A 57,671-nucleotide genomic window follows, 5' to 3' on the forward strand; every position below is an offset into this window, starting at 1 on the left:
GTACATAGAAATGCTCAAATTCACTCCAAGGCATTAAAACCGCCGTTCCAAATATATTAATTATCAGAGCCGCCTGTACCCTGTTACTTTTTTCCATTTGCCTGACCCCACGTTTTTATATCAAAAAATTCATTTAAGGCCATCATAACACAATTTGTTTTTAATTCGCGCCTGATTTCCTCAATGCTGCCATAAGGAGTAACCACGATAAGATCCACTCCTCTGACCTCATCCTTCAACCCATAAACGGGCACTCCCTCCACATCCTGCAAAGATGTGTTCTTATCTATGAAGCAACAGACATTTACACTGTTGTTGTTTAAATATTTGAGTAATAGTCTTCCATGCCTGCCAGCGCCATAAATAGCGACGTTTTGTAGCTTCTTTTCTGCCAATAATTCTCTCAGTTTAAAATCATTATTCAATAGTAACTCCGTACATCCACGAAAAGAATCCAAATAATATCTGATTCTGGCTTGATTCTCCCTTTCTGTCTCGATTGCCTGTTCCAGTTGTATCATATTCTCTGTACGTTCATCAAGAATACAATAGAGGTCATCCATATATTGCTGCTCAAAATTGCATGAACGCATTAATTTGTAATATATATTATCAGTTTCTTTTTCCGCGCTCTTTCTAACTCTGACATAAGAATCCCTGTACTGATTCCAATTCCCTTGTTTCATTATCTCATTTTTTATGCTCATTAACTTTTCTCTGCTTGCATCCATATTTTCACCATACTCTGATCGCCATCATAAAATAATCCTGCCCGCACTTTTTACCATGGCTCTCTAAAGATCTCTCAATAAATTCCTGTTCGTCTTCTGTAGCGATAAAAATTATACTATTCTTATCTGATAATACCGTTTCCGGAGAACATATGGTTTTTCCTAAGAATAATGCCCCATGATCATTGCCTATAAAACCACTGACTTCTAACTGTGGAAAAAACACAGCCATCATCTCCACTACAACAATCGTTGCCCAGTCCGTTCCCCATAAATAAATGGGTTTTGTTCTGAAATCCTGTAAATATAGTTTTCCAATATGATATAAATACCACAGTTTATAACTGATAAACAGGGGATCTAACACCAAATCTGTATATTCACAATACCGCTCATATAAATCCTCAAACATCATCTTCAAATCTTCATATTTTATTTCCTGTTCACTCTTTTTTCTCTGATAATCGTTTAAAACAAAATCATAATATGCTTGCACTGCATGATAAACGGCATTCTCGGAATGGTTTTGTTGATAAGTATTTTGGGCACATTGCCTTATCATGTGCCCTTTCCTCTCAAAATAATCGCTAACAGCTTCCTTCATCTTTTCTGCAATCGAACAGGAATCAAACCCATCACATAAGTAGCCGTTTTCTTCATCCTTAATCACTTCCGGCACTCCGCCGACCGGTGTCGAAACTACAACACAATCCGATGCTAACGCTTCGGAAACCACATTGGGATAAGACTCTATTTTGCTGCCACATACCAAAATATCTGCATTGATATAATATTCATTAATATCTACACAAAACCCTGCAAATTTTACCGATTCTGATAACTGGTTTTCAGCCACATAATCTCTGCAAACAGCCCCATATTCGTTATTGTCGTCGCCGCAAAGAATCAGTCTTGCATCAATTTTATCCTTGGTCAAATGTTCAAATGCCTTTATAACCTCCAACTGATTTTTTCTCTCACATATAGCTCCGACACATAAAAATACCAAGCTCCTTTTATTTATCTGTTTTCCATCCAGGTGTTTCGCATATGTACGAACGCAGCATGAATGGCATCCAAGATTATGGCTCCACGCCTTTCTATACAGCTCTGAGTCACAGAGGTGATACCTGGGGAATATATCTAAATATTTAAAGGAAAAAAAAGACTGTTTTGCCTGATATATATTCATGATATGTGGTATTTTTAACTCTCTGGAAACAAGTTCCACCGTTACATTGATCTGTACCGAATGCAATATATCAGGCATACAAGATTCAATTAATTCTTTTACTTTGCTGTAATGATTTCTTATTTCAATATAATTGATGTCTTCAGGAGTAGAAGACATGACAAAGGGAACCTTATGCAAAAAGATATGATAAGAATCACATATCCTCTGATAAGAAACATCTATTTCATTTTTATAATAATTGGATATAACAACATTAATTTTATAACCGTTTTTTCTCATTAATATTGCTTGCTGCATAAGCGTATGCGCTGCGCCACCATAAGCCCTGCCGTAATCAAGGAAATACATAATGTTTTTCATATTTCGTTTATCGAGCTTTCATCGCCTCGATTTCCCCCTTTTAAACTTTGTTGTTACAAACCTTAAGTTCTGGCCAGAGTCTTGCGAGCTGTAGCGCAACTACTTTGTTTAAATTATTAACAGATTGTATTTTCCTGGTATCCCAACCACTTTGAATCAGTAATTCTCTTATCTCAGCCTCATATTTTGGCGTTGCAATGATAATTTCACTATTAACCGGAACATTATCAAAATCAATCACTTTATATCCATAAAAGTTCGATTTCTGTTTATCTTTGTCTTCATCTATATATGCAAATATACTAACGCCGCTTTCTTCTATCAGTCGTATTGTCTTCTCTGCCCATCTGCCGGTCCCCCAAACATATACTTTATCTTTATCTAAAAGTCCATCTCTCAAGAACTTTTTATTTTTCAATATCTCCGTAATCTCAGGGCTGTCAATATTAGCCGCAACTGCATTCACCCAGTGTTCATCGATTCCAGAACGTATTTCCGGTTTCGCCGCATAATTAGAAGCTATCATTTTCGCCTCGTATGCACATTCAATGGCATTCACACTGCTTGCTCCTCCGTAAGTAAAAGTAAACACAGGTACATCAATGCGATAAATGTCGACACCACATAAGAACTGCCGTAAAAACCAATCATAGTCTGCTGCCAGTTTAAATTTCAGGTCAAAATTATCTGCTACTTTAAATTGTTCCCTCCTGGCAAATATTGATTCATGGTGATAAGGCATCCGGACACGAATATCATTATTGGTGTCTTTATCTCCATTATAATAAACCATTTCACCTGCCTGAGAAATATAGTAACTGTTTCCCACAACAATATCAGCCCCGGAGCGCAGAAAAACCTGCTCCACGAGATACAATGCATTTGGTTCATACCAGTCATCGCTGTTGAGAAATGAAATAATATCCCCATTTGCAAGGCTGATCCCTTTATTCATTGCATCAAAAATCCCTCTGTCCGGTTCAGAGATGACTTTCGCAATCTTATCTTTATATCTGTCAACGATTTGTAATGTTTTATCCGTAGAACAACCATCAACAATAATATATTCAACATCTACATTTTTCTGGCTGATCACACTCTTTATTGTCTGTTCTATGGTACTTTCACTGTTATAGCAGACAGTAATTACACTCAGCTTTAGCCTTTTTCCACCGGGAGACAATTCATCGGTCAGAAACCTGCATGAGAGTATCTCTGTTTCTATCCTTTTCGCTAAATATTTCAGCCGCTGTGTCCCTGATGCTCTCATATCTACACGTTGTAATGTAAACGAGTTCTGTGTTTCCTCAAATACATCAATATAGGAGACCTCTTCTTTAAGGGCAATTTCCTTAAGCATTGAATTTCTCTTTTCCAATACCGCATTACATTTTCGATCTGCTCTCTCAGGCTCATTTCCCGAGGAATTTCTAAAAGGCGAAATTACATAAATACTTTTACATTTTTCTTTAATAGCATTCAGGATTAAGTGCATGTATCTGTTAAAACTATATTCTTCCTCATCGGACTTCATACACCGCTTGCTGTCGTTCTTGTCAGCAAGGCTATCTCCCCATATAATAATATACGAGAACTCTGTGATTCCATTTGTTTCTAAATCGGATTTTAAGCTGTCAATACTATCAGTATTAAAGTTCAAAATATCGTAATAACAAATATCCTGCCCGCCAAAGATTTCTGTTCCTATAATCTCAGCCATGTCCCTGTTGTCGTTATCAACAATAAAACCAACTTTCTTTCCCTGCTTCTTCCCATCCAGACGCAGATCATAATAACTTACTTTACTTTCCTTTAACATCTTTCCAACCATTCCCTGAAATAATACTTCTTATAGAGATTATAATACAGTATCGGATATAAATTCGGCGACTTGACTACTTCAAAAATATCACTATCCGGGGCCTCTCCCTGCTCATAATACATAATATCTTCCAGCACCTCTTTATAATAGCGAGAATCAACTGACATATAATATAAAATATCTTTTTTATATTCGTTCGCTAATACAATCTGTTCGTCTTTAACTCCATATTGCCTTAGCTCCTCAGTCACTTGCCTTTTATTAACAGACTTAATAACTGCAACCAAAATACAGGCCTCCCGCATCTGGTCTTTGACATCTAACGGTAAAATGACATCGATCCCTTTATAGTTCTTCCCCGATAAATCATGATTGTTGTCAAGAATCGCGTCAACGGTAAGCCCGGCTCTTCCCAAAAAGTCACACATTTCCTTTCCAAGCTTTGTATATCCCCAAATAAAAGCTCTTTGATAACCACACATTTTAATGGGCAAACTTTTTACATTCATTTTTTTAGTAATTTTATTATTATCTAATGAATCCTTATACTGTCGATACAATTTTGACTCTGAAAAATCATCTGCATAGCTCCACCACTCTTCAGCGCCAATAAACCTCATACTGATCCAAGGTTTAAAATGTCCGCCCATGTGCAAAATAAAAGGCCGATTCCAGTCAAAATCAAAATCAGACTCTTGATAGTCTCTGTCAAATAATGTTTTTATTTTCCTCCCGCTATAAAAATGAAATAAGTTATATTTTAATGGTAATATACCTATGGAGCCATAACAACACACATTGATTACATCCTGATCCTCAAATAAGTTGTCTTTCTGACTCTGCAATAAAAACCTTTGGACAATATTATCCTTTCGCAATCTGTCAAGATTCATGACCAACACGCCACTATTAATATAAGTGTTCATCGACGGCAAGCCTAAACTATCCATATGCTTTTGACGGCCTTCGTTCATAACAATCAAGTTGTTATCCCGCACTCCGGCAACATAATTGTCATCAATTTTATAATCATACAGTTCTCTTAAATCTCCATTGACTATAATATCACAATCCAGGTAGATGCATCTTTTACATTCCGTTAATATTTCCGGAATGAGCAATCTGTTATACGCAGCCAAAGACAAATGTGAATTCGTTATATGAGCCTCGGAAAATATTTCTGCTGAAATCCTATGAAAAGTCACAGAAAAATTATGATGTTTCATTTTGAGTATTTTTTCAAAGGCTTTAATCTCATCACCGATTTCATCACCTGATAAAATATGGAAATCGTAGTCTGATCCTGAGTGCATCAATATTGATTTCATAACCACAAAGGCTTGTAAGATATAATTCTTGTCAATGCCCCAAGCCACAGATATTTTATCCGACATCATTAAGTTTCTCCTATTGTTTTTTAAATATTGGTTTTCCTGAAGGCGTGTATATATAGGAGTCCTCATCAATCCCATAGTTACCTAAATCGAAAACATATTCATGTTCAAATTTTTCCTTCATCACAAGTACACCTATTGTCCCACTGACATTGCCAGCAATAAAACTGTCACAATAAGTCATCAAAAGCATTGAGATGAGGTACTCCTTACCTTTTAAATAACAATCATTTTCTCGTTTAAACTCGTGATACGGTGTGAGAGATAATTTATCAACATATGTCTCGTCATCTCGCATCGTAAATCTGGGGCAATCATACTCCAAATACATCTCACCAAACTCACTCTTCATTTTTTGCAATATTTCATTATCCTCTGATGAAAAGTATAGATAATCTATCCCCCAATCATTTATTAGTTGGCGAATCTTCTTTATTGCCTGTTCTATATTTGGTTGAACAGGATGACCATACGGCTTGAATTTTAAATAGTCTGTTCCTCTAAGCAGAACTCCACAGATCTTTTTTCTATTTTTTTGATATTTTCCAAACAGCTTATCTCTGATATGAATTGTTTCCTGTAAAATAATGTCTGAAACACACATGTAATTGCAATAAATATCATGATAAATATGTCTGATATACAGATTTTTGATTACTTTATCATAAGCATATTGCGTATCAGGAACGCCTTCGTCTCTGCATAATTCCACAAATGAACTATGATATACTTCATCTAACGAATAAAGGGAAGATGGTTGTTTAAAATAATATTCCCAACTATTTTCTTTTCCTAATTTAGTATCTTCCAAATATGCGTTCGGATAATTTTTCATATCTATGACGGGAATATATCCTTTTACCAGAGCAATTCTAATGTGCTGCATAAATACAAGAAAATTAGAGAATAACCCCACCTGTTCATTCGTTCTGCGAATGAGCAAAAACCTTACGTCTGGATTATCCTCTCCAAAGTGCCTTATTATTACTTCCTGCTTCTTATATTCGCCCCACCACATACAACCATCGATGATCTGCTTTGGTTTTAAAGGTATATTAGATAGTAAAAATGCGATTGCATCATCTACATCCTTCAAGGCGATAAATAAATAATCATATTTAACCAGCGGGATTTCATCTATTGGGTAAAATTTAAGTCCATATCTGTTGGCAACTGTATGCTTTTGAGAATCTTTATCCGAAACTCCTACAATATTAAATTTTTCTCTCAATATATCTACTCGGTTTTCAAACCACTGGCCCAATCCATATAATAATATGTTTTCCATTGTTACATCCCTTATATATTTCCGCTTTGTCACAAATACAACATCATAATATCTTGAATTATTATATAATCATTGAAATTCTGCTTATTATTTCATCTATTGTGATCCATTGCAGGAATTTGTTATTATAGTTCTCCAACTGTCTTCCGATCTCCATACCTGAATACCGCACTGCAATCAATACATATCCTCTTGTCTCCTCTAGTAACCTCGGATTTTCAACATAAATGTCATGAATCTTTACGCCCCACTTGTCTTTGTTGTTATCCACAAAAGCGATAACACGAATATTGCATTGCCTAAATAGATCGTAACAATGCTCTCCCCATATACCTGTGCCGAAAATTATAATCTCGTTCCTGAATCTTTTAAACCTAACGTTCAAATAATTAACTAACAATAATGGTTTTTCATTACACATTGCCATGAATTTTGAGCCATAATATTTCTTTTTTATCCATTCTTCCACTATTTCTTTGTTACCAGGAAATCTTTCCAGGTATGACAGGCTGATTGTTTTTGTTTCTTCTGCACATTCCACCGCTCTCGTGCTGCTGACCCCTCCAGTCCTGAAATTAACTGTTACCATATCCATGTAACGGAATTTAACCCCTGCAATATAAAAACGAAGCATCAATTCATAGTCAGCAGCAATCCTGAATTTTGTATTAAATACTCCATATTTATCATAAATCTCCCGGCGAACAAAAACACTGGGATGCGGCGTTACCATTGAATGCCATAACTGATTCAAAGGTTCGTTTGCGCTAATACTTATGTCCCCTTTATCATTAACAATACCGATCTTTCCATAAACAAGCTCGGCATCTGTAGTTTTGAAGACTCTTGCTATTTTACTTATAACATCTGGTTCATACCAATCATCACTGTTTATGATACCGATCACATCTCCTGTCGCTTTCCGGAGACCTTTGTTCATGGCATCATATATTCCCTCATCCGGTTCACTTACGAAATAATCGATAGTGTTTTCATACTTTTGTATTATTTCTCCTGTTCCGTCTGTAGACTGCCCGTCTATGATGAGATATTCAATATTTTCATATGATTGAGTGATAACGCTTTTGATCGTCTGCTCTATTGTTTTGACTGCATTAAAAGATACAGTGATAATGCTGATTCTCATATATACTTAAGCCTTATCCTTTACTATGGCATTCACGCCTCTTTCCTGGCAACTACCATAATTCCAAAACATAACCCCTCATCTGAAGCACCGCCAATCGCTGATAGACCTGATAAAACCTTAATGCTGTCAATAATTTTGATTGCTTCCTCATTTGATAATTCCCTATTACAATATTGCTTTGTCATACTGCCAACTCGAAATAATTCCTGGCACAAATATAGAAAAAAGTTACCGTTCTTTGTCAATTCTTCAATAACAAATCCATAGTCTTTTAAGTTTTCTTTATACCAAAACTCACTGAATCCATTATTGAAATAATAGGGCGCTTGGTGAGTCAGACTACATACCGGAGCTGTTAAGAGTAATACCCCCCCCGACGCAAGATTCTTGAAAATTCCTTTACGGCTAAAATTGGGTTTTTCAAATGTTCAAACACCTCGGAACATAAAATGGTGTCTACAGACTCATTCTTCAATGGAATATCAGTAATGTCACATTTGATATCAATCCCTGAAGTATCCCATTTACCATCAGAGAATGGATCATATTTGCCAAAATCCTGCGCGATATATTTCAAGTGCCCACAATAAGGCTTATAGCGCATACATCCTGCTCCTGCATCCAATAAGACTTGCCCGGCAGGAATTTTCTGTATTTTCTCAATAATCCATTGGTCCCGGACTTGGCTGTTTCTGAAATCCCCAAACACATCTTCCCGCGTAATTATTTTTTTCTCTACCTCTCTGCCTAATTTATCACACAATTCATGCTTTATATCATTAAAATATTTAGAACTCGTAATAAAAATATAGTCATATACAAATTTGTTCAAATCCTCCGGCCTGATAAAATTAGCAACACCATCCTTTGAAACTTTATCAGAATAACCTATAATTTCGAATTCTGCTTCCAAATACTGTGACATATATTGATAATCCTGTCCCAAACCATAAACAACAACCTTGTTCTTACTCATAAAATTACCTCTCATTTATTTTTTGCATTTGTGTCAGCCTCTTTATTTATTACATTCTAATCCATTCTTCAGGGCATATATCTTCCATAGAATTTACATTGACCCATTTTTGAGGCGCTATTACCATCTTATCCTGATTTTGGTTCAACCATGCTCCCCACCAGCTAAATGAACTGTTAGCAATTATGTTATGTTTACAAAGGCTCATAAGATACATATCATACCAATCATGATATTCATCAAACATATTTTCTTCAACGTATATTGTTTCTTTTTCATTATAATTTTTCTTGACCCATTCTATATCATTTGAAAAAAAACAAAAAACAGGCGATTTAACCTTATCACAGATCAACTCTATTGCTCGTTTATAATAATCGCCAGTGCAAATTCCTCCATACATTCTTTGATTGTGTAAGTAATCGCCCCTACGTATATGAACACTAACTACATTTTTATTACAAAGACTTTCTGAAAGTTTTTTCAACCCTTTATCATCTGTATTTGAGAATACAAATTCTTTACGCAGTTCTTTTTCTACAATGCTTGGAAAAACACTTGTCTGAAAATAGCCCTGCAGATAGCCAAATTCCATTTCACCTTTCAGTAATCTCGGATCTGCAAAGCTTTTAATCCGGTCTTTTACATTCGGCTCAAAATAGACTTGCGTTGTAACGCCATCCATAAAAGGCCCTATTGCTTTATACTGTCTGGCTTTATATCCAGATGCTTTTTGAAGCCTTATCTTTGGAAAGACTTTTGTCAAATCAAAATTTCTCTTATTTATGCCATAATAATGAGATAAATCCGCTCTTACCTTTTTACCCTTTACTTCCATCATTTTATAAACAGCATACTGAAACATTTGATTCCCTAACCCGCTTCTAAATGTGACAATAAGTTCATCCTCCTCGCTGGGTATTTCATCCAATTCTTCTATTTCTTCTGATATGCGAAATATTATAACACATGTTACTCCATAATCATTTATCAGTTGTTGTTTTATTTGATCTACATACCGCATCGTTGCAACAATCACAACGGCATCCGTATTTCTTAAAATCTCTGGAGATAATACTTCAATCCCATTTCTTTTTGTATTCCATAAGTTTTCATTATTGTCCACATATGCGGCTATCTCACACTGTGTATTATAATAATGGTATGCCAGGTCACCCCACAGACCTGCCCCAAATATTATTACTTTTTTCAAATAAATTTTATCCTTTCTATAACTTGTATACCAGCCCGGCTTTTATCCTTTCTGCTTTACAATAATTATTATAGAGACACATAATTCTTAAACCCATGGTTCACTAGATTCATGATCACGTCTTCTCGATTTTTAGCTGTCACTCCTAAAATAAATACTATACGATCATTGTCTATACAAATATCGTCTAACCTGTATACGGGGTGATCATATATTCTGCTTGCTTTTGTAAAATCAGTCACAACAAAACCCTTTATATCAATATTCCACCTTTTTAATTGCTCGTACATTTCTATCGCATATCCTGCTGCCCCATATATATACACCTGTTCATACTCTTCTACTTTGTCTACAAAGCTCTTATCTACATTACATTCTAAAAAAGTTTTCTGATTTGAACCTACAATAAGTTGATATAAATGCTTCTCTACCGACTCATCAAACATCTCGCTAGATGAAACATCATAATATTGTACATTCATGTTTCTAATTCTTTGAGTCAAGTTATCCATATGAATTTTAATAAAATAATTTGTTCTTTGTGAAAACACATGCGACAGCCAATAGCGAAGCATTGACATATAATTTTGAGCATAACATTTTAACATTTCAGTATCATGAACAAATGATAAAGATTGCCTGTGTCTCCTATAATTATGCAATATATTTTTAATAAAAATTACTTTTTGGGAACTCAATAATGCCTCTGTCGTAAATATCCAATCCTCCGCCCTTGTTTTATCCTCAAATTCAATTCCGTTAAATTCCAAAAATCCCCGTCTCCAAAATTGTCTCCAAACGGCACTTGACCATGTATTATTCTCTATCACCTTACAAAAGGCATCTTGTCCAGACATTACAGTCTCGTATAAATCTCCCATGTTCCAATCAACGGAGGTCCCTCCCAGTCCTTTTTCTTCAGCACTTATTTTGCTATTAAATAACACAACATCAAGATTATAACTCTCCGCTTTCTTCCATAAAATATATAAAGCATCCGGCGTTAGCCAATCATCCGAATCTAAAAAATAGACATATTTTCCTTTTGCCGCTTTCATTCCTTTGTTTCTCGAGATAGAAAGCCCTCTGTTTTCATCATTTTGTAATATTCGTACTCTTTTATCACTTTCATGATATTTACGTAATATGTTTAAAGAACTGTCCGTAGAGCAGTCTTCCACACAGATCACTTCAACATCCGTGAATGACTGCCCTAGCACACTGTCCAAGCATTGCGCCAAATAAGGCTCTACATTATATACAGGAATGATTATTGATATTTTACACATTCGATTATTGCTCCTCCGACAAAATTGAAAGCTCTTCTTTCATGCTAAATGTTATTACCTTACGCTTTCCCAATTTTGCAAATAGGTCTCTCTTTATTTCCGCCGCGTATTGTTGGCTTGAAATGATAATTGTCGCATCTGTATCTTTCAAAACATCCGGCGGACAGACTTTTAATCCGTTGATTTCTCTTCCCCATAGCTCGTGATTATTATCTACATAACATAGCAGTTCATATCTTGCAGAATAACAGTAATATGCCAGTTTCGCTTTAGCTCCCGCTCCAAAAATGATTGCCTTTCTGTTTACCAGCTTCTCATATAGTTCATTATCAAATCCTAAAAACTGATGGCCATCTTTTCTTATTTTAGCAAAATCCTTCCTGTCTTTTTCCATATCCCGTTCTAACTTCTGCGCTATTTCCACTTCAAGCTTTGCAATTCGAAGACCATCCAAATACACTGTATACTTGTCATCAAACATTTCTTCATCTAATAATCCGATTTTTGCATACCTGTTATACAATGATTGAATATCGGAACTGAAGTTTATTGTACCGGACGGTAAGACCTGCACCTGATCATGATATAACTTCAGTATTCTATTTCTGGCATCAGGGCTCATTGCAAAATCCAAATCATGATTTTCTCGAATATCCGCAAATGCTAAAACCGAACTTCCTATCAAACATATTTCGTCTCTGTTTATCTTGAATTTATCCAATACATATCCTAACTCATCAAGAAACTTTACTCTCATAATGCGGTCATCCTCGTTTCAGCATGTCAGCAGATCACAAATACGCATGAAATATTTTCTCTATACATTCACTCTGATAAAAGTTATCTGCCGTATGAAAAATAATATCTGAAAAATAGCCTGTAATTTTTTCTTTATAAATTTCACGTATCTTTTCTTTTAATTTTGCCCCTTTGTCCGAAAGGATCCCTTCGACTGCCTTTTTCATTCTAAACTCAGGATTATTCATATGAATGTCAAACGTCCTGATACAATACGGTGAAAAAGGCTTCATGTATTTTAATTTTGTATTTATTTTCCACTCAGCAATGCTATCCATTTCATAGACTTCATATACAATGTCTTCAAACTTGTCCGGTGTGAACATAAAGTCATTGACATTGGTGACAGGATATTGTTCTCCGATCAATTCCACTATCTCGTCAAAAAATTCTCCCACACTTGGCCATAAAATCCCCTTTATTGTGCCTGTCCACTCACGCTCACTTGCTAACAGCCTGTTTTGCACTATCCTGCATTCCTCATCCGAAAAAAACTGCCCGAACCATTCCTTTCCATAAACAGCCTTATCTTCTCTTTTCACAATGCGCACTGTCAATCTGTGGATTCCAAAATAAATTGCCAACGCTAATCTATGTGAGCCGTCAACCAGATGTAATTCTTTATCAATAATCAGTTCTGAATCTGCAAGATAACCATTTGTTTCATAGGATTGTATTAACCTGATAAATCTTTGCAATGAAACTTCACCGTATGAGTCATCTTGTGCTCTTTTACTCTGCATTTTTTGATACAGGTAAAAACCATAATTATTTTTTCCATAATACTCTTCGATTGCCAGCAGTCGCACTATTATATCGTATCTGTTAAATGCTTTTCCTATAAATTGACACATCAGCAATTCGTTAGTATTGATCTTTATTGACGAAACGAAAGTACGAGATATATCATCTACCAAAAAAGAATATTTATATGCAGTCTCTATATTTACAAATCCGCTCTTTTTTAAATCTTCCATAATCGTATCCTGGTATATATCTGTAACAGATACTAATATCAAACTGTCTTTATCAGGCACACTGCCAGGTAATAAAACCGGATAATTCTCCAGAACTGCCGGATTGCCAATCAAGTCCGACACAATAAAACCTTTTAATTTTAAAGCGGCATTTTCCGTTCTCCTGATCAAGCGTAATACTTTCTTTCCAATGTTCCCTGCGCCATATATATAGATAGATTGATTCTTATCAATTAGCGCCTTCCATTCTCCCTCGATTGCCATGTTAAACGTCTCCTGCATGATCAATGCCTGCTTTTTCTTCAAACTGTTTTCTCTTCAACAGCGCTTCTATAATAACCCAATCAGACGGTTCATCAATCTCAAAATATGAATCATCATTCATTTCATATAGTTTTATATTTCCTGACATACGATTCTTGTTTTTTAAAAGCATCTCTTTACTGGTTATAAAAAATGCACCGTTTTCTACATAGTATCCTGCAAATTCCTGTCTTCTTGGTCTGTGAAATATATCGTAATTGATTGGGTATGCCAAACCATCATCTCTGATTTCCCAATGAAACCGTTTCTGCTTAACAGCCGAAAAAACACTGTCTGTACCTTCTTCACAATACAGTTTGTATCCTTTTGATAAATCCTCCGTATCTAACAGCGGCGAAGTTGCCTGAATCAGAAAAATGTTGTCAAATTCATATTTAGAAGCAAATTCCAGCATCACTGATTCCGTGGAAGCCACATCCGTTGCTGTTTCTTTTCCCCTTCCTATGACAATCACTTTTTTCATCTCAAAGCTTTCAACTGTTTTTTTAATTTCTTCACTGTCGGTCGAGACGTAAACCCTGTCAATTTCTTTACAATCGTTTGCTGCTTTAACCGTCCAGAAAACCAATGGCTTGCCGGCGATTTCTTTAATATTCTTCAAAGGGATTGATTTGCTTCCGCCACGTACCGGAATAAACGCCACATTCATTCTTGTTTCCTCTAACAGCCTCTCAATTTTTTTCTTGTCTCGAGTTCTTTTTCGCTCAAAATCTTCTGCCCATTTCCTAATATTTTCTCAATAAGACGCACATCTTCTATCAGTCTTGCCAGATCCCTCACATTCAGAGAGGCAGCCTGATCCGAGCCATACATCGTATTGTCTAATGTGATATGCCGTTCAAGCGATGTGGCTCCCAGGGCAACTGCTGACGTTGAAACTATTCTGCCTGATTCATGGCCACTATATCCGACCTTACATTGATACCGTTCTTTCAATACAGGAATCAATCGCAGATTTGCATCTTCCTTTGGCATCGGATACGTACTGTTACAATGCATTAATTCAAACGGACAGCCATGTGTTTTAAATATTTTAACGGCATTGTCAATTTCTTCGTATGTGCTCATGCCAGTGGCAATAAACGTATACTTCTTTTCACTGGCCACTTCCTCTAATATCTCCGCATTTGTCAGCATTGCAGACGCAATTTTATTGTATTTTAAATCAAACTGCTTCAAAAAAATCTGTGATTCAATGTCCCACGCGGATGCAAACCATTCTATTCCTTTTTCTTTGCAATACCTGTCAATTTCTCTATATTCTTCTTTTCCAAACTCAAGCCCTTCCTTTTGCTCCCTTTGTGTAGTACCCCAAGGACTCTTCCTGTATTCGTCCAGGTATTCTTTGCTATATACCTTGTCCACTGTTCGTTTTTGAAACTTTACTGCATCACATCCCGCCAGAACTGCCCAGTCTATCAACTGTTTTGCAATTTTCAAACTGCCATTATGGTTAATTCCAACCTCTCCGACGATAAATACATGTTCTTTACTCATTTTTTCTCTCCATAGGTTATAAGCTGTTGTTCAACATACTCGCAAATTATATGACCAGTCATAATATGAACTTCCTGAATTCTTGGCGTATCCTTCGACGGCACACTTAGCAGACAATCCGTATCTTTTAGAATATCCAAATATTCTGAAACGTTTCCGGTCATCAAAATCGTTGCCATCCCAATTTCTTTCGCTTTTTGAAATGCCATACGAATATTACCGGACGTCCCACTCGTTGTAATTCCTATTATAATGTCACCTTTTTTTCCTTTTGCCTCTAACTGTCTTGCAAATATCAGATTAAAATCATAATCGTTAGCCAGCGCTGTTATAATAGAAGTATTTGTTGTCAGAGCTTCCGCATTCCATGCTTCTCTTTCTGCATAAAAACGCCCCACAAACTCAGTTGCCAAATGCTGTGCATCCGCTGCGCTTCCTCCATTTCCGCACAGAAAAAGCTGTCCGCCCTTTTTGTAACAGTCTGTGATCATTTCAATGGCTTTGTTGATATTAGAAAGATACTGGTCATCATGGAACACTTTCTCAGTAAGGTTTTGATGATCTATCATTTTCTCTTGTATCTGCATCAGACAGTCCGCTGATGCTTGCGTGGCATTCCGATCCGTTTCTTTGTGTTTTGTAAGAACAGAGTAGCATTCCGCAAGGCAGCCATCTCCGCCTTTCCGCTCCAGTACAATATCTGCTACATCCTTTACCTCTTGAATAGCGTCACCGGGACAGATTGCCAGTCCTGCTAATTCTAATGCAGGTATGTCATACTTTCCATCGCCGATATAGCATACTTCTCTCAATTCAATATGGGATTGATCCATAAACTCCTGCAGGGCAGCTCTTTTATCCTTACAGCCTAATTTTACATAATGTAACGCTTCCATCTTTAAGAACTGACTACTAAATTCCGTATGTTCTCCTGAGATGCACCCAATCTTATATCCATTTGCAGCAAATAAATTTATGGCATCTAAATCCTTCATCTGCAATGCTTTGAATTCCAGTTTTCCGTCCGTATATCGCTTTCCGTCTGTGACAACTCCATCTATATCAAACACGAACATCTTAATCATAAACATTTCTCTCCACATTGAATCTCAGCTAAAATAGTTCATCAAAATTCACTCGCTCAAATATCTCAAGTCTCCCTCCCCGTGTTGCATTATATATTTTGATTCCATGTTGCTCTGCGTAACTGTTAGCCTTTTCATAAGCAAATTTTACCTGATCAGTATAGCTGACAGACGTCAGCTCTTTTTCTGAATAAAAATGATTGTATTTACTCCCGTGTTCTCCTGCCCCTGTAAAGTCTACACCTAACAGATAGATTTTTCTAAACCCCAGATACACTGCCAACTGAATGCAAGTATATACAATCGTTCCACCCACATACGACTTTCTGGATAAATCCTCTGAAAATTTAGGGTATCTCCCAAATGCCCATTCATCACACAGGTGATATTTCAACACATTGACGTTATGCTCTTCCTGCCAGAAGTTTTCACTGGTATCTGCGAGAAACGCATATTCACTTTGCTTCTCCGGCCTGATATTACTAAAATATTCACTCTCAAGAAGCGCCTTATCTTCTCCTACAAAAAAGGTTGGTCTCCACTTTGTCCTGTCATAGGCATATCCTATTTTGTTTACGCCAAAAGAAAGACTTTTGTTTTTTTCAAGTATATCTAAATCTCCGATATTGAGACTTGGGCCAGTTGCCACGATAAAACACGTTTTATCTTTGTGTGTATCCTTTAAACGTTCAATCTGGGGATTATAGTATTCTTTAATTACATCTGAACAGTCATAAATATTTTTCACATGAAAACCTGCGAAAAAACAGGTGTCATCCGTACTCTCAGCATACCTGCAATCTAAAATTGTGTGTATATTCCTATTATAGATCCCGCTTTCTTCTATTATGTTATATCCATACCACTCAATGAGTTGTATTACTTCCTCCGAAACGCTTTTGTCTATAATCAGATAAGGCGGCTGATTGCCGATCTCAGCCAGCCATGAATAAACCTCCAGACTATACACTGTATTGCCCAATATACCATAACTTTTATTCCGGTCTATATTTGCTTTCACATAACTACTGATATAAGGTCTTGTATTCTCTTCCTGAAACTCACCCGGACAATCCGATAATTTCATATAACGCCTGACGCCAAGCCTTTGCAGCTCGTCAACCGCTCCCTGCTCAAAAGTGTGCGCAATTACCAGCATGGTTTTTTCATATCTTTTGTCCCTAAGATACTCATCCAGACTTATAATCTCTTTTCCATAAATATGACTCCCTACCTTTTCCACACTTTTATCTACAAAGGCTATCACATCATCATTTTTCAAATGCCGGAACAGCCGTCCTCCTCTCAGACCGGCTCCCCAAATTACATACTTCATTTACATCTCCTGTACCCTTAATCGGTTATTTTAGCCTGCTTTGCTGCCTGAACTTCATCTGTATTATCACACCCAAATCCCCCGCACATTTTGCAGAATTCTAAGCTTCCTCCTTCTATGTTTCCTGCACACAATTCCAAAATTGCTTTGCGAGACTCAAGACTATTTTTATCAATATTTGACAAGTCAATATAAGACTTTTGACTGTGCGGTATCAAGCCGCCTAATTGGGCTGCACGGTCAGCAACACAATAATAAATTTTTCCATCTATGAGATCATGACATGCCGTATTACAGCAAATCATATGCGATTTCACACCGGCACTGTCATATCTGATTTCTTTACGCGGAAAACCCAGATCAAACCAAACCATATTTACAGTTCGTACAACGTTAATCTGATTTTCATCAAATATCTTACACAATTTTTCCAATTTCCCTTTATAGTCTACCGCATTTGAATAGTCACTGATAGAAATGCCTACATTATACTTTTTAAGCAGATCCAATACCCTTTGATCCGGAATAATCGTACCATTCGTAATGATACCAAGGTAACCTATCCTGTCACGATATTTACTCAACATTTCTATGATTTCACATAATTGAGGATGCAGAAAGGGCTCTCCTCCATAAAGGTTCATATCCTGTACCCTGTCAACATTCTCAAAGAAAAGAGAAACACTTTTTTCTATGTTTTCTAGTTTTTCGTGACGTTTCTCTTTAATATGTGGGATAAAAGCCGAACAATTCTCACAATTCAGACTGCAATATGACGTAATGGGAATATCAGCCTTTTCCAGACATATCATTCCTTTGTATTTATAGTACCATTCCGCAAAAAATTGATTCCAAACCGTAAAATCAATATTTTCAACCAGTCCCATCTCCTGTAACTGATTACAAATCTGGGCGTAGAAAAAGGCCTGAGTTGTAACAATTATTCTATAATTGTGCAATATCTTTTCTGCATCCTTCACATTAATAACTGTAATTCCATCTATAACCTTGCCTGCTTTATTTTTATCATTATCAACTACTGCAACTATATTGAAATATTTTTTTAAATACGGAAATACCCTGCTTCCATACCTTCCATATCCAAAGACAATAACATCTTTCAAATCTTTCCAGTATTCATCCGCTAACCTGTCTATTTTCGTTTCCACGTAATCATTCTCCTAACGACAAAATTTTAATTTATACATCATTGGTATAAACATTTACTACTCTTTGGCGCGTATCAATAGCAAATGAATTGATAAGTATAAATGAATTTGCTTCAAATGACTCCTGTGCTATAGCATAAGGATTTCTTACTATAATCATTACTTTGCGCGGCTTACGCTCTACACTTCCTCTGATGTTTTCTGCCAGCTTTCTCCAATGTCCGCCATTACTCAAAAAACAGTAAAACCAATTATATACATCCAGCTCTGATGTCAACTGCATTGCATCCTTGCAGAAAAGTTGGATTTGCCCCCCCCCGAGCCTTTCACCAATTAATTCAAAATTGCGTTTCGACACATCATAAATTCTTTGTTCTAATTCAGCTCCGCCAACCATTTCAAAGCCGTAATCTAAAAATGATATTACTCCACCGCCCTTACCGCTGCCAATGTCAAAAACAGCATCCGTTGCTTTGGGAACGCAATGACATTTATCCAGTATACTGAAAATCTCGCGCATAGCAGTAACTTTGTAGCCGACGCAAATTCCTTCTCTGCGATAATGGGACACATCAATCTCTGTCACAAAATTACAGCCATACTTAAATTCCAGATATTCTAAAAACTGGATATCTCTGTTTCCTGTTTTCTTCTGTAAAAACACATCCTGACTGTGATCTGGTTCCCAGGTCTTATCCCTGCCATATACTATCTGGCAAAAGTCAAAATAATCTTCGCCTTCTACATATCCTAGCTCTTCTAACTTTTCCCGTGCTTTATCGCTGTCAGCAAATGTGATCCAAATAACAGCATTATTTATATCTTTATAATTAAAATCAAACACCGCCGGCGGATACGTATCAAAACTATACGGGATGCTTGTTTTCATACTTTCTCTTACAATAAAATCTACCTGAATGCTGTGATAATAATCGGCATACCACTGTATAAACTGTCCGCTTCTGCCATATCCATATAATACAACTCGTTTATTGATAGCTTTTATCATAATTTCATCTAATTTTTTTCTGAACTCTTCAAACGCTTTTATCATATACAGCCTTTTCCTTATATAATATCCGCTTTTAATAAATAACTTTTTACAACTTCAACTGCCCGCTCCATGGTTTTTATATCTGCTATCGCTATTCTGGCAACTAATTCTTTTCCATCTTCAAACAGCCTGATCAAAATACCTTTTTGTTTCAAAACTTCTTGTAATTCCCGCATATCTGCATTTTCTATTTTTACTGCCACAAAATTAGAAGATGATTGAAATGCACGTACGCCTGGAATACGATTAAGCTCGTCAGAAAAATACGCTTTAGATTCATTCAACCTGTCATTCATCTCTTCGTAATATACTTTGTCCTGCATTGCTGCAACCGCCATCCTCCTCGATATGGAGCACTCTCTAAATAAAGGCAAGTCCAGACCGAAGATATGTTTTACCTTCGAATTACAAAAACCATATCCTACACGCATGTTTGCAAGACCATAAAATTTTGAAAAAGTTCTGGAAATAATTATATTTGAGTATGACTCTACCAACCTCCTGACATCAATATCTTCTTCAGAAAATCCCCAATATGCCTGATCCAATAATATCAAGGACTGTGGATTTTCTCTAACAATCATTTCTACAGTCTTTCCATCAATTTTGCACCCTGTAGGGTTATGTGGACTTGTTATCACTATAATCTTAGGCTGGTATGCCTTTGCTTTTTTTAACAGACATTCTATGTCAACATAATAGGAATAGTCATCTTTTAATATATCGTAATAGTATACGTCACAAAACTTTTCCTTAGCCAGGCTCGCATAGTAGCTCCAACCAGGAGCTGATGTTAAAATACAGTTGCCTCTCTCCAATGCAATGGAAAAGACCGACTTAATCAATTCCGCGGAACCATTGTGTATATAAATATCATCTTCAGGAATCGAAAAAAAGGATGAAATTTCTTCAATCAGAAAATCCTTGGTTGCCATATCATATTCATATAAATCCTGCAGATTAACATTCTTCAGGACATTAAGACACCTGGGACTTGGACCGAATGTATTTTCATTTAAATGAAGACGGCCGGTGTGCTGATCCGTGGTCGCAGAATTGTATCGTTCAATATCCCCATATTTTTCAAAAATATCAGGAACTCTAAATTTCATTTTTGAGTTTTCTTCGAGAACAGAATCCCGATAATTTACAAAATCCGGATCAAACGCAATGACATCGTCAACAGTATCAAATTCCTGTACGATTTCATCAGAATACTTTACCAATAATATTGGCAATTCATCTATATGTTTAATATGAAAATCATCCCACAGCATCTTTTTGGTTTCTCTTTTACTGTACTCTGATTCTAAAAGCTCAACAAATTTATTACTGAACCTTTCTGAAAAAAAGGCTTCTCCTATTGTATACCACGCATTACTTCCGCCTTTATGTATGGCAGCTATATAATCTCCCTTCATTTTCGTAACGCAATATTCTTCTGCATACTCATCCGTGTATTTACAGGAATAATAGGAATCATAAACATACTCTTCAAATACATTCTTACTGAAATAATTGTCAGAACAACAGATGAAGCTGTTTTTCAGGTAATCTCTTACAGCATAAAGAGAAGATATATTGTTATATCTGTAATAATCGTTGTTTTCTACTATTACTACATTGTATTTCTCCTCTAAATACCTAAACTGATCCTTTAAATAGCCAACGACCACGATGATCTCATGAATGCCTGCCTCAATTAATTGTTTGATCTGCCGCTCGATCAGGCACTCTCCCTTTACTTGATAAAGCCCTTTTGGAACAAAACGAGACAACGGAAGGCTACGTAATCCAAAGCCCGCTGCCATAATAATCGCATTATCAACTTTATACTTATTCAGGTTTTCATATCCTGACGACGTAATTCCCTCATCTAACCAGTGCTTTTCTCTCAGCCCGTTCATTAATTCTTCAATTTTTTTATCTTCATACCCTGTCATTGAGGCAATTCCGCTATTTGAGATGTCTCCTTTTTGCTTATGAATCGCATATAAGATATTAAATTCATCATTTCTCATTTTCTATTCCTCTTTATCAGTTACTCCAAAATCAATACTGGTTACTGTATGCTTAGGCCTTCTCTGCTCTTTCGGCGGCAGTGTCATATAATTTTCTCCAAACATAAATTTTAAAAATCCATCATAATCAACTGGCGCTTTCACAGTCAGATTCTCAAATTCTATTTCACATGACTGATTCATCCATTTCCTTAAAAACCCTTTATTTTCTTCCGGCGCTCCCCATCCTAATGTTCTAATCAGTCTGGTATTCTTATTTCTATATTGGTTAGCCAGTCTCTCAAACTCATCAAATGCAATTTTTACTGGCAATAACCGCATGATTTTATAAATACATCTTTTGATAAGATTTCTATCATGTACAGCTCCTACCGGAGAATATAAAATTTTTCTGGCAATATAACATCTGAAGTTAAATATTGCTTTTAAAGGCTGCTTTTCCGGCATCCCGTCGCATGGAAACACATCTATAAAAATACCTCGTTTCATTGTAAGCATCTCTTGATTCTTCCGGCCAAAATACGTTCCCTTCCTTAGAATCCTTGCGTAGCCCCACCGATACCCGGGATCTGTATCATACGTTTGAAGGAAATATTTTTTGGAATCAAGCTCCTTCTTACAAACTTCACAAAACTTATCATAATCTTTTCTAAGCATTCTGATGTCTATATCATCATCCCATGGTATAAACCCTTTATGCCTGACTGCTCCTAATAACGTGCCACCATCCAGTTCGTAGTGGATGTTATTCTTCCTGCAAATTCTGTCTGCTTCCTTAAGCATGTCAATTTCTATCAACTGAAGTCTGCGTAGTGTTTGAGTTGTATATTTAAACTTATTCATTTTCTTTTCCTTTTACCGACATGCTCAAATTTCCCTTTCAGAATGCAGTATTATCCTATATTGTAAACCCCTCATTCGATTAACACAAAATGGCGCCTGCTTTTACGGTTATAGCATCTCATAACTAAATAAAAGTATACCACAAACAGATATTTTAGTATACCAAAAAATACATTTTACGCCATCATCTAGCAATATACCGTATCATTCTCCAAATTGTCAGGAATTGTAAACTCTTTTTCCATCCGGGAACAGAAAGGTTATACAGGAAAAATTCCTTGACTGTGACCTCCACAGTCAAAGAATTTTTAAGCGCACTTTACTAAGCTCTATCAAACAGAGCTTATAAAATATTCATTTTCCGAGCGATAAAACATATAATAAGCTATCGTCTTGCCAACATGCCCTACAGCCCGCTATTTTCAGACATTACCTCGCAAGCAGTCCTTCGAGATATGCCAGCAACAGCTCTTTTCTTCTCTCATCCAGACGGCAATACCGTTCCAGTAAGATGGTCTCTTCCTCTTTCAACTCATTTTTCATGTAAGGCATTCTGACGTTTGACAGCCCCAGAATATAATCACAACTCGTGTGGAAGAGAGACGATAATTTTATCAAGTTGGAAACACTTGGATAATGTTTACCGCTTTCATAAGAACTGATCGTTTCCTGTGACACTTCCAGCTCGATAGACATGCGCACTTGTGTCATATTTCTCTCGTCCCTTAATTGTCGGATTCTGTTCTCCATACTTTCTCCTTTGTAAAAATGTGACTACGAGCTTTCTTTTATCTTATAGTTTCAAGTTGTACGTCAAAGAGTTTATTACTGTATTTTCTATAGCTTTAACCTGTATTTTTAAGAAGAAATACAAATAATTCTTAATTTATTGCTTATCGGGCAAGCATCCCTTCAAGATATGCAAATAAAAGCTCTTTTCTTCTGTCGTCCAAACGACAGTATTGCCTCAAAAGCGCAATCTCATCTTCCTTTAGCCCGTCTTTCAAATAGAACATTCTTTCATTTGACAACCCTAGAATATAATCACAGCTTGTGTGGAAAAGTGCGGACAGTTTGATCAGGTTTGGGACACTTGGATAATGCTTTCCGTTTTCATAGGAACTGATTGTCTCCTGCGATACTTCCAGTTCAATTGACACACGAATCTGGGTCATATTTCTTTCTTCTCTTAGTTCACGTATTCTGTTTTCCATGTTTTCTCCTTTGTAAAAATGTAGCTGTAACCTTGCTTTTACCATATAGTTCCAACTTTTATGATACAGATGTCATTCAGATTTTTGGCCATAAAAGGCAGGAATATGTATAACAAAACTGATGAAAATCAGCTGAGAACGGGCAATATCCGGAAGTCCTGAAATATGATGCAAAAGTTGGGGGAAATCTCATTCTTCTATATGAAAATGGCAGACAGAAGCTGAACATTCTCAAGAGGATGCGTTCTTCCTGTTAAGACAATATTGTCGTTTGGATGATAGGGAAAAGAATTGATGTTTGATATACAGAGCGACTACCTGCAAGACAGTAAACGGTCTCTCTTTTACATTTCCCCAAAAGTAGTGAACGAAATACAAAACAGAGCCGGGAACCTGTTTCCAGATTCCCGGCTCGCTCCATCTGTTCCTTCCCGCCTGTCTGTAATTACCTGGCGGGAAAATTACTGTCGCAAAAGCAACTTTTCAAGATATGCTGACAGAAGTCGTCTTCCTCTTTCGTCCAGACGACAGTACTGCTCCAGCAAAATGATCTCCTCCTCTTTTAATTCGTTTTTCATGTAAGGCATTCTTACATTTGACAGTCCCAGAATATAATCACAGCTTGTGTGAAACAGCGCGGATAATTTGATAAGGTTAGAAACACTCGGATAATGTTTACCACTTTCGTAGGAACTGATCGTCTCCTGTGACACTTCCAGCTCCATAGACATGCGTAACTGGGTCATATTTCTCTCTTCTCTTAATTGTCGTATTCTGTTTTCCATATTTTCTCCTTTGTTAAACGTACCACTTAGTGCTTTCTTTTATTTTACAGTTTCAACTTGTATTTCAAAGAATTGAACGCTGTATCTTCTACAGTTTTAACCTGTATCAAAATATGGGAAGCAGAATAAGCCTTGCCTGTCCTGAGAGCGAATGACAAAAAGACGTATGATTTTGATCTACTGTCTCATACGCCTTCCTGCTGTTATCTATCTATTATATTTTTAATTCTGAAATTACTGCCGGTCGAGTACTCCCTCGAGATATGCGAATAATAGCTGCTTCCCTCTTTCATCCAAGCGGCAATACTGTTCCAGCAAGATGATCTCATCTTCTTTTAATTCGTTTTTCAAATAGGGCATTCTCACATTTGACAGCCCTAAAATATAATCACAACTTGTATGAAAAAGAGCAGCTAATTTGATAAGATTGGAAACGCTCGGATAATGCTTGCCACTTTCATAAGAACTGATCGTTTCCTGGGATACTTCTAATTCAATAGACATACGCACCTGTGTCATATTTCTTTCTTCTCTTAACTGACGAATTCTGTTCTCCATATTTTCTCCTTTGTATAAATGCAACCACGAGCTTTCTCTTATCATATAGTTTCAACTTGTATGATACAGATGTCAGAATTGTATTATGTACAACTTTAACTTGTATTTCATATGGATTTTTTCTTCGTGCGTATAGTTTATTATTATGATTTCTCTTTTTCCTCTTCTCAGTCTGTCTCAGATTATCGTTCTGATATTTTCGCCCTATCTCCCTTTGTTATCTTCTATTGTCCCTACCTCTTTCGATAAGTCATATACGGTTCCATTGATACTGCCCACAGGATTCTGTTCCAGGTATTTCATCGTTGACAGGCAGAGCTTTTCGATCTGCTCCCGTTTGTCCGCATCATTTGGATTCAGCTTTAGTTTTTCACATATATAGTCGATCTGTGTTCTGGCAATCGCAAGTCTTGTCCCCTGATTTTGAACATGCTGTGCTTCCACCTCTGTCAAAATCATTTGTGCCTCCGCTTTTGTTTTCTCTGCTTCCGCCCTTATCTTTTCTGCCTCGGCCTCAATTCTCCCTGCCTCCGCCTCACCTTTGCAAATTTCCGAGGGCGTCAGCCTCCATCTCCTGATCGCATTGGATATGCTTTCCACAATATCACGAAAGACAGACAGTTCGATCTTTTTGCTGCCAAATTCCGCTTTCAGAGAACCGCTCTCAATCTTTCGGATAAAGATTGTATGATTCTCATCCGGCGCCGCCAGCCTTTCCAGACTGATCAGACTGTCAGTCAGCAATTTCAGATCGTCCGCAAAGGTGTACAGATCAGCACTGCTTTTCGCAGAGCGAATGTCAAGATAATGAACCGTATCCTCCTCTGAAATCTCTTGTGGCAACGCACCCTGTACCTCTTCTCCCTGTTGTAACAGAAACTGGTAGTTGCTGCTGATCTGGCCATACGCATCATTAAATTCTTTTAATAATTTGATCAGTCTGGAAAAGCATTTTGCATCATCCTTCCCCAAAATTTTATTTTCTACATACTCTGCAGTTCCATCTATTAACGTATTCAAATATCCGCACAAAAGTTCCGCCGCCTGCTTTACCGAGAAAGACGTGAAAGTAATCCCCTCAATTTCCGCAATCAGTCGAATGGCACTGCGGACTCCGTAATTTAACTGTGCGATCTCCTGGGCAGCAAAGGCTTCCGCTTTCTGCAAAGAGATGCCAAGTTCCCCACAGGCGTTATAATCTCTTGCGGAGTCCATAAAAATATCTACCACATGCTCGATCTCTGTCTGGTACTTGTCAACCATTCCCGATGCCATATTGATATAACCGCCTAATCTGTTGTGACGATAAATCGCACTCATCAAACTTTCATAATCTTTCACAATATCATCAAATACCATCTTCAGGTCTCCTTCTTTTGTATGTTTTGATATTCTGGTAAGTATACCGTCCAGCCGGCTGTCTACAATGCCAGATTACTTATTTCTGACTGTAAAATATAGCTGCTTCTGACTCTTTGGCTTATCCGGAAGACTCATCTGTATCAGTCCCTGTTCTACCAAGGGCATGATGTGTCGCTGTATCGCATATGTGACGGAAGTCAGGCCCAAGTATTCACAGATTTCTTTTCTCGTACGGGGCGTCCTGCAAAAGAGAAGCAGATTTTTTATTTCTTCCTCCGTTTCTCTTTCTTCCTGCGGATCGGCTGTATATTCATTGTAAAACCTTACGACAAAGTTTCCTCTCTCATCTGCAAACTCCGGTTCCCGCAGACGATATTCCATCATCTCCCTTCTGATCGTCGGAATACCGGAATATCGATTTTCTGTAATGCCTCTGGCTTCCAAAGCTGTCGCCAGAACCGGATTTCTTGTATCAGGCTGTACTTTGCCGAGCTGATCAAGCCTGATCCTGCCATATATACCGCCTGGATTGCGGATCTCCATTCTGTCTTCAAACATAAGCACCTGGATCGGCATCCCTTCCGTATGAATGCTATAATCACGGTGTACAAGCGCGTTTATCACCGCTTCTCTGACTGCCGTCATCGGGTACTCTGTCCGGTCTTCTCTTTTGCCGCTCTCAGAGTCTATGATCGTTCTCGTCTTCATATTTTTGCGCACAAATCGCAGAGTGCCGTCAAGCATCTGCGAAATATTTCCTTCGATTCTCTCGTTATCAATAAACCGTTCTCCCAGGCCCCCCGTGTCTCCGAGTTCACGCCCCGGCACCACAACCGAGATAATGCACAACTGCGGAAAATAAGCCTGCGGGTACAGCCCGAATAACAGAACCGTACTCAGCGTAACATTTCCATTCCTTGTGATACTCATCAATTCCTGCAATTCCCGGTCAGAGACGCGCATCAGATTCGGCTTTCCTGTACGAAGAGCATCCATATAATCATCCAGCTCAGCCGTATCTACCACCTGGAGCGAAGCTCTCTCTATCTCTCTGACATCATCCTGATATTTCCTGAGAAACGCCTCATAGCTGTAGATCTCATATTCCGTCATCGGCTCATCGCTGTCGCCGATACGCACGAAAGATCCTCTCAGCCTTCCCTGCCCTCTGTAATAGCAAGGTCTTTCCGCCAGATCAATACCCGGTATCTCCGCAGCCACAAAACTTTTCCCGTCCTTTTCAAGCACCGTGAGAAGCGGCCTGACTATCGGTTCCATTTGCCTGCATTGTTCATTGATCTTTTTTTGCAGATCCTGCGCATCATAAACACCTGCTTCCCGATAATCGTCCATTTCCTCTATACCAAAGACAATGATTCCCCCACCATCCTGATTGGAAAAGCCAGATAACGTATCATATAAGCGTTTCGGGCAGCCACACCCTGCACTTTTCAGTTCCAGGGTCTGCGTTTCACATTTCATTTTTTGGATTTCTTTTAACTTCTCCAGAAATTCTTCTCTTGTCATTTCAGTTTCCCTCTTCTTATTTTAGATTCTATCATTATATTTAAGTTTATTCAAGAATCTCAAATAATATTCTACGAATCTGAAATCATATTTGAGTTTTTATTTCATATTTCAGTTTTCATTTCACATTTCAGTGATTATTTCAGTTCCTGTTTCACTTTCTACTCCGTTTCCTATTGTTTCCCTGCCGCTCTCTGTACGATTCGGTCGATCGCCACAAAGATTTTTCTCACTTTTCCGTATGTCACACCCAACAGATGTAAAAGTGCATGTTTCTTTCCGGCATTCCCCACACCTGCTTTGTCAGCCGACGTATTTGTTTCGTCCTTTTCCGGTTGTTCCTGAGTCACTTTATTCTCTGGCAGCGCCAGTTTCTTCCCATAAATAACTTCATACGCCAGGTCCGGATAATTGGTGATGACAGCGTCCGCTCCCCTCTGAATCGTCTGTCCGATGTGATCTCTGTCATTGACCGTCCAGACATGGATCTTTCTTCCGCTATCTGCACATGCCTGCACAAACCCGGGATTTTTCATCAGATACCATGCCGGATGGACCGCAGTCACTCCACGCTCCTGTGCATATGCGGCCATATCAAGAATCCCGTCGCAGCAGAGGAATCCCGTTTCTGACACTTCTGTCAGTTTTCTGACTGTCAGTACTGACCTGTGAGAGAAAGAGGAATAGATTACCCGCTCTTCCATCCCCAGCTCTTGGACAAGCCGCACCGTCTCCCGTTCAATTCCCGGATAAGGATTGATTCCGGTCTTAAGTTCAATGTTGACCGTGAGGGCAGTCGGCGCCAGAAGCTCCAACACTTCCCGCAGAGTCGGTATATCCGCATGGATACAGGACGGATATGTGCGGTTAAAATTATAGTTACGCAGCTCATCCAGCGTATAATCGGCCACATATCCACTGCCGTCGCTGACTCTGTCGATCCGCTCATCATGAATAACGACCAACTGCCTGTCTTTCGTAAACTGTACATCCAGCTCTACCCCGTCAGCCCCCAGTTCTCTGGCAAGCGCAAAGGCTTCCAGCGTGTTCTCCGGCGCATAGCCCGATGCACCCCGATGCGCCCATATTTTCACTTTCTTTTCCGGTTTGGTACTTCGATCTGTGCCGGCCCCGAAACGGACAAAATCAATCTTTCGTTCTTTTGTATTGATGACCATCGTATCCCACAATTCCTGAGACACTTCTCCCTCAATTCTCACCGGCCTGACAGCGCCTTCCGGTCTCTTGTCCTCAAAGTATTCCACTTTGGAGCAGCCAAGAGAGACAATCGGAAAAGTTCGCTCTCTGTAGATATAGTCGGCGTGAGTATGCCCATGGACAAAGGCCAGAATCCTGTTGTCATGCGTCCTGTTCCATCTGTCCAGCAACTCTGTCAGCATTTCTCCATTGCGAATTTCCGAGGCCCAGTAATCGAGCCGGGCAAGCGGCGCCTCATGGCTGAATATCACGACCTGATACTCCTTTGGCAGTCGTTCTAACCGCTCCACTACCCAGTCCAGCTCCCCCTGTGTAAATCCGTACCGCAACTTTTCCTCATTATCATAAGAATGAAGAAACAAAAAGGTCAGCTTCCGTTCCGGGAAACTCACATCGTACCAGAGCTGATCTTCTGTCAGCTCCCCGGAAACGATCCCTCTTAAATAGCAGTCATACTGCTCCGGTCCTGACAGCTTATGCGGATTGCTGCGGAAATAGTTGACATCGTGATTGCCGATCGTCATATAGAACGGCTTCCCCCAGCCAGTAATCCGGTCTAATACTCTGTGACTGTATTCCCGGCATGTCTCTCTGTCCAGTAAGCCATCCGTAAGGTCACCCAGATGAATCACGCCATCGGGTGAAATCTGTGCATTGACTGCCTCTATCGTGGCAGCGCACGTCTCCCAGTTTCCATTGACGACATAATGGGTATCCGTCAGCAGCGTAAATACAAGACAATCTTTGGTTCGCTTCTCCTCGACAGCCCTCACTGTCCTGGCAATCTCATCCTGCACATCCGTCCGCGCCAGAAACGCCTGCTCTTTTCTTTGCAGAGCAACCCTCTCATCCGTCCCGCCTGTCACGCCGATGACAGACGCTTTTCCTTCTTCCGCTGTTCCTATACCCTCACCCGACTGTGCTTTCATTTTTACAGATAGACGGATATACCCTTCACCCGCCGCGGGCAGGTTTCCGTCATCGAATATCATGTCTGTATTCATCCAGTTTTCTTGCGAATATTCCTTACGATACGTACACCAGCATTCATTCTCCTCATAGGCATACGTATACAGATAGACGCCTGGCCGCTCTAATGTAAAAAAGGCATACCTGTAACAGTATGCCTTATCATTTAATACGATTTTACTTCCCTTTGTAACATAAATCAATTTCTGCATTTTCATGATTCTTGCTCCACTTCAGCCTGCAGCTGCTCATATGTGACTTTTTCAATGTTCCCTTTGTCCACGCGATAGATCACATCACAGTTTCGAACCGTCGTAATTCTATGGGCGATAATGATCATCGTCTTGTGGCCAAGTAAATGCTCGATCGCTTCCATGACAGCCGCCTCTGTCTCGTTATCCAAAGCCGAAGTCGCCTCGTCAAGCACCAGAATATCCGGATTGGTGTACAAGGCTCTGGCGATTCCGATCCTCTGCCTCTGTCCGCCTGACAGACGCACGCCCCGTTCCCCGATCTTCGTATCCAGTCCCTCGGGAAGCCTTTCCACAAATTCCTTTAACTGTGCCTGCTCCAGAGCCGACCATACTTTATCATCAACCGATTCGTCTACTTCCAGGCCAAATGCAACATTGTTGCGGATCGTGTCATCTGAGAGGAAAATTGTCTGCGGGATATACCCAAGTTTATCTGCCCATTCATCCGCGTGGTTTAAAATCTCTTTGCCATCACAGAGCACCCGTCCTTCTTTTAATTCCAGAATACCCAAAAATACATCGGCCAGCGTCGTTTTCCCCGCACCGGATGGTCCTACAAAGGCCACCGCCTGGCCCTTCTGTATCGACATATTCACACCGGAAAGCACTTCCGTTTCCGTATTGGGATAGACAAAATGAATATTTTCCAATGTTACATCATGTTCAAAGGAAAGCTCATTTTCATTCTTTCCCACTTGCTCACGCTGTACCCGCTGATATTTGTGTTCTTCACTGACCTGCAGCGCCTCATAGACACTGTCCATGTATGGATAACTGAAAATTATGGAATTCAGACAGCCATTGATCCGGCTGATCCGGGGAAACAATCGGAACAATGCCATGGCAAAGATCGCCATCTTCGGCAGAAATACCGCAACGTTAGCTCCATTTCTCACTCGCAGAGCAATGATCAGCAAAATCGCCGCCGTACAAAAACACTCCAACACCATATGAGGAATGGAGTTGAGAAACGAAAAGATCCGGTTCATCCGGTTGGACTGACTACAATACTTCTCGTAATTATCCACAAAGTAATCTTCCCGGCGAAGTATCTTGATCTCCTTGACCCCGCCAAACGCCTGCTGCATCCACTGCGTCATCTTACCGCTGCACTTCTGCGTCTCTTTTCCAAAGAAAGTTGCTCTTCTTTTATTCCAGCGGACAAAGATCGCAACAAAAAGCACCATGATGACGATCATACTCACTGAGAGAATAAAGTCTGTATACAACATATAACCGCCAAAGATCAGCATCATCACGCAGTCGGAAAACATATACAGACATTGCAAAACAAGATTGAAAAACTGTGCCACATCCGTGCCGACACCACGCATCAGAACCGCCGAATTTTTTTCCAGAAAAAAAGAATACGGTTCCTGCATATAACTGCGCATCAGACGTACACCGATCTCCCGCTGGGTGTCAAAGACAAACCCGGTCCGTTTATAACTTGTGAACGCATTAAACGCATTTTTAAAGATATAAATACCAATCATGCCGATCGCCATGATCATAAAAAAATCGTTGTTATTTTCAGCGCCCGATATTTGATAGGCCATCAGCAACAGCCTGTTCTCCTGAATCATATTAGGATTCAATATGAGGGCAATAAACGGATAGACAGAAATCACACCGAGCAGTTCCAGAAAGATCTCTGCAAATAAGATCATCACCAGCCACACAAGCCGTATCTTCTGTTTTCTGTTAAAAATATAACTTGCCTTCTCCCAAACGTCTTTAAAACTCATGTTTTCTCTCTTTCCTGTTCTTTTGCAGTAAAAACCGTTCCATCACATCCGCCATGGCAATCGATTCCTCCGCCGTAAATTTATAGGATCTGCCCGCGTGCCCGTTGATCATATAGACAAAATCACTGATCTCATAGCGCAGACCATAGCCAAGGTATCTGGTCGCATATTTTTCAATCTTTTTAGAGTCTTCATAGCGCACTTCAAAACTTCTGGTCAGCCACCAGGGAGACTCTGCCAGAATGTACCCGTTCGTCCCCGCCACAATCAGCTGCCCTTCCGACTTGACGCCCACACCACTCTTTGACAGCGCGAACCCTTTCTCATAGACGAAAGACGCCTTGGTATACAAATCGATCCCATTTTCCGCCAAAATGCTGTCAAAACGTACTTCCTTATAATTTGTGCCCATCAGTTTTAAGATTGGAAGCAGTGTATAACTGCCAAATTCGGTAAAGCCACCCCCATAAACGGTGTCAGTCATCTCCCGCAGTCCATCTTTTGTCAACCTCGTAAAGCAGGCTTCCACATCCCGGATCTGTCCGATCGCCCCGCTTTTGACAACGCCTAATAACTGATTGAAACCCGGACAATAGGCTGTCTTAATGCCTTCCATTAATACGAGTCCCTTTTCCGCCGCCAGATCAAACAGCTCCTTTGCCTGCGCCTTTACAAACGCCATCGGTTTCTCGCAGAGCACATGCTTCCCATGTTGTAAACCCGCCTTTGCGTATTCATAATGCGTTTCATGGGGAGACGCCACATAAACTGCATCCACACTCTCAAAAAACGTCTCCAGATTATCTGTGCAGACGTCCAGCTCAAACTTTTTTGCAAATCTCTCCGCACTTGCAATATGGGGGTTATACACGCTATGCACAATAGTACCGCTGACGAACTTTGCCTCCGGTACAAAACGGTTGGCAATCCTGCCCGTTCCGATAATGCCGATGCGGGTGATCGGGTTCTGCGTCGTTCGCAATATCGTTGAGGAAATGTTTTTCGTCCGCTCCAGATAGACGACTTCGCAGTAGTCTTTCAAGTAGTCAAAAGTACCTGCCCAGTCTGATCCTACCGTGAACACATTGATGTCATATTTCTGAACATCCTCCACTTTCTGTCCCTGATGATCCTCCACGATGATCTGATCGGCAAAACCGGTCCTGCGCACATTATCGATCCTCTCGTCAAGAGAGTCCACGATATTCAGTTTGCCTCTCGATTCATCATACTGTTCCGTCGTCACACCAACAATCAGATAGTCGCCCAATTCCCTGGCCCGTTTGAGGAGATTGTAATGCCCCTCATGAAACAGGTCAAAAGATCCATACGTAATTACTCTTCTCATGCTTCTGTACTCTTTCTCTCTTTAATCAGTTTTTCATTGTCAAAATTCAGTCTTTTCTCTTCTACTACCAGCGGTCTGTGAATGACCCGTGTATTGATATTCAATATATATTCCCCAATCAGGCCGATAAAAAACAGCTGCAGAGAACCGAGCACATAAATGCCAAGCAGCATGGGAATATTGCCTGCCGGGAAACTGTCCCAGTAAATCAGTTTCAGAACGAGATAAATCAACGCTATCGCAAGGCCAATCCCTGAAGAAAGAAATCCCAGCAGTGTGGCCAGACGAAGTCCCACCTTAGTATAGGAAGTGATACTGAGCATCGCTGCGTCATAGAGTGTAAAAATATTGTTATGTGTCTTGCCTGCCCGCCGTTTTGGCTGATTATACTCAATGTCCTTGCGGTTAAACCCATGTCCATACTCCGCCACGATTCCCCTGATAAAAGGGATCGGATCATCGAGATTTCTTAAAATATCGACAAACGTCTTATCATACAGACCGAAACCGGTAAAATGCTCAATCATCTCTGTCGAAGACATATTTTTGATCAGTTTATAATAGACACTGCGCAGAAAATACACGATCCCGTTCTCTTTGCTGGAGGTCTTGATTCCACTGACAATCCGGTGCCCGTTCTCCCACTCCTTCACAAATGTGGGAATGAGATCAATTGGGTCCTGAAAGTCACAGCACACCATAATTGTGCAGTCTCCCGTCGTCTGACAGAGTCCATAAAAAGGAGAGTTAAATTGTCCGAAGTTAGTGACATTGAAGATCGCCTTTACTTTTTTATTTTTTGCACAGATCGTCTCCAACTTGTCCCTCGTCCCATCCGTCGAACAGTTGTCAATGAACAGGATCTCGTAATCATATTGTGACAGTGCTTCCTGCAACACATTTTCAACTGCCGCCGCCATCAAGTCCACATTCTCAACTTCATTGTAGCAGGGAATCAAAATACTAATTTTTTTCATATTTTCTTAATATCTCTTCATACTTTCTTAACATCTATACGATTCTTATAGTACCATAGACACAGTAGCTTTACAACTCATAAATTTGCTCTACTCACAGCACAGGCAGGATAAACAGACTGTGAACAGAATATTGTGGTCCCGATTTTGCCATATCACTCTACCGCCTGTGCTATCGTCTCACCCATATAGTCTATCATTTCATCTGTCATCCCGGGATATACGCCGACCCAAAAACTGTCTCTCATAATTCTGTCCGTGTTGGACAGATCTCCTACAATGCGGTATCCCGTGCCGGACGAACGCATCGCATCAAAACAGGGATGCTTTGTCAGATTACCGGCAAACAGCATTCTTGTCTGAACCCCCCGGCTTTCGATATATGGCACTGCCTGCGCTCTCTCTGTACCCTCCTGGCATGTCATCAGAAACCCGAACCAGCTGGGCGAAGAATCTTTCTGCGGCTCAGGCAAAATCAGCTTTTCCGCCGCACCGTTTGCCTGTAATACTGCTTTCAGTCTGTCAAAATTGTGCCGTCTGCGCACCACAAACGAGGGAAACTTTTTCAACTGAGCACAGCCGACAGCTGCCTGCATGTCCGTGGCCTTTAAATTATATCCGAAATGCGAATACACATATTTGTGGTCATAGCCCCGCGGCAGTTCCCCGTACTGTCCATCAAAGCGGTGACCGCACAGGTTGTCTCTGCCTGACGGACACGCACAATCCCGCCCCCAGTCACGCAGCGAACGCATAATTTTATGCAGCAACGGATTTGACGTATATACAGCGCCGCCCTCTCCCATCGTCATATGATGCGGTGGATAGAAGCTGGACGTTCCCAGGTCACCGATTGTACCTGTCAGCTTTGTCTCTCCGTTTATCACATACTCACTGCCAAGCGCATCACAGTTATCTTCCACAAGCCACAGCCCGTGGGCGTCGCAGAAATCTTTCACCGCTTTCAGGTCAAACGGATTGCCGAGCGTATGCGCAATCATAACCGCTTTGGTCCGCTCCGAGAGCGCCTGCTCTAACCGATTCACATCAATGTTATACTGTGGGATCGTCACATCCACAAATACCGGTACCGCTCCATATTGAATCATTGGCGATACGGTCGTAGGAAATCCCGCCGCCACCGTGATAACCTCATCGCCCCGTTTGATCTGCCGGTCTTTCAGAAGCGGCGATGTCAGCGTCATAAAGGCCAGAAGATTGGCCGAAGAACCGGAATTGACAAGAGAGCAGAATGGTACGCCAAGATAGGACGCAAATTCTTTCTCAAACTGGTCCGTATATCTGCCCGCCGTCAGCCAGAACTCCAGCGCCGCATCGACAAGGTTCGTCATTTCCTCACTGTCATAAACTCTCGACGCATAGGGAATCCGTTCTCCTGCCTGATAGGGCGCCTTCTCCTTCCGGTATGTGTCATAATATTCCTTTACGCTGGCAAGAATGCTTTCTTTCGCCTGCTGCTCTGTCATATGCTCAAACATAAACTATCCCTCACTTTCACTACCTCAACTGCATCGTATAATAATATACTTTACCGCCAAATGGTCCGCCGGCTTCCCGTCTCGTCTCATCGATATGATAATACTCATCCAGTTCAGAATATAATTCCACCTCATTGTCCTCAAAATGAGGCGTAAAGATCCAGACGGCATTCTCCTTCAGAAGGCCATTCTCATATAGTTCATCCTCAAACGCCTCCTGATAGACCGGATGAATCGGCACAGTGTGCTCATTTTCCCTGATCGTACGCTCCTGCTTTTCCGTGTCCCAGAAGTATTGAAGATGCAGCCCATCTATATCCACCGCATCAACCGTCACACCATACAGGCCCCATAGAACCAGATCTACATTGCCATCATAACCAATCTCTTTCAATAACTGATCATACGCCTTATCCAAATATGTGTACTGATAATTATATACCGTGGTTTCAGAATGCAACGAAGGAGTTTCCTTCCACTGCGCATTAATCATCGGAAATGAAGAACTGTTATTCGCTATTGGAAAAACAATTTTAGTAACCGGATCTATCGTTAGATAAGACTGTGCGAACATTAAGATAAATAGCAGGCTTAAGCCACCTTTGACAGAACGCCGAAATTCTTTTCTGGTTGTCCTAAATAATATCAGAATTCCAAACAATGCCAGACCAAACTCTAAACATAAATTATATCGGGGAATATTATATGTCACGTACAAAACACTAAATACAATAAATGCAAACAATGCGCCTGCAAAACAAACCAACTCTGTATACTTATGAAATAACACCAGGAACAGACTCCGTTTCCTCTCTATAACTAAGTATACAATAATAATCAGCATCCAGATCCAATAAAAGTTTAACAGAAAAAAAGTTTTTAATTTTTGTATGATATAACCTTCCTGAAAAGCAAATTGACTGAAGGGAACACCGTACCACTCCTGTCCGTAACCTACTCCCCATAAAGTGCGGCTGACAAACATAAGGTACATTAATATCAGTGCACCTGCTACACCGGCAAAAATCATCCCAAAAACAATTTTATTTTTCAACAATTCCTTAATTCTATCCAGTCCCCTTTTATCCGAACTGACAAATACGCATGTAATATAACCGAGACAATACCCCGCCACACAGACAATTCCCGTCTCTTTCGTCGTCATGAGAATCACCGCAAAAAAACATAATAAACAGTACTTTCTACGGATATGAAAATATAAAAGAAAAACCAAAAATAGAAGAATCCCATAATCAGGTACGACCTTATGAAACAACCCCAGATTCATTGGCTGACACCATATAATAAATGTTCCAAAAGCTGTCAATCGTCTGTCTATATCAGGCGCATAATATTTAACAATCTTATATGTCAAAAAGAATGCCACAACAGATAATAATAAATTTATAAAATAAATTCCAGTAAAGCCATCAGGACATATATAATAGCCGATGGCCAAAAACAAACTATAGCCATACGAAATATGGCCAGCTAATTTAAAGTCGTTTAAAAATGAGGAAAATGTAAAATGAAAGTTATCGCAGGCATTTTTAATCTGCGCATAGTAAATATCCGAGTCCCATCTCGGCAATATATTGAACTGTAAAAAACGCAATATAACAAACAAAAACAGAAAGAATAAAAAATAGTTATCATATCTCAAAATATTACAGCTATAATATCTAAAACTACGCCTGAGGTCTATTAACCATCCTGCAAGTAATGCAGTAAATATAATAAGCAGCATGCACAAAACTACAATGTAAAACCAGCCTGGTGTATTAACTGAACAGGGCACAGCTACAGACAACAGCATAAAACATGATACGATTCCTATTATAATAACAAGTTGACTCTTTAATTCTTTTACATTCATACTATCTCCCAGATTGATATTGAAAACACGATCTTAAGACACCCCGGCATTCTTCAACACCTTCTCCTTGTCCCGTCTGTACACTTTTCCATTTTTGATTTCATAGATAACATCACAATTTTTAATTGTTGTCAATCTATGTGCAACAATAATCATCGTAATTTGTCCCTGAAGTGATTCTATCGCATCCATTACTGCTGATTCCGTATCATTGTCTAGTGCAGCTGTCGCTTCATCCAGTATTAAAATTTCCGGTTTGTTATATAATGCTCTGGCAATCGCGATACGCTGCTTCTGCCCACCCGAAAATCTGATTCCCCTTTCACCAACAATCGTATCCAATTTGCCCGGCAAAGACTCTACAAAATCCTTTAACTGGGCTTTCCTCAATGCCTCCCATATATGACAATCATCATCTTCGCTCACCTTCAGGCCAAACGCTACATTGTTGCGAATTGTATCATCGAATAAGAAGACTGACTGCGGCACATAACCGATAATATTCGCCCACGTTTTTGGCATCGCATAAATGTCAAAACCATCCATTTCCACCGTTCCTTTCATTGGATGAAGAAGACCTAAAATTATATCTGCCAAAGTCGTTTTTCCCGCACCGGATGCTCCGATAAAAGCAACAGACTCTCCTTTGTTTATTTTCAGTTCAGCTCTATTTAAAACAAAGTCTTTTTGATTTCTATATTGCCAGAAAACATCTTTTAGCATCAGACAGTTTTTAAAGCCCAGCTTTTCCGGTTCCTGTATGATTCCACGCGAATGCGCATATCTTTCATTCTCCTTCTCATATTGTTTTGCCTCACACATCACCTTATACATATTAGATAATTTGGGACGTTGGTAAATTATTTCAGTCATACGATTGGCAATTTTTCCAATCGACGGCAATATCTTAAATGCTGCCATCGCAAAAGCTCCCAGTTTAGGAATAAACATCATCATATCTGCCTGAGTATTCAGCCTGATACATACGATACCGATTAAACCGCTTACACAGATGCCTTCCACAATTCTCTCCGGGGAGTTTCTAACTACATCATAAACTCTCTGAGTTTTTCTTACTGTTTCCGTAACCTCATCAAAATCATCCAGAAAATGATCTTTTCTCTGCATGACAAAAATTTCTTTTATCCCCATAACAGATTGATATACTACTTTATTTTTTTCTGTAATTGCCTCCAAATTCCTCCTTCCAGCCCGCTTCATAAACGGCTTAAAAATTCCCACAATTCCCAAAAACACAACCGTCATCAGAAACAATACTCCAAACGCAATCAGTGGATCTGTATAGATAATAAACAGACCGATCAAGACAACAGATAAACTTTCTGAAGCCATAACCATTAGATAGGAAAGAATACAATAGACTCCATTAATGTCATCATTACATGCTCTCATAATCTCAGCGCTGTTTATATCCAGAAAATAAGCATATGACCTGCTCATATATGCCTTTAAAAGTTTATTACACAATTCCTTCTGCACTCTTGTTCCATAGTTATACTGTACGAAGTAGGAAAAAATCATATAAATATTTTTGAGCAGATAAACGCCCATAAGCATGATGCCCATAGCAACCAACATATTCTGTGACGAATCAATCCTTAAAAATCTCATAATTTGGATTGCATATGGATTGTTCATAATGATTTCCGGCGATACAACCGCTTGGATAAACGGCAATACGGCTGTTACTCCGATCAATTCAAAGCCTGAACTGATAATAACAACGATCAGTACTGCAATTGCTCTTTTTTTCTGTTTGCCATCCAGTATAAAATTTAATTCCTTAAAAATCTCCAAAGCGGCTTTACAAGTTTTCGCCATAGGTAGAAATCCCTTCTTTTTATCTTGATATATAATAAGTACAAATTAAAATTAACATTGCAAAACAACCACATATCTGTACTGTGAAGATATTTTACTTTTGACAACGTTTTTCTCAGGTGTTCCACTTCTTTATACAGAGCATCCTTTTCCTCTTCAGTTGTCCTCAGATAATATATAATAAAATGCCGATAAAACAGGTAAATCTGTTTTTTTAGCTCTCCTTTCACTTTACTGTTCTTATTTTCCAGAAAATGCTCTACCGTAACCAGAAATCCTCTGGCAGATTTATATTCATTAGGGCTTGTCATTGTGGAACCTTCCCTGACGCGCCTGTAATACAGCGGAATTTCCAAATGTAACGCTCGTTTCGCTGTCATAAACACTTCTGTAAAAAAAGCATGATCTTCCCGTATGATCCCTTCGATAAAACGATATTGATGTTTCTCTATTTCAGTTCTTCTGATAAAGAGAAAAGGCATACCCGGCGTCATGGAATGATGGCGTCTCAAATAGGATAACATATCAATGCCCGATATTACATTGGAAACGGAAAAACATTCTTTTGGTGTCAGCAGATCCGCTTTGCCATCAACAAACTCATTGTAACCGAATCTCAGTACATCCAAATCATACTTCAAAGCCGTTTTATAGCATACCTCTAACGCATCGCTGCAGAGATAATCGTCACTGTCACAAAAATATACATATCTGCCCTTTGCCAGATCAAGCCCTCTATTTCTGGCAGAACTTTGTCCAAGATTTTCCTGATGAAGTATAGTGATTCGATCATCTTTGTCTTTATAGTTTTGCAAAATAGACAACGATTCATCTGTAGAACCATCGTCCACACAGATAATCTCTATCTCGCGAAGCGTTTGATGTATCAGTGAATCTAAACATGCCCTGAGATAACGCTCCACATTATATACCGGTACAATCACCGACACTTTACACACAAATCCCACCTGTTCCTCTCATCGCCCTACATACTTCTCCCAATATCTTTTTAACGCGTAAATCACTGCCTTTTGCGGATTTACTCCTGCAAAATCATACATGATACGTCCTCTGCTTTTATAAACTTTATTTTTTTCCTCATACATACGGTCATACAAAAAAATATCATCCCCATATATATCCTGTATAACATTCATATCATGGGGCCGCAAGTCCAGTGCATATTGTTTTATGATCTTATAATTCATCTTCCTTGTCGTTAAAATATATCTGTTATCTGTCAGGACACGTTTCTTTATCCCATACAGATCAACACATATATCTTCTGAGCCGACATAAGTTTTCAGAAACCCGGGTAAATCATCATTTTCAAAAAAAATATTGTAGTGGGAACCCTTCTCGAATGGCACGAACCGGTACTCTTCCGTTCCCATATTGACACCGGTTTGCGTATCGAGCAGCTTTCTTGATGTATGCACCCCAATCGCACCGACCGTAGTTGACAGCGCTCTATATGGAACTACATAATAAAGACCATTTTCTACCATGTATTTGATAAAATATTTTCCCCAGGACTTATTCCATCCGTAAATCTGTGACGGCATCCGCCCATCATCTGTAAATTCATCCGGACAGACATCATACCACTCCCGGAATCTCTTCCATTGTCTGTCATTCCACGATTCTCCCCATGTACAACTAAATTGTCCAAAATAAACATCACCATTTTTTTGAATTGGAGAAAACTTTTTCTGTGTGTAGCTGTTCCATTCATGGCTATACAATGAAATACCGGCTATCCTGTCATCGTCTTTGTAATATTGATGTGCAGCTTTCACATATTCATAATAACAGGGACCCACAAGAAGGTCATCTTCCAGTATGATCACCGCCCCATATTCCAGTGCAAGATCACCACACTCCAGTATATGCCTTTTAAGGCCAAGATTTTGTTCATGTGTCCTGACGATCTTTTCTCCATGCTCCCATTGAAACGCCTCCGCACAATCAATCACATCTCTATTCGACTCACAAAAATCAATACTGATGATCAACGGTATATTATTTTCTGTATAAATTCCGTTTTTGATCGACTTTAACAAACGTTTTAATGTGTTAATCCTTTTATAGGCCACTACAACGACCGCAATTTGGTTTTTCATGCCCCTTGGCTCCCTTAGCCGGTTTCTCTCAATATCGTTTTATAGTTTTTTTCATTCACATTGATTCTTGGTATACAATAAGGATCAGTGTCGGGTGTCACACAAGTCTGTAACGTGGAAAACGCATAACGATAGCTTTTTTGAGCCAATTTCATCTCGCGTTTTCCGATCTCACGTAATGAACCATATGGATATGCCATAATGTCAACAGGAACTTCAAACAGTGTTTCCAGAATTGTCTTTGCATGTCTCAGTTCATATTCGCTCTGCTCATCGCTGGCGCTTTTTAAAATACAATGTGAGACAGAATGCGCACCCAGATAAAAACCCGTATACTGCATCATTTCCCTTATCATATTTTCATTGAGATAATTTTCTTTTCCTAATAATGACGCAGCCGGAAAGACCGTAAAAGGGATTTTTTCTCTGCGTAAAAGTGGAAATACCCTGTCATACACACCTTGAAACGCATCATCAAAAGTCAGACAGACTCTTTTTCTGTCATCATTGTGCAATATATCATAAGGTGATACAAATAAAAATCCTGATTGTCGGATGATTGTTATAAGGTGATAAAATCCGTCCACAGAAATAGAATAAGCCGGATCATACCATTGTTCCCTTTCGTTCGAAACTTCATGAAACATCAGCACTAACCTGCCATCATACTTATGATACGCTCTTTTTTCCACTATCTTTTGCTTTATTTTCCAATAGTATTTCAGTGGTTTTTTCATAATTATATTTTCCTCTGCGTCGTAATCGTTTCCAAATCCCCAAACCATGCAGACCAACGTAACATTTGTGCCATACAAACAGGCAGAATAACCTTGCATCTATTTTCAATTTTCTCAATGGAACTTTATACCTGGAGCTTAAGACTTCTGAGCGGAAGCACAACTCCTTACTCTGACTGAAAATACGCTTTCTGTCTATTTGTACTCTCATAAATTCATTAATATAGGCCTCATATACATTAACAATAACATTCCTGAAAAAGTCTGTATTTCTGTCCCTGATGATATTTGATAGAAGATCATTTAACGCATATGCGCTGTATAAGTATCCTTCCTTGTATCCTTTCGTCACAGAATTGACGTTGTCCTGCATATACCGATAAAGAGATCTGCCAGTAACCGTGACAGTTTTTGCCGCCTGCAGATATTCCAGGCAAAACATAATGTCCTCAAAAATTCTCTGTTCCTCCCGAAACCTGATCTTATAATCCATTAAAATACATTTTCTGTATAATTTCGTACCAATATTATGCAGAATATGCGCATCGTATAATTGCCAGAAAGAAGTCTGCAGCAGTTCTTCTTTCGTCATCACACCAAGACAGACCGGAACATACATTACGGTTTTCTGGCTGAAAACAGTAGCATATCCACACAGACACAAATCCGCATCTTTCTGTTCTATTTCCTCCTGCAAGCAGGCGATCGCATCGTGCTCCAGACAATCATCCGCATCAAGAAAACAAATAAATTCTCCTTTTGCCTGTTCAATTCCCCGATTTCTTGTAAATCCAACACCTCTGTTATCATGATGCAGCACTTTGATCCGCCTGTCTTTTTCCTGCCACACCAAACATTTATCCATACTTCCGTCCGCCGATCCGTCGTCAATCAATAGAATTTCAAGGTTTTCATATGTCTGGTTGAGCAAAGATGCCAAACATCTGTCTAAAAATCGTTCTGCCTGATATACAGGAATGATTACAGTAACCAGCTCTTCCGTCATTGCCTTCTGTCCCATTCTACCTCACAAAATTATTTCCCGTATGATTGATCCCTCTGTCGAGAATCACCATATCTTCATACTGCCTGCCGTAGCTCTTTCTGGCGATCCGTGCGCAGTTGCTCACCTGTGAGATGCCTGCCACCAGACCGTCGCAGGCTGCCAGTGACAGCATATCCCGCAGCACTTCCAGCCCCAGCAGATATTTGTGATTTTTACGCTGTGAGTTACAAAATGCCACCGACACCTCGCCCTCCGTACGCATCACATCGCCATAATAGACAAGCCTGTCACCGAAAACTTTCGCGAAAGCCTTTATCGCTCCCACATCATCTGTCGCCAGAAAAACCTGCTCATATCTCCCGTTTTTCATCATGTTGTCCGCTGCCCGCAGAAACTCTTCCACAGGAACAAATGTCGGGTGGTTATTATAACCACCCTTAAAATCGCTGCCTCTGACATGTACGCCAATCGTTTTTCTGCCGCCCAGCAGCACGCTGATTTCCCGGCGCATATACGCATCTGTCCAGTCATTTAAACGAATATATTTTTTCATCACGCCAGCCAGTCTGTCGATAAACGGTTCGGATATAAGATAGCCGTCCTCACCTCCCCGAATCTCCCTGTCCAGGAAAAAATCGGTGACGTGGATCTCTTCCGACTGGAAGACATTATAGCTCGTCCACATCTCTTCCACTGAAACACCAGCAGGCTGCGAAAAATAGTATTCAAACGGATTGTACGTACCATGAATACTGTCTTGCTCCGCATAAGGAATCTCTCTCGACCACTCCACAACCGGGTAGAAACCGAACCGGTCCGCATACGCCAGATATTTCAGCAGCGTCCGAAACTGTGCAAAAAATCCGTGTCTGGCCCCACCAAAACTAATATGATAAATGCACTTATCCCTGTTATCATTTCCATAAGCATGACATTTTAACACAAGCCCGTCGCGCCCTGCGATCCTGTGCAGCTTTCCTTTGTCTTTGTAGCTGCGCAAGGCATACTGCAGCGCGTCAAGAAGCGGATGGTTGATCAAAAATTGATAAACTGCTGTCTTTTTTCTGGATAATCGTCCTTTTATACTCATACTATCGATCCCATTCTAAATAGAAATTTTTTCCAGCTTCATTTACTTTTTATTATACAGGAAACCTCCTGTACACACAAGAATGTTCTATTTTGTCTTTTCTCCTCCTACGCCTTACCGCTTCATCCGAAACCCTTCTCCAATCCCCTTTTCTATATTTCGCAGTTCGATCATATTTTCCGTAATTCTTTTTCCGTATGGCGTGCTCGGAAAGTGATAATAACCTACCTGATCTCCTTCCGCAGGATAATAAAACGTAACGCCTGACAGCTTACAACTTTTTACCTCATAATATGAATACGGCGCAGGTGTAATAACATAAATCTCTTCTGTCAAAATATATCTCATCATAATAAAAGAGACAAACAGTATCGTCAGAGAAGCAGTTCCCACGGTCACAATCTTCCATTTGCATTGGGCCAGTAGTTCTCCTGCCAAAGTAAACGGAACCAAGAGTAAAAAGACACCACCAAACCTGAGATCCGGCGCAGATACAAACCAGAGCAATACCAACATAGCCTCCACGAAATAAAGGTGCACGATTCCAATCTTCTCTTGCTGCACTCGTGATGACAGTCCAACATGTACACAACGAATCAACATCACTGCAAATGAAGGAAAAAAGAATATAAAGCAAATCTTATTGAAAATACCAAGCGTATCCCACCAAATCGGAAACCACTGTGCAAATGGATAAGCATATTGTTCCTGTCCTCTCAGTCCTCTCGCCCATCCGGTAATTTCAATCTTATCCGCAATTACTTCTTCTATCGGCATTTTCCAGTCTACGGAAAAAAGGTCAACTGCCGGGAATGGATAAAGCAGATAACCGGAGAGCAATACATTGCGAATTAAAAAGGGAACCGCGATTGCTAATCCTATAGCAAGCGATATGCAAAGCAACCGATACTCCTTCCTGCGAATCAGCATATACAATGGATACAGCGACAGTAAAACAATTACAGCCGCCGACAACTTCAATGTTACCGCGTAAACAGCGAAAAAACACAAAAATAAATACGGCCGCACATCTTCACAGCGTTCTTCTATCAGCACGAACCATTTGGTCATAACATAAATTGTCAGAGCGATGGCAAAAAAGTCGGTCCCTGGAGAATCGATTCTGTTTTTCATAGTAATTAAAAATATAAAAAACAGCAATCTCCCCATGTCTGAAAGAGAAACTGTTTTTTCCTTCCAAAGCTTGAAGGTACTCAAAACCCACAGAACCAACAAGAAAGCCAGATACGCATTCAGAGAATACAACTCCTGGCCAAACAAATAACCAAAACTAAATAACGACTGTAACACGAGAAATGCACTGTTAAATGCAAACCGGTGATGCAGGCAGCCAAGTCCCTTCACCGCACCGTATTCTTCCGTCCACCTTATCATCTGTGCATGATATAATCCGGTATCATACAAGCTGTCCCCTGATGCTCCGACAAGCAGCATGATAATAAGCACAACGGCCGCACCAAGCAGAAATTGCTTTTTTATCTTTATAAGCTCTTGAAAGATCTGCCTGTATTCCTTCCAATTACGCCAACTCATGAACAAACAGAACATAGTCAGCAGTAGAAACGCTTCTATGGCTACCCGATAAAACAGACTGAAAAATTCCGCGTATACAGTCAACATACAGATGCCCATCAGTAACGTTTCGTCAAGTGGACTTCTGACATTCCCGCGCTGTCTGCTCACTTTATGCCAGAATTGCACGGACACCGTACCCACACAAAAAGCAAACCAGGTGATCAGACACCATGCTATAAAAGTAATCAACATAAAAGCTCCAGTCCCTTTCCATACCTTGTGCAACTGTTCCGTTCGCACAAAACACACCGCTTCAGCCTATCGCGCTCTCCCATTTCCCGCCCATTCTCTCCAGCGAAAATTCTTCCAGCCTGTCATTATTATTGCGCGCGACCTTCCTGCAGTATTCCTCATCCGCGAGCATCGTCCGGATGCAGTCCGCCAGCACATACTCATTATCTGTCAGCGGTCCGTCCGCCACGGACAACCCTTCACAGACCGGAACCAACGCGCCGTAGTCCGTGTAGACTGCTTCTGTCACTGACTCTTCCGCTTCTCTCTCGTAGTGCAGGATTTCCCGGGCGCCGTAGGGAAAGTCAGAAGAGACGCAGGGCGTTCCACAGCAGATCGCTTCTTCCAGTGCATAGCCAAACCCTTCCCAGAGAGAAGGAAATACAAAGAGATCACTTCTGGCGATCACAGAAAAGGGATTGTTCTGAAACCCGCAGAAAATGACATGTTCACTGATCTGTAACTGCTCCGCCGTCTTTTTAAGCTGATCTCCCAGCGGCCCCTCACCAAGCAGGAGCAGACGACTGTCCGGAAAATACGTTACGACTTCCGAGAAGGCTCTGAGCAGATGCCACTGGCCCTTCTGTTCGCAAAAACGTCCCATCGTTGCGACTGCCTTCCCCTTTCCAAACCACGCCATCTGTGACTCCGACAAAGGTTCCGCAGCCTTTTCCCGGATCAGCTTTATGTCGCTGCCATTCCAGATGCTGACAATACGCTCCGGTGGAATGTGATAATCACGAATATATTCTCTTCTCACACCTTCACTGACGGCGACCAGCAGATCGGCCCGCTTATAATAATGTCTGGCAAAAAAGTTCAAAAACACTCTGAATTTACTGCTCTGCATATTGGCTGATTTATTGTGAAGCGTCAGGATGATCTTACTGCCCCTGTTTCCAGTCATCACATTTAAAATATGCGATACTTTTGAATGGCTGATATAGCAGTCGTACGCCTTTTTCTGCTTGAACTTACGCAGCAGCCGGTATTTGCAAAAATACGTGGCAAAGGCATTCCATTTTCCGGATGCTTCTTTCCGTCCGGGATTGAGACAGATGATCTCCCCGGAACAGGGATAGCTGATGTCGTCGTAGTCAACAAGCACATCCATGACATACTTCTCTTTTAACTGCAGCGTCAGATTGGAGACGACCCGCTCCGCGCCCCCACCCGCAAGCCGGGGGATGATCATCAATACTTTCCGTTTATTCATCTATGAGTTCCATCCATTTTCGGACCGACTGCCCGATCGAGAGCTGCCGCGCCCGTATATCACACTGTTTCTGATAATATTTCCAGGCATCTTTATCACGCAGCAGAAAGAGTATGGCCTCTGCCAGCACATCTTCCTCCGCCGTCAGTTCCTCCTGCGCACTTTTGGAACTGCCGTCACAGACCGGACAGAGAATGCCGTATTGCGCCTGCTCAAAATCTCCCAGCACTTTCCTCTCTATGTCCGTGCCGGGCGCCAGGATCTCTCTCGCCCCTGAATCACAGTCTGCGGAAACAACGGGTACGCCAATGCACAGACTCTCCGCCAGAGTATTGGGAAAGCCTTCAAACAGAGACGGCAATATAAAAAGATCACATCTTTTTAATATTTTATATGGATTGGCAGCGAAGCCGCACAGCACGACGGCGTCTTCCAGCTGCAGGCCGGCAATCAGCTCCCGCAGCTTTCCCTCCAGTTTCCCCGTTCCCAGGATCAAAAGTCTTGTTGCCGGACAGAGCCGATGAACCTTGGCAAATGCCCGGATCAAATGCCACTGCCCTTTCTGAATGTCCAGCCGGCCGACCGTAACCAGATGCCGGCATCCCTCCCGAAACCACGCTTTTTCCTGAGACAGCAACGGTTCCTCCGCCAACGCTCTCATCTGCTCCAAAAGATAACCATTATAGATCGTCACTGTCTTGTCCGCTCTTATATGAAAATTTCGCACCAGATCAAGCCGGGCGCTCTCTGCAACAGACACGACGGCATCTGCACGGCCAGCCAGCGCACGCGTCAGCCAGTATTCTATTTTACCTTTATAGCCTTCGGCAGCGATAATCTTTGACATGTGGACACGAATACTGACGATCGTTTTGCAATACCGGCTGCCGGTCAGCACATTGACCACATTGGCGCTCGTGAGCGCACTGATACAGGCGCTGTATCCGCCGCGGCGTTTCAGGTCTTTCAGCTTCCGCAGCCGCGTCCACAACACAATCAGCTGATACCACAGATTTGTCTTGTCTTTTTGCTGCTTCAGCCCCAGACTGATAATCCGTCCCCGGTGCGGGTAAGTCACATCACAGTCGTCATTTAACAGGAAATCGCACTCCCAGTCATCGGGAAAACCAAGGCTCATATTGGCAAACGCCCGCTGCGCGCCTCCCGTACCAAGCGTGGAGATCACAAACAATAGTTTCTTTCTCTGACCTGTATTATCACCATTTTCGCGAGCACTCTTTTTGGCTCTTCGTCTGCTTTCCATCTACGCCCCGCCCCACAAATCCTCGAGATACTTCTGATACCATCTCTGGAACACATAGAAAGACCAGAGCATTGAACTGTACACAATGCGGTCAGACTTCTCCTGCATACGGATCAGCCTTTCCACAGCCTCCGGTACAAAAATATCCTGTCTGCGCAGTATCTCTTTATCCGCATATTTCAGCAGTTCCGGTTTCAGCACCGTGCGCAGCCACCGCTTCAGCGGCACGCCAAATCCCTTTTTCGGTCTGTCCAGAAGTTGCTTCGGTACATACCGGTACGTCAACGCTTTGAGAATATGTTTTTTGTCCCCTTTAGCATATTTGTATTCATGTGGAATCGTAAAAGAATGTTCCACAATGCGATAATCCAAAAGCGGACAGCGTACTTCCAGAGAGTATTTCATCGACGCTCTGTCCGTCTTCGCCAGCACTTCATCCGGCAAATATGTCATCATATCGAGCATCATCCGCCGTTCCTGCCAGTCCTCGTAGTTCAGCCGCCGTTCCTGCTCAAATTTGACAGACGTCCCCCGGATACCGAGCAGCCGGTCTGCCTCCTCAACCATCACCTCGATAAACAGCTGGGTCTTATAATTGTCATCCCTGTTATTGACAAACGCCCGCAGCTCCGCCGGAAATGATTTTTTAAGCATTCCCATCCCGGGTATGCAGGACGCCGTCCGCCCCATCCAATCGGCCCTCTGAGCGATCCGCGTCCAGTCATACATTTTATACCCACAGTAGAGCTCATCACCGCCGTCTCCGGAGAGCGCCACCGTAATCTCCTCCGATGCCATTTTGGAGACAAGCATCGTCGGGAGCTGGGAGGAATCTGAAAACGGTTCATCGTAATAATAGGGAAGGTCTTTGAGCATCTCCAGGATTTCCGGTTCCCCGATATACAACTCTCTGTGCTGCGTGCCAATCTCTCCGGCGATCGCAGCCGCATATTGCGCCTCGTCTCTCTCCTTGTCATAAAAGCCGATCGAAAAGCTCTTTACCTGCTCCCCGCAAACATTCTGTGCGACGGCAGTCACAAGCGTGGAGTCAATGCCTCCGCTTAAAAATGTGCCGACAGGCACATCTGCCTCCAGCCTGCTGCGCACCGAATCATGGAGCAGGGCATCCAGCTGCTCCACCGCCGCATCCATACTGCCCGCCGGGTGAGCGTCCCCCCATGCCTTCTTTTCCACAATATCCCAGTATGTCTCTGTCGCTGTTTCTGTTTTTCCCGGCCTATAGACGACATACGTCCCCGGTATCACTTTATAAGTGTTTTGAAAAATACTGTAGGGCGCTTCGATATATTTGTTGCAGAGGAACTTTTCGATCATCGTTTTCTCGATCCGTCTTACAAAACGCGGAAACTTCATGATCGGTTTCAGCTCGGAGGCAAACACAAAGTCATTGCCATTGTGATAATAATAGAGCGGTTTTTTGCCCATACGGTCTCTCGCCAGGACAAGTCTGCCCTGCTCTCTGTCATACAGGGCAATGGCAAACATCCCATTGAACCGCTCAAAACAGTCACAGCCCCAGGTCTCATAGGCTGCCAGCATCACTTCCGTATCACAGGAAGAGCAAAACACATGTCCTGCCAGCTCCAGTTCTGTTCGCAGCTCCTGAAAATTATAGATTTCCCCATTATAGACAGTGATAACCTGTCCATGATGGGAAACCATCGGCTGATGCCCAAGCGGCGACAGATCAAAGATCGAAAGCCGCCTTTGGGCAAGTCCAACCGCTCCATAATCCGGGCTCTCCTGCCAGATGCCACAGTCGTTGGGTCCTCTATGGTACATCGTATCATTCATCTGGCGCAGTTGTTCGTCCGATATGCTGTTGTCCGAAATATAGCCACAGATTCCACACATAGCCGCTCCTTTATGCGCCCTCGTTCTCCCACGTCTCCGCAATGCTGTAGGAGGTGTCCACATGAACGCCATAATAGATCTTCATCAGGATCTCGCTCATCAGTCCGAAGACAAACATTAACACACCCATCAGAATGAAAAAGACAGTCAGGATGGGCGGAATGATGTTTCTCGACATTTTAAATCCCATGCAAAACAGCGCAACCGACCAGACGCCGCAGCCCATGCCAATCATTAAAAACAAAAGCCCGAGTCCGCCAAGCAAATGCAGCGGTCTGGTGGCATATTTATTCCAGAACCAGACGGAAATCATATCGAGAAATCCCTTGAATGTCCGCTTCCAGTTGTATTTTGTCCTTCCGGAAGTCCTCGGTCTGTGATGCACGACTACTTCTCCGATTGTATATCCTTTGATTTTCAATATCGCCGGAATAAAACGGTGCTGCTCTCCATATAGATTGACGTCCTGAAAACACTCCCGTCTGTATACTTTCAGTGAGCATCCACTGTCATGTATCCCGTCATGGACGAGAAAATACCGCAGCAGATTAGCGCCTCTCGATACAAAGCGCTTCATGAAAGTATCCTTTCGATCTTTTCGCCAGCCGGACACCACGTCCAGATCATTCTCTGTCAGATAACACAGCATACCCGGAATATCGGCCGGATCGTTCTGCCTGTCTCCGTCCATCGTCACGATATAATCATACTGCGCCGCCTTGATCCCGGCATCCATTGCCGCAGTTTGTCCGGAATTTCTCCGCAGACGGATATATTTTAATGGCTTCAGATCTTTACAGATTTTTTTCGTGCCATCCGAAGAACCGTCATCGATAAAAATTATCTCATAAATGTAATGATTGGCTTCACAGACTTCTTTAATCTCTCTGTGGAGCTCGGCTACATTTCCTTCTTCATTGTAGATCGGTACTATCACCGATATTGTGTACTTATTCTCTTTCATCCTTTTTCGCTTTCTGTTTTCTGGCTATATCGCTTCCATATCCGCTTTCTCCGGATGCCCCTCTGTCCTCTAAGAATCTGACGCCTTCACCGGCAACATACTTATGTCATATATCCTGATCTCCGGCCCCAGATTAGCACCCGCCCGGACCTTACTTATCTCCTGAAAGTTCCTGTAACAAGTCACAAACTCCGGGACCTGCCAACTTCCCAAGCCAATATCCGCATGAAACAGATCATGCACTTCCGCATCCAGCGATACAAGCAACTGCGCGTTTTCATCCAGCATAGCATGTCCATTACCCCAGTTGCGATAAGAACTTGTGACCGCGTACAGCACATCCGGTTCTGTCACATACACCTGTCCGTTTTCACTGATCAGATACTCATTCATTGTTTTGCTTTTCTGTCCTTCTCCTTCCTCCACGGCCCGTATCCCACCGGGCGAAAAAGGCGTATAATATTCATAAATACTGTTATTCTGCTTGATTCCCAGCTCCCACAACACCTGTTCGCCGATAATACGGGTGTCCTGGATGCTGTGCGTCGCCAGATACACATAACGCATACTGCCAACTGCGAAGGTAACAAGGACGATCGCAGCCATAGCTCCCCCCGCTATCGTTATGGCTCTCTTTCCGTCATAAAGAAGCAGACAAATGCCCAAAGACAATAGAATCAGCAGCGTATAGTAAGAGGCCATCCCCCACCGTTCAAAATTCCGGTTCATGACATTGCACATAATGAGCCAGTTCATCAGCCCCAGAAGTAATACCAGATATTTTCTCTCTCTGCGGCGAAAAACATAGAAAAGGCCAAGAATCACCAGCACAGCCGTGATGATACCGCCATAAGAGAAAAAGCAGTTAATATAGAAGACAGCCATATCGTCCGGCATATAAACGCTGCCCTCGCTGATAAAGATAAAAATGACTTCATCGATCGTATTACGAATGTCCCAAATGATATTGGGTGCGATTACAAAGATCCAGAAGAGCCAGCTTACGAATGCCAAAGTGCTCTCACGGAGCAGACGCTTCCAGTCAGTTTTGCAGCAGAAAATGATCACTGCTGCAATATACAGACAAATGATCCCTCCGTGCCATTTCTCCATCGTCACCATAGCCGCAAATAAAGTCATGGCACAGATGTCCCGCTTTCTCTGCTTCTCCAGATAATAAAAACTGCACAGCAGTACGAGAATGGAGAAGAACAATACATTGATGTCTCCCGTCACCTGCTTTGCATAATTGACGAAAGGTGGAAATACCGTAACAAACCCGGCGAAAACCAACCCCATACCCTTTCTGAAATAATTTCCGACACAGTAGGACAGCGGAATGATCATCGTACTGAGAAATGCCACACATCCTCTGAAAATAAAATAGCAGACAATGGTATTTCCCCGCAGTTTGACATCAAACAGCTTGGAATAAACCAACATACACAATGCCGCAAACTTGGATACAAACTGATTCGGATAACCGACGTAGATGTTATACGGATTCAGTTCCGCCGCCATCCCCAGCGCATATCGCACAAGTTTCTTTTCATCCGGCTGAAAGATATGATCGATCCCCCAGTCCAGACCGGAAAAGCGTAAATATGCGCCCGCCATTACAAACAGCGCCAGAACAAGCAATTCTTTTTTATTGATATGAAACCGCGCGCCGAATTCCATACAGGCCTGTTTGATCTGCAGGTTTTCCAGCCAGTTATACACATATCTTCGAAGCAAAAACATAACCGCCGTAACAATCACAAATACGATCGCCATATACACTCCAATATGGCTCTTTTCCCTCTCCACAAGAAATGTTTTGATTCCAGGCGCCGGTCCCATCACATACATGGCAGCCAACGACAGCAAAATATCCAACACCCAATATAACACATAAGTCGATTTTTTATTGCCTGACATCCGTTTTCCTCCACATTATTACCCGCGTTCTGTCATTCCGACAATGTAAAGCAGTCCTCAAAGCTCTCCGGGGCATCTCCGCTATGATAAATTGTATAACTGTCATCAAGGACACTCCTGACCGGCATCCCGTCATTTTCCAGAATGATCCGGTAATACTGCACGGGCCGTCCATTCGGCTCCAGAACGAGCTGTATATACCGCTGCTCTTTCTCTCCGCCGGGAAAATACTGGTTCACCTTAAGACACAGCAGCAGCAATTCTGACACACTGCCGTTTAACTCCAGCTCCAGTACGGTCTGATCAGTCTCTTCCGTCAGCCGGCTGATCCCTCCTAAATTATATCCAAACAATGTCGTATCACCAACTCCGCTCGGAATATAGCCCTCCGCCGAATAAGCCAGATGATACGCCCAGTTCCCTACATTCGTCTCATCCACACCGTCTCCGGTAATTTTCTGAAAAGCGTCCTCGTTGAGAAGCTGCCAAAAGCTGTTGCGGAAATGATACCATCTGCTGTCCTCACACGTAATGATCCCCTGCGGATACTCTCTCCCAATCTCACAAAGCTCTGCAAGATGATTGATTTCCTCTCCGGACACCTTGTTCGTCATCGGCTTCCATGTATATTGCGGTATCATGTCTTTCGCATAATAACCGCGCAGATTAATGCCCGTGATCAATACCGGCTCGCCGCCCGTATACTCTGCCACCGCCTTATACGCGTCGCTGAAACACTCTCTGTCCTCTCCCGTCTCAAACAATGCCGGCAGATTGGCTGACAGACAGAGAAAAAGCGTCAGATACAAAAACCCTTTATCTTTCCAGCCTTTTTCTTTAACCGCAAGGTAAAATCCGCCGGACACTGCAACAGCCGCCGGAGGATAGACTGCCAAAAGGTATCTGACATTATGTGCCCAATTTACAAACACCGTAAATACAACTATAATCGACAGTGCAACGGACAACTCATAGAGCAGTGCATACTTCTGTGTGCGCTCCCCTTCTCTTCTACAGAGATAATACACTACAAGGCCTGTACCGAGTATTGTCAACGGCACAAATGGAAAAACCTGTGCCGCTTCCCGCCAGTATTCCAGATTGCGCAGCCCCAGTGAACCAAATTTGCGAAGACGACTCGAAATCATTGTTAGTAAGCGAATATGGTCGTCAAGGTGAACGCCGGTCGCCAACAGGCAAAATCCGATCACTCCCCAGAACAGGCTACTGACCATAATAAACTTTTTTTCCCTTGTCCAGACTGCCCGGATCAGAATATATACACCGATACCGAGAACATAGAGTACAGCAAACGGTCGGATTCGATAGGCGAGATACAGAAGGAGCATAACGGCAAACACATACCGGTAATCAAAATCCAGCCATTTGCAGATCAGTTGCCCTGTTTTTGTCTTCAGTTCCTTTCTGAACTTACCATGCAATGCCCGATAAGAAAAATAATAAATCCAGACCATTGACAGCAAAAGCAGTGAGTATCCCCGCACAGAAGTAGACGCAGTCAGCAGCTCCTGATTTACGCAGAGCAAAAGTCCGGCCATGCAGGCCCATTCCGGACTTCCCGTCATTCTTCTCACCGTATAATAAAAAGAGGCGATCGCTGCGATGCCGATCACAGCAGCCAGACTTCTCAGCAAGAAAGCATCTGTGCCAGCCAGCCTGATCCACCATGACAGCATATAAAAATAAGGATTGAGCTTGACAGCTTTTCCATTCACTGTCTCCGTGTGAAAATCCCACTCCAGTTTCTTTCCTGTATGAACATATCCAAGTGTATCTTCCAGAGAATAAAATTCATCTCCGCTGTACTCTCCGCCCTGTATCAGTCTGTACAGGCAAAGCCCCCCAAATATCAGGCAAAGTACCACTGCTGCCAGAATATCTGTCCGATATTTGTTCCAACCTTCTCTCACTTTCTCCATCTCATTCTCCTGTCAGACGTGCAGCCTCTGCTCTGCATTTCATGATCGCCTCATAATAGCTGTCGAAACTGTAGTTCTCCTTTGTCAGCCGGAAGCTCTCACTCCCCATCCGCAGTAAACCTTCGCGGTCACGGACAAGCGTTTCCATCACATTTTTCAAATCCTTTTCATCACCATCGCGGAAAAGTCTGCCGTTTCTGCCATCCTCCACATAGCAGGCAGAACCGTTCGTATCGCTGCAGATTACCGGCAGCGAACAGCTCATTGCCTCAAGCTGGGCGATTGACGCTCTCTCTCTCGTACTCGGCAGAACAAACAGATCCGCGCTCCGGTATTCCTCATACATCTGTTCCCGATTAAAATTCCGATGCAGTGTGACAGCCTGATCCAATCCGCTCTCCGACACCTTCCGGCGCAGCCTTCCATAATAATCAATCTGGCTTTCATCCAGAGCCTCACCCACGATCGTCAGGTGCAGACTGTATTCTTTTGACAATCCTCCGAAAGCATCAAGCAACAGAAACAGATTTTTTCGCTCCTCATACCGTCCCACACATAATATCTGAATCCGACCGTCTGAAAAATGAGGCTTTTCCTCCGGCGCGACCCGCGGTTCCATCACAAAGGGAACGAAGACCGAATTCGGCGTCATTTCCTTACCAGGCGCTTTCTGCCCCATGACCGGCGTCATCCGTACCCTGGGCAACAACTTGAGAAACAGACGCCGCCCCAAGCCTCTGTCCCTGTCTCTCCGGTCCCAGAGGGGGCTTTGATTATACAGGATGCAGGGAATTTTTTTCCTCCGGCAAGCAAACCAAAAGGGAATATTATAGACGGAACGCTCTCTGACGATCACCAGCTCCGGCTGAAATTTCCGGATATATGTCTCAGCTTTCGTCACAGGCGGAAATCCTATCTTCGTCCGCAGGTCAAATTCCTTTTTCAGACTCTTCTGACCTCTGCACAATAGACAGGCATATCCTTTCATAAAACATTCAAAAATTCGGGAATATCCCAGGATAATCGGTTTCAGCACTGTATAGTCTTCCGGCGTTCCGGCGAACTGACTGATAAAAAGTACCTCATGTCCCCCTGCCTGCCAGCCTTTCATCACAGGAATCTGATTGGTATGGTATCTTGGAGCAACATATAATACCCGCATCTCATCCCCTCCGCTTCCTGACGCTTACCGCCTCTCTGCCTGAATCTCATCAACGAGCTTCATCTGACGCAACATAGCCGCAGCAGCCCGCTGTGCCTCCTGCGGATCTTTGATACAATCTGCAAACACTTCTATTAAATGGCAGAACTGGTCATCGGCTCCTGCCTGCAGCGTCTCATCGCCGTCTCCGGTCTTAACCATAATCGTAGTCTCCAGATCCGCAGGCGGTGTGAAAAACCGCGGCGCCAGTACATAACCTTTGCTGCCCCACACTTCCAGTTCACATTTGTAACAGTTGTCCATGCCAAACGATACCTGAGCTGTCAGACCATCAATGTTTTCCAGCGTGGCACTGCCAAACAAATCCACCTCATGACTGTTCGTAAAATTTAACTTCGAGGTTTTCACACAAATATCGTCTCCCAGGAAAAGCTGCGCCGCCTTTAACGTATAGCCGCCGCAGTCAAACAGGGCGCCGCCGCCAAGGGAAGCCTCATATCGGAAATCACGGCTGTCACGATGGGGAAATCCGAACGCCGCCCGGATCAGACGCAGTTCCCCCAGCTGTCCGCTCTCTATCACAGACCGTATCGCCGCAACCTGTCTGTGATAGCAGAACGCATAGTTCTCCGCAATGGCAGTTCCTGCCTCCCGGGCAAGTCTGACCAGCTCCTGCGCATGCTCCAAACTGATCGTCGCCGGTTTTTCCAGAAGCACATGTTTGCCACAGGCAATGGCCTGTTTCGCCCACTGATAATGGAGCGCGGGCGGCTGTGGAATATATACCGCATCGACGGCCGCGTCGCATAGCAATGCTTCATAGCCGATATAAACTTTTCCACCATAGG

At 41.5% G+C, this 57,671-nt stretch carries 47 protein-coding genes and 2 pseudogenes (2 of these 49 only partly in view); all 49 read right to left on the reverse strand.

Going from position 1 to position 57,671, the window contains the following annotated elements; genetic code table 11:
* On the reverse strand, nucleotides 1–97 hold the beginning of the coding sequence (locus tag V1224_13045) for a hypothetical protein (GenBank protein ID WWR15387.1). 1,769 nt of this gene lie to the left of the window's left edge; 97 of the gene's 1,866 nt are visible here — the first part of the coding sequence; it begins with the start codon at nucleotides 95–97; the stop codon falls past the left edge of the window.
* Nucleotides 84–731, reverse strand: coding sequence for a hypothetical protein (locus V1224_13050; protein WWR15388.1), 648 nt, complete (start codon nucleotides 729–731; stop codon nucleotides 84–86). Before V1224_13050 ends, V1224_13045 begins: the two co-directional genes overlap by 14 nt.
* Before the next feature lie 4 nt (nucleotides 732–735).
* Nucleotides 736–2,286, reverse strand: a complete 1,551-nt coding sequence (locus tag V1224_13055; protein ID WWR15389.1) for a glycosyltransferase family 4 protein — start codon at nucleotides 2,284–2,286, stop codon at nucleotides 736–738.
* A 40-nt stretch (nucleotides 2,287–2,326) separates the two neighbouring features.
* Nucleotides 2,327–4,105, reverse strand: coding sequence for a glycosyltransferase family 2 protein (locus V1224_13060; GenBank protein WWR15390.1), 1,779 nt, complete (start codon nucleotides 4,103–4,105; stop codon nucleotides 2,327–2,329).
* The gene (locus V1224_13065; GenBank protein WWR15391.1) at nucleotides 4,099–5,505 is read right to left on the reverse strand and encodes a glycosyltransferase family 8 protein; all 1,407 of its coding nucleotides are present in this window, start codon (nucleotides 5,503–5,505) and stop codon (nucleotides 4,099–4,101) included. Before V1224_13065 ends, V1224_13060 begins: the two co-directional genes overlap by 7 nt.
* 10 nt (nucleotides 5,506–5,515) lie before the next feature.
* A complete protein-coding gene (locus V1224_13070; GenBank protein WWR15392.1) occupies nucleotides 5,516–6,790 on the reverse strand; it encodes a hypothetical protein in 1,275 nt (424 codons plus the stop codon).
* A 61-nt stretch (nucleotides 6,791–6,851) separates the two neighbouring features.
* A complete protein-coding gene (locus tag V1224_13075; protein ID WWR15393.1) occupies nucleotides 6,852–7,937 on the reverse strand; it encodes a glycosyltransferase family 2 protein in 1,086 nt (361 codons plus the stop codon).
* 32 nt (nucleotides 7,938–7,969) lie between these two features.
* Nucleotides 7,970–8,185 carry a hypothetical protein gene (locus V1224_13080; protein WWR15394.1) on the reverse strand — a complete coding sequence of 72 codons (216 nt, stop codon included), beginning with the start codon at nucleotides 8,183–8,185 and terminating at the stop codon, nucleotides 7,970–7,972.
* Nucleotides 8,186–8,295: 110 nt separating this feature from the next.
* Nucleotides 8,296–8,916 carry a methyltransferase domain-containing protein gene (locus V1224_13085; GenBank protein WWR15395.1) on the reverse strand — a complete coding sequence of 207 codons (621 nt, stop codon included), beginning with the start codon at nucleotides 8,914–8,916 and terminating at the stop codon, nucleotides 8,296–8,298.
* A 49-nt stretch (nucleotides 8,917–8,965) separates the two neighbouring features.
* Nucleotides 8,966–10,129, reverse strand: coding sequence for an alpha-1,2-fucosyltransferase (locus V1224_13090; protein ID WWR15396.1), 1,164 nt, complete (start codon nucleotides 10,127–10,129; stop codon nucleotides 8,966–8,968).
* Between the two features lie 68 nt (nucleotides 10,130–10,197).
* Nucleotides 10,198–11,418, reverse strand: coding sequence for a glycosyltransferase (locus V1224_13095; protein ID WWR15397.1), 1,221 nt, complete (start codon nucleotides 11,416–11,418; stop codon nucleotides 10,198–10,200).
* A 4-nt stretch (nucleotides 11,419–11,422) separates the two neighbouring features.
* A complete protein-coding gene (locus tag V1224_13100) occupies nucleotides 11,423–12,175 on the reverse strand; it encodes a hypothetical protein (GenBank protein ID WWR15398.1) in 753 nt (250 codons plus the stop codon).
* Between the two features lie 34 nt (nucleotides 12,176–12,209).
* Nucleotides 12,210–13,457: a hypothetical protein gene (locus tag V1224_13105; GenBank protein WWR15399.1), complete on the reverse strand. Its 1,248-nt coding sequence runs from the start codon at nucleotides 13,455–13,457 to the stop codon at nucleotides 12,210–12,212.
* A gap of 1 nt (nucleotide 13,458) precedes the next feature.
* Entirely contained in the window at nucleotides 13,459–14,166 is a 708-nt protein-coding gene (locus V1224_13110; GenBank protein WWR15400.1) for an acylneuraminate cytidylyltransferase family protein, read from the reverse strand.
* An 11-nt stretch (nucleotides 14,167–14,177) separates the two neighbouring features.
* Entirely contained in the window at nucleotides 14,178–15,014 is an 837-nt protein-coding gene (locus V1224_13115) for an N-acetylneuraminate synthase family protein (GenBank protein ID WWR15401.1), read from the reverse strand.
* The gene (locus tag V1224_13120) at nucleotides 15,011–16,009 is read right to left on the reverse strand and encodes an SIS domain-containing protein (GenBank protein WWR17489.1); all 999 of its coding nucleotides are present in this window, start codon (nucleotides 16,007–16,009) and stop codon (nucleotides 15,011–15,013) included. The genes V1224_13115 and V1224_13120 overlap by 4 nt, the downstream gene beginning before the upstream one ends.
* A gap of 118 nt (nucleotides 16,010–16,127) precedes the next feature.
* Nucleotides 16,128–17,435: a 6-hydroxymethylpterin diphosphokinase MptE-like protein gene (locus V1224_13125; protein WWR15402.1), complete on the reverse strand. Its 1,308-nt coding sequence runs from the start codon at nucleotides 17,433–17,435 to the stop codon at nucleotides 16,128–16,130.
* A gap of 17 nt (nucleotides 17,436–17,452) precedes the next feature.
* The gene (locus V1224_13130) at nucleotides 17,453–18,604 is read right to left on the reverse strand and encodes a radical SAM protein (GenBank protein ID WWR15403.1); all 1,152 of its coding nucleotides are present in this window, start codon (nucleotides 18,602–18,604) and stop codon (nucleotides 17,453–17,455) included.
* A gap of 31 nt (nucleotides 18,605–18,635) precedes the next feature.
* Nucleotides 18,636–19,658 carry a hypothetical protein gene (locus tag V1224_13135; GenBank protein WWR15404.1) on the reverse strand — a complete coding sequence of 341 codons (1,023 nt, stop codon included), beginning with the start codon at nucleotides 19,656–19,658 and terminating at the stop codon, nucleotides 18,636–18,638.
* A gap of 14 nt (nucleotides 19,659–19,672) precedes the next feature.
* Complete coding sequence (locus V1224_13140; protein WWR15405.1) at nucleotides 19,673–21,679, reverse strand: aminotransferase class I/II-fold pyridoxal phosphate-dependent enzyme; 2,007 nt, start codon at nucleotides 21,677–21,679, stop codon at nucleotides 19,673–19,675.
* 3 nt (nucleotides 21,680–21,682) lie between these two features.
* The gene (locus V1224_13145; GenBank protein ID WWR15406.1) at nucleotides 21,683–22,522 is read right to left on the reverse strand and encodes a LicD family protein; all 840 of its coding nucleotides are present in this window, start codon (nucleotides 22,520–22,522) and stop codon (nucleotides 21,683–21,685) included.
* Between the two features lie 429 nt (nucleotides 22,523–22,951).
* Complete coding sequence (locus tag V1224_13150) at nucleotides 22,952–23,272, reverse strand: helix-turn-helix transcriptional regulator (protein ID WWR15407.1); 321 nt, start codon at nucleotides 23,270–23,272, stop codon at nucleotides 22,952–22,954.
* Between the two features lie 143 nt (nucleotides 23,273–23,415).
* The gene (locus V1224_13155) at nucleotides 23,416–23,736 is read right to left on the reverse strand and encodes a helix-turn-helix transcriptional regulator (GenBank protein WWR15408.1); all 321 of its coding nucleotides are present in this window, start codon (nucleotides 23,734–23,736) and stop codon (nucleotides 23,416–23,418) included.
* Nucleotides 23,737–24,197: 461 nt separating this feature from the next.
* Nucleotides 24,198–24,521, reverse strand: a complete 324-nt coding sequence (locus tag V1224_13160) for a helix-turn-helix transcriptional regulator (protein WWR15409.1) — start codon at nucleotides 24,519–24,521, stop codon at nucleotides 24,198–24,200.
* Between the two features lie 234 nt (nucleotides 24,522–24,755).
* Nucleotides 24,756–25,079: a helix-turn-helix transcriptional regulator gene (locus tag V1224_13165; GenBank protein ID WWR15410.1), complete on the reverse strand. Its 324-nt coding sequence runs from the start codon at nucleotides 25,077–25,079 to the stop codon at nucleotides 24,756–24,758.
* Between the two features lie 204 nt (nucleotides 25,080–25,283).
* Entirely contained in the window at nucleotides 25,284–26,438 is a 1,155-nt protein-coding gene (locus tag V1224_13170; GenBank protein ID WWR15411.1) for a hypothetical protein, read from the reverse strand.
* 75 nt (nucleotides 26,439–26,513) lie between these two features.
* Nucleotides 26,514–27,968 carry an ATP-binding protein gene (locus V1224_13175; GenBank protein ID WWR15412.1) on the reverse strand — a complete coding sequence of 485 codons (1,455 nt, stop codon included), beginning with the start codon at nucleotides 27,966–27,968 and terminating at the stop codon, nucleotides 26,514–26,516.
* Nucleotides 27,969–28,366: 398 nt separating this feature from the next.
* A pseudogene (locus tag V1224_13180) lies at nucleotides 28,367–29,119 on the reverse strand (glycerophosphodiester phosphodiesterase).
* Nucleotides 29,120–29,299: 180 nt separating this feature from the next.
* Nucleotides 29,300–30,373 (reverse strand): annotated as a pseudogene (locus V1224_13185) (metallophosphoesterase).
* Nucleotides 30,370–32,157 carry an ABC transporter ATP-binding protein gene (locus tag V1224_13190; GenBank protein WWR15413.1) on the reverse strand — a complete coding sequence of 596 codons (1,788 nt, stop codon included), beginning with the start codon at nucleotides 32,155–32,157 and terminating at the stop codon, nucleotides 30,370–30,372. The pseudogene V1224_13185 and the gene V1224_13190 overlap by 4 nt, the downstream one beginning before the upstream one ends.
* Nucleotides 32,147–33,505, reverse strand: coding sequence for a Gfo/Idh/MocA family oxidoreductase (locus V1224_13195; GenBank protein WWR15414.1), 1,359 nt, complete (start codon nucleotides 33,503–33,505; stop codon nucleotides 32,147–32,149). The genes V1224_13190 and V1224_13195 overlap by 11 nt, the downstream gene beginning before the upstream one ends.
* Complete coding sequence (locus V1224_13200) at nucleotides 33,502–34,482, reverse strand: glycosyltransferase (GenBank protein WWR15415.1); 981 nt, start codon at nucleotides 34,480–34,482, stop codon at nucleotides 33,502–33,504. Before V1224_13200 ends, V1224_13195 begins: the two co-directional genes overlap by 4 nt.
* A gap of 155 nt (nucleotides 34,483–34,637) precedes the next feature.
* Nucleotides 34,638–35,981 (reverse strand): lipopolysaccharide biosynthesis protein RfbH, encoded by a 1,344-nt coding sequence (rfbH, locus tag V1224_13205; GenBank protein WWR15416.1) that lies wholly within the window; start codon nucleotides 35,979–35,981, stop codon nucleotides 34,638–34,640.
* A 19-nt stretch (nucleotides 35,982–36,000) separates the two neighbouring features.
* Nucleotides 36,001–36,399, reverse strand: coding sequence for a hypothetical protein (locus tag V1224_13210; GenBank protein WWR15417.1), 399 nt, complete (start codon nucleotides 36,397–36,399; stop codon nucleotides 36,001–36,003).
* Nucleotides 36,400–37,890: 1,491 nt separating this feature from the next.
* Nucleotides 37,891–39,699 carry an ABC transporter ATP-binding protein gene (locus tag V1224_13215; GenBank protein ID WWR15418.1) on the reverse strand — a complete coding sequence of 603 codons (1,809 nt, stop codon included), beginning with the start codon at nucleotides 39,697–39,699 and terminating at the stop codon, nucleotides 37,891–37,893.
* Nucleotides 39,654–40,667, reverse strand: a complete 1,014-nt coding sequence (locus V1224_13220; GenBank protein WWR15419.1) for a glycosyltransferase — start codon at nucleotides 40,665–40,667, stop codon at nucleotides 39,654–39,656. The genes V1224_13215 and V1224_13220 overlap by 46 nt, the downstream gene beginning before the upstream one ends.
* A gap of 9 nt (nucleotides 40,668–40,676) precedes the next feature.
* Nucleotides 40,677–41,822 (reverse strand): hypothetical protein, encoded by a 1,146-nt coding sequence (locus tag V1224_13225; protein WWR15420.1) that lies wholly within the window; start codon nucleotides 41,820–41,822, stop codon nucleotides 40,677–40,679.
* A 14-nt stretch (nucleotides 41,823–41,836) separates the two neighbouring features.
* Nucleotides 41,837–42,559: a polysaccharide deacetylase family protein gene (locus V1224_13230; GenBank protein ID WWR15421.1), complete on the reverse strand. Its 723-nt coding sequence runs from the start codon at nucleotides 42,557–42,559 to the stop codon at nucleotides 41,837–41,839.
* Complete coding sequence (locus tag V1224_13235; GenBank protein WWR15422.1) at nucleotides 42,492–43,580, reverse strand: glycosyltransferase family A protein; 1,089 nt, start codon at nucleotides 43,578–43,580, stop codon at nucleotides 42,492–42,494. The genes V1224_13230 and V1224_13235 overlap by 68 nt, the downstream gene beginning before the upstream one ends.
* A gap of 1 nt (nucleotide 43,581) precedes the next feature.
* Nucleotides 43,582–44,655: an O-fucosyltransferase family protein gene (locus V1224_13240; GenBank protein WWR15423.1), complete on the reverse strand. Its 1,074-nt coding sequence runs from the start codon at nucleotides 44,653–44,655 to the stop codon at nucleotides 43,582–43,584.
* A 114-nt stretch (nucleotides 44,656–44,769) separates the two neighbouring features.
* On the reverse strand, nucleotides 44,770–46,443 hold the full coding sequence (locus tag V1224_13245; protein WWR15424.1) for a hypothetical protein: 1,674 nt from the start codon (nucleotides 46,441–46,443) through the stop codon (nucleotides 44,770–44,772).
* Nucleotides 46,444–46,504: 61 nt separating this feature from the next.
* The gene (locus V1224_13250; protein WWR15425.1) at nucleotides 46,505–47,698 is read right to left on the reverse strand and encodes a glycosyltransferase; all 1,194 of its coding nucleotides are present in this window, start codon (nucleotides 47,696–47,698) and stop codon (nucleotides 46,505–46,507) included.
* Nucleotides 47,691–48,962: a glycosyltransferase gene (locus V1224_13255; protein ID WWR15426.1), complete on the reverse strand. Its 1,272-nt coding sequence runs from the start codon at nucleotides 48,960–48,962 to the stop codon at nucleotides 47,691–47,693. Before V1224_13255 ends, V1224_13250 begins: the two co-directional genes overlap by 8 nt.
* Nucleotides 48,963–50,837, reverse strand: coding sequence for an asparagine synthase (glutamine-hydrolyzing) (gene asnB, locus V1224_13260; GenBank protein WWR15427.1), 1,875 nt, complete (start codon nucleotides 50,835–50,837; stop codon nucleotides 48,963–48,965).
* Between the two features lie 10 nt (nucleotides 50,838–50,847).
* Entirely contained in the window at nucleotides 50,848–51,801 is a 954-nt protein-coding gene (locus tag V1224_13265; GenBank protein WWR15428.1) for a glycosyltransferase family 2 protein, read from the reverse strand.
* Between the two features lie 69 nt (nucleotides 51,802–51,870).
* Nucleotides 51,871–53,721: a glycosyltransferase family 39 protein gene (locus V1224_13270; GenBank protein ID WWR15429.1), complete on the reverse strand. Its 1,851-nt coding sequence runs from the start codon at nucleotides 53,719–53,721 to the stop codon at nucleotides 51,871–51,873.
* Nucleotides 53,722–53,753: 32 nt separating this feature from the next.
* Nucleotides 53,754–55,661: a hypothetical protein gene (locus V1224_13275; GenBank protein WWR15430.1), complete on the reverse strand. Its 1,908-nt coding sequence runs from the start codon at nucleotides 55,659–55,661 to the stop codon at nucleotides 53,754–53,756.
* A 1-nt stretch (nucleotide 55,662) separates the two neighbouring features.
* A complete protein-coding gene (locus tag V1224_13280) occupies nucleotides 55,663–56,823 on the reverse strand; it encodes a glycosyltransferase family 4 protein (GenBank protein ID WWR15431.1) in 1,161 nt (386 codons plus the stop codon).
* A 24-nt stretch (nucleotides 56,824–56,847) separates the two neighbouring features.
* Nucleotides 56,848–57,671: the 3' portion of a Gfo/Idh/MocA family oxidoreductase gene (locus V1224_13285; protein WWR15432.1), read on the reverse strand. The gene runs 151 nt beyond the window's last position; the window shows 824 of its 975 coding nt (coding positions 152–975); its start codon lies beyond the right edge, outside the window; it ends in the stop codon at nucleotides 56,848–56,850.

It is taken from the genome of Lachnospiraceae bacterium JLR.KK008, assembly GCA_037015955.1.
Taxonomy (GTDB): Bacteria; Bacillota; Clostridia; order Lachnospirales; family Lachnospiraceae; genus VSOB01.

What these genes read in the sequence shown, in the direction of transcription:
- V1224_13050 (WWR15388.1), bottom strand. Translation starts at nt 731, where the DNA reads ATGGATGCAAGCAGAGAAAAGTTAATGAGCATAAAAAATGAGATAATG.
- V1224_13055 (WWR15389.1), bottom strand. Translation starts at nt 2,286, where the DNA reads ATGAAAAACATTATGTATTTCCTTGATTACGGCAGGGCTTATGGTGGC.
- V1224_13060 (WWR15390.1), bottom strand. Translation starts at nt 4,105, where the DNA reads ATGTTAAAGGAAAGTAAAGTAAGTTATTATGATCTGCGTCTGGATGGG.
- V1224_13065 (WWR15391.1), bottom strand. Translation starts at nt 5,505, where the DNA reads ATGATGTCGGATAAAATATCTGTGGCTTGGGGCATTGACAAGAATTAT.
- V1224_13070 (WWR15392.1), bottom strand. Translation starts at nt 6,790, where the DNA reads ATGGAAAACATATTATTATATGGATTGGGCCAGTGGTTTGAAAACCGA.
- V1224_13075 (WWR15393.1), bottom strand. Translation starts at nt 7,937, where the DNA reads ATGAGAATCAGCATTATCACTGTATCTTTTAATGCAGTCAAAACAATA.
- V1224_13085 (WWR15395.1), bottom strand. Translation starts at nt 8,916, where the DNA reads ATGAGTAAGAACAAGGTTGTTGTTTATGGTTTGGGACAGGATTATCAA.
- V1224_13095 (WWR15397.1), bottom strand. Translation starts at nt 11,418, where the DNA reads ATGTGTAAAATATCAATAATCATTCCTGTATATAATGTAGAGCCTTAT.
- V1224_13100 (WWR15398.1), bottom strand. Translation starts at nt 12,175, where the DNA reads ATGAGAGTAAAGTTTCTTGATGAGTTAGGATATGTATTGGATAAATTC.
- V1224_13105 (WWR15399.1), bottom strand. Translation starts at nt 13,457, where the DNA reads ATGGCAATCGAGGGAGAATGGAAGGCGCTAATTGATAAGAATCAATCT.
- V1224_13110 (WWR15400.1), bottom strand. Translation starts at nt 14,166, where the DNA reads ATGAATGTGGCGTTTATTCCGGTACGTGGCGGAAGCAAATCAATCCCT.
- V1224_13115 (WWR15401.1), bottom strand. Translation starts at nt 15,014, where the DNA reads ATGAGTAAAGAACATGTATTTATCGTCGGAGAGGTTGGAATTAACCAT.
- V1224_13120 (WWR17489.1), bottom strand. Translation starts at nt 16,009, where the DNA reads ATGAAGGATTTAGATGCCATAAATTTATTTGCTGCAAATGGATATAAG.
- V1224_13125 (WWR15402.1), bottom strand. Translation starts at nt 17,435, where the DNA reads ATGAAGTATGTAATTTGGGGAGCCGGTCTGAGAGGAGGACGGCTGTTC.
- V1224_13135 (WWR15404.1), bottom strand. Translation starts at nt 19,658, where the DNA reads ATGATAAAAGCGTTTGAAGAGTTCAGAAAAAAATTAGATGAAATTATG.
- V1224_13140 (WWR15405.1), bottom strand. Translation starts at nt 21,679, where the DNA reads ATGAGAAATGATGAATTTAATATCTTATATGCGATTCATAAGCAAAAA.
- V1224_13145 (WWR15406.1), bottom strand. Translation starts at nt 22,522, where the DNA reads ATGAATAAGTTTAAATATACAACTCAAACACTACGCAGACTTCAGTTG.
- V1224_13150 (WWR15407.1), bottom strand. Translation starts at nt 23,272, where the DNA reads ATGGAGAACAGAATCCGACAATTAAGGGACGAGAGAAATATGACACAA.
- V1224_13155 (WWR15408.1), bottom strand. Translation starts at nt 23,736, where the DNA reads ATGGAAAACAGAATACGTGAACTAAGAGAAGAAAGAAATATGACCCAG.
- V1224_13160 (WWR15409.1), bottom strand. Translation starts at nt 24,521, where the DNA reads ATGGAAAACAGAATACGACAATTAAGAGAAGAGAGAAATATGACCCAG.
- V1224_13165 (WWR15410.1), bottom strand. Translation starts at nt 25,079, where the DNA reads ATGGAGAACAGAATTCGTCAGTTAAGAGAAGAAAGAAATATGACACAG.
- V1224_13170 (WWR15411.1), bottom strand. Translation starts at nt 26,438, where the DNA reads ATGGTATTTGATGATATTGTGAAAGATTATGAAAGTTTGATGAGTGCG.
- V1224_13175 (WWR15412.1), bottom strand. Translation starts at nt 27,968, where the DNA reads ATGACAAGAGAAGAATTTCTGGAGAAGTTAAAAGAAATCCAAAAAATG.
- V1224_13190 (WWR15413.1), bottom strand. Translation starts at nt 32,157, where the DNA reads ATGAGTTTTAAAGACGTTTGGGAGAAGGCAAGTTATATTTTTAACAGA.
- V1224_13195 (WWR15414.1), bottom strand. Translation starts at nt 33,505, where the DNA reads ATGAGAAGAGTAATTACGTATGGATCTTTTGACCTGTTTCATGAGGGG.
- V1224_13200 (WWR15415.1), bottom strand. Translation starts at nt 34,482, where the DNA reads ATGAAAAAAATTAGTATTTTGATTCCCTGCTACAATGAAGTTGAGAAT.
- rfbH (WWR15416.1), bottom strand. Translation starts at nt 35,981, where the DNA reads ATGTTTGAGCATATGACAGAGCAGCAGGCGAAAGAAAGCATTCTTGCC.
- V1224_13215 (WWR15418.1), bottom strand. Translation starts at nt 39,699, where the DNA reads ATGGCGAAAACTTGTAAAGCCGCTTTGGAGATTTTTAAGGAATTAAAT.
- V1224_13225 (WWR15420.1), bottom strand. Translation starts at nt 41,822, where the DNA reads ATGAAAAACCAAATTGCGGTCGTTGTAGTGGCCTATAAAAGGATTAAC.
- V1224_13230 (WWR15421.1), bottom strand. Translation starts at nt 42,559, where the DNA reads ATGAAAAAACCACTGAAATACTATTGGAAAATAAAGCAAAAGATAGTG.
- V1224_13235 (WWR15422.1), bottom strand. Translation starts at nt 43,580, where the DNA reads ATGGGACAGAAGGCAATGACGGAAGAGCTGGTTACTGTAATCATTCCT.
- V1224_13240 (WWR15423.1), bottom strand. Translation starts at nt 44,655, where the DNA reads ATGAGTATAAAAGGACGATTATCCAGAAAAAAGACAGCAGTTTATCAA.
- V1224_13245 (WWR15424.1), bottom strand. Translation starts at nt 46,443, where the DNA reads ATGTTGATTACTTTTATAGCATGGTGTCTGATCACCTGGTTTGCTTTT.
- V1224_13250 (WWR15425.1), bottom strand. Translation starts at nt 47,698, where the DNA reads ATGAATAAACGGAAAGTATTGATGATCATCCCCCGGCTTGCGGGTGGG.
- V1224_13255 (WWR15426.1), bottom strand. Translation starts at nt 48,962, where the DNA reads ATGGAAAGCAGACGAAGAGCCAAAAAGAGTGCTCGCGAAAATGGTGAT.
- asnB (WWR15427.1), bottom strand. Translation starts at nt 50,837, where the DNA reads ATGTGTGGAATCTGTGGCTATATTTCGGACAACAGCATATCGGACGAA.
- V1224_13265 (WWR15428.1), bottom strand. Translation starts at nt 51,801, where the DNA reads ATGAAAGAGAATAAGTACACAATATCGGTGATAGTACCGATCTACAAT.
- V1224_13270 (WWR15429.1), bottom strand. Translation starts at nt 53,721, where the DNA reads ATGTCAGGCAATAAAAAATCGACTTATGTGTTATATTGGGTGTTGGAT.
- V1224_13275 (WWR15430.1), bottom strand. Translation starts at nt 55,661, where the DNA reads ATGGAGAAAGTGAGAGAAGGTTGGAACAAATATCGGACAGATATTCTG.
- V1224_13280 (WWR15431.1), bottom strand. Translation starts at nt 56,823, where the DNA reads ATGCGGGTATTATATGTTGCTCCAAGATACCATACCAATCAGATTCCT.